Origin of the sequence: Sediminibacterium ginsengisoli, from assembly GCF_900167075.1 — a bacterium.
In the GTDB taxonomy this organism is placed as follows: domain Bacteria; phylum Bacteroidota; class Bacteroidia; order Chitinophagales; family Chitinophagaceae; genus Sediminibacterium; species Sediminibacterium ginsengisoli.
Window position 1 is genome coordinate 12,455 of the sequence record NZ_FUWH01000011.1, and the last position, 57,671, is coordinate 70,125.

A 57,671-nucleotide genomic window follows, 5' to 3' on the forward strand; every position below is an offset into this window, starting at 1 on the left:
GTGAAGTTTGAAATTTATGAACCGCTTTAGAAATAGCATCATCGTGCTGCGCTGAGTCCCCTTCGGGAGACGTCAGCGAAGACCATCCCAGCCTGCCTGCACCGAAAAATGTTAAAAATACATCCAGCCCTGTTATTTACGCCCTATTTGCAGCAACTTTATAAGCAATAAGCGGATTTATGAGATGTTTCATCGTGCTGGCCATTCTTTTCTGTACCCAAACCATCGGCGCACAGCAGCAAAAGCTGAGCGTCTACTTCCGCTTTAACAGTGCTTCGCTGGACAGTTCTGAGCGTAAAAAGATCGACAGCATCCTGTACCTGAATAAAACCGGTATGAACACCGTAGATATTTTCGGCTATTGCGATGCGATAGGCAATAATACCTACAACGATTCCCTGGCCTGGGAACGCGTAAATGCCGTACTGCAATATTTCGGCACTACTACCATTGCCAAAGGCCAGGTTGGTAAAGCAGAAGCATACGGCAAGCGAAAGCCGGCCAACAGCAACCTGACCGAAGAAGAACGCCTCCGCAACCGGCGGGTGGATATATTCATCACCAATGATCCGCAGGCATCAACTGCAACAGCACAAACGCCTGCAGTACCGCAACAACCTTCGCTGGAAAAAAGGGTAAGCGACAGTTCGCTTAAAGCAGGCGATAATCTTGTACTGAAGAACCTGAACTTTATAGGAGGCCGACATATGCTGGTACGTGAATCCATTCCTGCCGCTTATGAACTGCTGGAAGTGATGAAGAAGTTCAGTACACTGGAAATAGAAATACAGGGGCATATCTGCTGCGCATTCGGTATCAGCGACGGACTTGATATCGATACGCAAACCAATAATCTTTCCGAAAACAGGGCCCGTTCTATTTATGAGTTCCTGGTCCGGAACGGCATTGCGGCTTCCCGCCTCAGCTACCGGGGCTTCGGAAGCTCAAAACCCATGTATTACCCCGAACGCACCATTGCGCAGATGGATGCTAACCGGCGGGTAGAGATCAAGATCATCCGTAAATAAGATCATAACCCGAAACTTCGCCGCACTCCCTCTTCAAATAAAACAGGATTATATCCGAGTAGCTTACGGGCTTTATCGATCTTCAGGCCTGAACGCTTTGCGCGCTTCACCCGTTCGGGGAAGGTATCAGCGGTTACAGGGGTAATAAGCGATTCGTCCAGTTGCAGCAAACGGGCAACCGTAAGCGCCATTTCATAAGGAGAAAGGATCTCCGGCCCGGCCAGGTGAAAAGCCCCGGTTAGTTTCCGTGTGATGATCTCAATGATCCCGTTACAGATATCAGGTGCAAATGTGGGCGTGCGCCATTGATCGGTTACTACTTTAACCGGTAATTGCTGCTGAAGATGATTACGGATCCAGTGTAAGAAATCCGCACGCATACCTTCGGCTTGTTCTCCATAAATAAAAACCGGGCGAACAATAGCTGTATCCAGGCCGCTGGCATTCACCAGGTTTTCTGCCATCAGTTTGCTTTCGCCGTAAAAATTAAGTGGCTGCGGTAGGTCATCCTCGCTGTGCGGGCCGTTATCGCCAAAGATGAAATCAGTTGATATGTAGATGAAAAAACTATTGTACTGCTGTGCGGTATGCAAGAGGTAACGGGTAACTTCAACATTATGCAGCAGGCATTTTTCAGGCTGATCGAAGCATTCGTCCGGCTTACTCATGGCGGCCGCATGGATCACAAAATGTGGTTGCACCAGGGAGAAAACCGCATCAATCCGGCTAACATCTGTTAGTTCAACGGCATGATAAACGATTCCTTCACAATAAGATAACCGGCTTTCGCCCCTTGCAAGCGCATGAACCTCAAACCCTTTGATTACAAGCATTCTGCAAAGATGCTGTGCAAGAAACCCATTGGCACCGGTAACAATTATTTTCATTTTACAAGATTACTGAAAATAGAATATGCGATCATTCTTGACATTTACTTTCAATTGCGTACTTTTGAAACTTAGTGTAGCCGGTACACTATACATTTACGATTGCCATAGTATTAAACTATTTATTCGTTCAAGAATTTCTCAACGACCATGTCTGAAAAAAAAGTTAACAAGATCGGAATTCTGACTTCGGGAGGCGATGCCCCTGGCATGAATGCAGCAGTAAGGGCAGTAGTGCGCACGGGCTTATACCATGGACTGGAAATGTTTGGCATCATGCGTGGATACAGCGGGATGATAGACGATGATATTTACCAGATGGATTCCCGTTCCGTAGCCAACATCATCCAGCGCGGCGGAACCATTCTTAAAACAGCAAGAAGCAAAGAATTCATGGAGCCGGAAGGCAGGAAAAAAGCATATGATAACCTCAGGAAAAGAGGGATCGACGGACTGGTGATCATCGGTGGCGACGGCAGTTTCCGCGGAGCTCAGAAATTCAGTAATGAATTCGATATTCCCTGTATCGGTTTACCGGGCACCATCGACAAAGACATTGCAGGCAGCGACTTTACCATAGGATTTGATACCGCAGTGAATACAGCTGTGGAAGCGATTGATAAGATCAGGGACACCGCAGATGCGCACGACAGGTTGTTCATTGTGGAAGTAATGGGGCGTGACGCGGGTTATATTGCATTGCACAGCGGCATCGCCACAGGCGCAGAAAACATTCTCGTTCCGGAAACAAAAACGGATATCGATGAGCTGATCAATTCACTCACCGAAAAAGAAAAAAGAAAAAAGCTGGTAAACCTCGTGGTAGTGGCAGAGGGCGACGAGTACGGCGGAGCGAATGAACTGGCCACCATCATCAAAAAACGCCTGCCCCAGGCAGATACAAGAGTTTGTATTTTAGGACATATACAACGCGGCGGCTCTCCTACCTGTCTTGACAGGCTGATCGCCAGCCGCATGGGCTATCATGCCGTTGAATGCCTCATGAACGGCAAACATAATGTGATGGTGGGAATCGTAAACAACAAAATGCACTACACCCCGCTTGACAATGCCATCAAAGCCAAACAGACAATCATGAAAGAATGGTTAAAGATCGTGAAGATCCTGGCCAGCTAAGTAACACACCGAAACAGAATCATTTTATAACGAGCAATCAACCAAATTTTCCCCAATGTCAAAAAACATCGATAAATACCTGCACCCCAATATGGATAAACAGGCAGGTGTTGAACATGTTCACCATCGTACCAAGATCGTAGCAACCGTTGGTCCTGCCTGCGATACTTACGAAAAACTGCTGGAACTTGTAAAAGCCGGCGTAAACGTTTTCCGCCTGAATTTTTCGCACGGAAGTCATGAAGACAAAGCAAAGATCATCGAACATATCCGCAACATTAACAAGACCGAGCCTTACAATATCTCCATCCTGGCAGATCTGCAGGGGCCGAAACTGCGTGTGGGACTGATCGAGAACAATGCGCTGGAAGTAAAAGTGGGAGACATCCTTACTTTTACCAATGAAGCCTGTGTGGGAACGCTCGAGAAGATCTATGTATCTTATCCGAACCTGGCCGGCGATGTAGTGGTGGGAAATATTATCCTGATCGATGATGGCAAACTCGAAGTAAGGGTTGTAAGCGTAGAGAACAACGGCGATGTGAAAGTGGTGGTAACACTGGGCGGTATCCTTTCTTCTAAAAAAGGCATCAACCTGCCGGATACCAAGATCTCGCTTCCTGCACTGACAGAAAAGGATCTGGCCGATCTTGAGTTCATCATTGAACAGCGTTGCGACTGGGTTGCACTGAGTTTCGTACGCAGCGTGGATGACCTCGTGATCCTGCGCAGCAAACTGAAAGAAAAAGACAGTAAAACAAAGATCATAGCCAAAATTGAAAAACCGGAAGCCCTGCTCAATATCCGCGATATCATTGTGGAGAGCGATGGCATCATGGTGGCACGCGGCGACCTGGGTGTTGAGTTACCGGTTGAAAAAATCCCGCTGATCCAGAAAGAACTGATCCGTAAATGTATTCACCGCGCCAAACCGGTAATTGTAGCAACCCAGATGATGGAAAGCATGATCGACCGCGTAAAACCAAACCGCAGTGAGATCACAGACGTAGCTAATGCCGTGCTGGAAGGTGCTGATGCAGTAATGCTCAGCGGTGAAACTGCCACAGGACAGCATCCCGCACTTGTGGTGGAAACAATGCGTAAGATCATCATGGAAGTAGAGAAAAAAGAATACCGCTACAACCGTTCAGAAGATCTGAAACCCCAGCCCCACTCTCCTTCTTTCCACAGCGATGCGATCTGCTACAATGCATGTAAGATCTCCGAAGATGTAAAAGCAAATGCACTCATCGGTATGACACAAAGTGGTTATACTGCGTTTATGCTGAGCAGCTACAGACCATCGTCGCCGCTGTTCATCTTTACCAAGGAAAAAAGTCTTGTAAACCAGCTGAGCCTCAGCTGGGGTGTAAGGGCACTATATTATGCAGAAGAGGAAAGCCTCGATGATATCATCCAGGACCAGATCAATATCCTGAAAGAAAGAGGATTTCTGAATACTGATGATGTAGTAGTGAATACGGGCAGTACGCCGGTAGACAAACATCTGCCTACCAATATCATCAAACTCACAAAAGTTAATTAACCTGGTTTATTCCGGATAAAAAGATCCCTGCATACAGGGATCTTTTTTTGTTCCTGCTTAAATTGCATCAAACGATCCGCTATAATGAAACAATTGCTCAGCCTCCTTTTGTTGTTACCTGTTCTGCTCAAAGCACAGCAACCCATGCTCATCCCGCAACCCGAACAAATGGAAGTGCGGCAGGGCAGTTTCACCATTTCAAAAAACACGAAGATCATTCTGCAGGGATCGGGACTGGAAAAATCTGCACGTTTCCTCAGGGACTATCTCGAAAAAATACACGGCATCAGCCTCCAGGTAAAACAAGGTGGTAACGCAGGCAAAGGGAATATTGTGTTGAATTATGAAAAGCAGGAATACCGTTTACCGGGAGCCTACAGGCTTGATGTAAGCAATGACGCTATTTACATTGCGGGCGATAATGGCGAAGGTTGTTTTTACGGCGTGCAGACACTCATTCAATTGCTGCCATTCCGGAAAGGACCTCAGCTGGCAGTCCCGGCAGTTGCCATCACCGATAAGCCACGCTTTGCATACAGGGGTATGCATCTGGATGTAAGCCGTCATTTTTTCCCGGTCTCTTTCATCAAAAAATACATTGATTTCATTGCGATGTATAAGATGAATTCTTTCCACTGGCATCTCACAGACGACCAGGGCTGGCGCATCGAAATCAAAAAATATCCCAGACTCACACAGGTAGGCGGTTATCGTAACGGAACCATTATCGGCCGTTACCCAGGCAAAGGAAATGATGGTATCCGTTACGGTGGTTACTATACACAGGAAGAAATAAAAGAAGTGGTAAAATACGCGGCAGACCGTTATATCACAGTGCTTCCCGAAATCGAAATGCCGGGACACGCTTCTGCCGCAATAGCAGCATACCCGCAGCTCAGCTGTTTCCCGGAAGAAGCTACGCGCCATCCTTCACAGACAGCATGGAATGGCGATAGTACGGGTAAAAAAGTACAGCAGTCCTGGGGTGTATTCCCCGATGTGTTCGCTCCTACGGAATACACATTTGAATTCCTGCAGAATGTGCTGGATGAAGTGATACAGCTATTCCCCGGCAAATACATCCATATCGGAGGCGACGAATGCCCGAAAGACAACTGGAAACGTTCAGCTTTCTGCCAGCAGCTGATCAAAGAAAAGGGCCTGAAAGATGAACATGGCCTGCAGAGTTACTTTATCAGGCGCATCGAACAATACCTCAACAAAAAAGGCCGCCAGATCATTGGGTGGGACGAGATCCTCGAAGGAGGGCTGGCACCCAATGCAACCGTGATGAGCTGGCGCGGTGAAAAAGGAGGTATTGAAGCAGCCCGGCAGCAGCACCAGGTGATCATGACACCCGGCGGCTGGATGTATTTCGACCATACACAGGATAAGAACGAAGATTCCGTTACCATCGGCGGTTATACCACCATCCAGAAAGTATACAGTTACGAACCCGTTCCCAAAGAACTCAACGAGGCAGAAAGCAATTATATCCTGGGTGCCCAGGCGAACCTCTGGACCGAGTACATCAAGAATACCGCTAAAGTGGAATACATGATCTTCCCGAGAATGAGCGCACTAAGCGAAGTATTATGGAGCCGGAAGGAAAAACGCAGCTGGCCGGATTTCGAGAAAAGGCTTGGAAATGAATTCAGCAGGTACGACTGGCTGAAACGGAACTACAGCAAAGCCTTCTTTAATACTGTGAATCAATAAACCTTAGAAGACGCACGAACAGGCAAAAAATTCAGGCTTGCGTTTTTTGAAATTGCATTTGCGGTTTTCTGCGGCTTATTTTGCGTTTTTGTTTCAGTTCTTGAAAAAGGTAACGTAACTTAGCATATCCAAAATACCCTCATTTATGGTTGATTCATTTGAAAAGATTCCGGTTGTTATTCATCCCGATTCAAAGGCCGGCTCCAGGTTTGCCGCTTCGGAAATTGCTGCCCTGATCCGTCAGAAACAAGCCGCCGGAGAAAACTGTGTGCTCGGTCTTGCTACCGGTTCTACTCCCATCAGCATGTATGCGGAACTCGTACGTATGCATCGCGAAGAAGGGCTCAGCTTCCGTAATGTGATCACATTTAACCTCGACGAATATTACCCGATCGATAAGGATGCATTCCAGAGCTACTGGAGCTTTATGCACCGCCACCTGTTCAATCATGTAGACATCGACCCGGCTAACATCAATATCCCGGACAGTAACTGGAAAAAAGAAGAGATCAAAAAATACTGTGCCGAATACGATGCCAAGATCCAGGCAGTTGGCGGCATCGACCTGCAGGTGCTGGGTATAGGTAATAACGGGCACATCGGTTTCAACGAACCTGGTTCCAGCATTTTCTCTACCACAAGACTCGTAAACCTCGATAACTCTACCCGTATTGCAAACGCCTACGAGTTTCAGCATATTTCGAAGGTTCCGAGACTGGCCATCACCATGGGCATCAGCACCATCATGAAGGCAAAACGCATCCTGCTCATGGCCTGGGGCATGAAAAGCGCGATCGTGGCCAAATCAGTGGAAGGTAATATCACAGAACAGATCCCCGCAAGCATCCTGCAGCAGCATAACGATTGTACTTTCATTATCGATGAACCGGCTGCGGCAGAACTGACCCGTATAAAAACACCATGGCTCACCGGCGACTGCGTATGGACGGATAAAATGATCAAACGTGCCGTAGTGAATCTCGGACTTAAACTCAACAAAGCGATCCTGAGTCTTACAGCATACGATTATAATGAGAATGGCCTGTCTGACCTGCTGGTGGAAAAAGGAGATGCTTACGAGATCAACCTGCAGGTTTTTTATATGCTCCGCGACAGTCTTACGGGCTGGCCGGGCGGCAAACCCAATGCTGTGATCCCGGCACATCCGGAACGCAGCACACCTTATCCCAAAAAATGCCTGATCTTCTCTCCGCACCCCGACGATGATATCATCAGCATGGGCGGAACTTTTATGCGCCTGCACGACCAGGGTCATGAAGTACATGTAGCTTACCAGACCAGCGGCAATATCGCCGTTACAGACGAATTTGTAACCCGTTTCATGGATTTCACGGTTGGATTTGAGCAGATGTTCGGCATCGACAGCTCCAAGAGCAGCGATATGCTGGAAGCTGCCCGCAAATTCATTTCAGGCAAACAGAAGAACCAGTCCGACACCTCAGATATCCGTGCCATCAAAGGCCTGATCAGACGTTGTGAAGCAAAGGCAACCTGCCGCTATGTTGGTCTAACCGAAGACAGATGCCATTTCATGAACCTTCCGTTCTATGAAACCGGTACTGTGGAGAAAAAACCGATGAGCGAAGCCGATATCGAAATCACGATGGAGCTGCTGAAAAAACTCCAGCCGCACCAGATCTACTGTGCGGGTGATCTTGCAGATCCGCACGGAACACATAAAGTATGCCTCGATATCATTTTCGAGAGCATGCACAGACTTAAAGCTGCGGGCGAACCATGGATCGATCAGTGCTGGGTATGGTTATACAAGGGCGCATGGCAGGAATGGGATATTTCCGAGATCGAAATGGCGATCCCGATGAGCCCCGACCAGGTGATGAAAAAACGCTTCGGGATCTTCATTCACCAGTCGCAAAAAGATATGGTTCCGTTCCAGGGCTCAGACAGCAGGGAATTCTGGCAGCGTGCAGAAGACCGTAACGCCAATACAGCTAATCTCTATGCGCAGTTAGGCATGACCAAATATGCCGCGATAGAAGCATTTGTGAGATGGCATTACTAGATTTTTTTTTGATATTGATTATAACAAAGGCACCACATCGCTGGTGCCTTTTGCTTAAAATTAGGGTAACAATAAGTTAACACTAAAGGCCATTCTCTATATTTGCCGGATGCAGCAGAAAGTGAACTGGTACCAGGGAGTGAATGCGGAATGGCGGGCGGCCTGGGCTGACAGGTCGTTCAGGATCAAATTCATTGTTGTGATCCCCGTACTGCTGCTGATACTGATCTCCTTCCCTGCTTTTTTCGGTTATATTGAAAAAAGACCGGGTATTTTCCTGGACGATTACCTGCTGCGGCAATTACCTCCTGCAGACATGTCGCTGCCTATTTTTATTATTATCTGGGGAATGACGATACTCTGGCTGCTGCGTTGTGTGCAGCGTGCTGCATTTGCATTACTGGTTCTTCATGCATTTACCATTCTTTGTATTGTACGCACGCTGACCATTTACCTGGTTCCGCTCGACCCGCCCGCCGGACTGATCCCGCTCGCCGATCCGTTCACCAGTGTGTTTTATGGTGGTACCGATATCTTCATGACGCGCGACCTGTTCTTTTCAGGCCACACATCGATCCAGTTCCTGATCTTCCTGACCCTGGAGAAGAAAACTGACAAGATCGCTGCAGCACTGTCTACCCTTTCCATTGCAGTACTGGTACTGGTGCAGCATGTACATTACAGTATTGATGTGGTTGGTGCGTTTATTTTCACATATGCCGTTTATATAGCTGCGCGGAAAACATCAGCTTACCAGCCGGCAAAACTGGCACTGGAATCCAAAGATTTTTAAAACGCTTCTCCCAATTGGAAATAGAGACCGCTGTTATTACCCTGGCCAATACCATAATCGAGCCGCAGGTTCAGCTTTTCACTTTTGTTCAGTGCGAAACGGAGGCCGGCTCCGAATGAATATTTGAGGTCTTTCAGTGCATAGTCTTTGTAATCATGCCCAACATCTCCCGCACTGCCGAAGGCCACGGCACCAAAACGTTTGTAAACCGGGAAACGGAATTCAGCCTGCAAAACGGCGAGACTGTTATCGCGGAAGCGCCCTGCATAATAACCACGCATACTGTTTGCCCCTCCGAGACTTGCCAGGCTGCGCAGCGGAGCATCATTACCGGTATTGTTGAAGCTGTATGCCTGTAGTGCCAGTACATTATCACCCCCTACGGAAATATACCTCCGGAAATCAAGTACAATATTGGTATAGCGGTGTTCGGAACCCAGGTACGAACCGAAATGATTGAAATAGACCTGCGCAAAGCCCCCTTTATCAGGCGAGAATGCATGGTTCCTGCTGTCATAGGTAAAACTGAGGCCCAGGCCGGCAATATGGTAGCCATCCCGGCCAACCACCTGCTGCTTGTCGAACGCGCCTCCCGCAACATATTTCACCTGGTCCACCAGCTGGTATTCGAACAGGGCCCCTACAAAGATCCGCCGGCCCAGCTTGCGCATCAGGTGCAGATAAGTATAGAATTGTTTAAAGGAATAAGGCTCTTTGGCGCTGTCGGGTGTGTATTTTCCCAGTCCCCAGAACTGATCCGGGAAAGAACTGAAAGAAATCTGTTCGTTCAGGATATAGCGTTCGCCATGGGCATACTGGGCCCCGTTGAGCGCAACAACCAGTTGTTTGTTGAGGGAATAAAGCCCCAGTGCCTGCAGGTTAGACGTCCGGCTTACCGTATCCTTTCTGCTTAGCCGGAAGGTCAGCGCGCCCGCAACCCCACCCGACCAGCCGGTTTCGATAGATTTGGCAAGTACCGGAAAAATGAGCAGATTACTCTTTTTTACCGAATCATTCTGGGCTTTCACCGTACCCGGATGGATCACCAGGGACAGGAAGAAAATGGCAGAACAAGCGAAGAAAAAACACAATTTTGTCATAAAAGACGCTAAATTAACCCCTTATATATTAAGTGGCGTAATCTCAAGCATAAATTGCTTAGATTTGCTTGTTTTTTAGACAGATTAAGGTTATGATTTTGTAATAATTAATTAACATTACACTAATATACGTTAACGCAATATAGGGTACGAATGAAAAAATGGGAAAGTCATTTTCAATTAGGTGATACGCTTACACAAGAGCAGCTCGACTTCTTTGATGAACATGGCGTGATCGTGTTCAGAAATTTTCTTACAAAGGAAAAAGTTGATACTTATATCAGTGAGCTGAAACGCCTTGAAAAGCAATGGTTGGAAGAAAAGCGCGAAAAAGTAAACGGTATTCCACTCAAGTTCGGTAAAGACGAACAGGGAAACCTGACCATACAACGTCTGTGCTTCAGTTCGCTTTACAGCGATCCGCTTCACCATTTGCTGGAAGAGCCACGCCTGAAAGCGCTCACCGCTTTGTTACAGCCATACGAAGGCCGTATCGCTGAGAATGAAAAAGATGGTCTGGTTATCAATAATTACATCAATACACCGAACAGCACATTTACCCAGATGGGCTGGCATACCGACAGCCCGCGCGACCTGTTCCTGGGCCAGAAGATCATGCCGATGCTGAACGTAGGTATCCACCTCGATACCTGTCCGTTCGAGAACGGTGGTTTGCGTGTATTACCAGGTACGCACAAGCAGAATGTGCTGAAACTGTTATTCGGTAAAAAATACTTTATCGATAATAACGACGATGACCGTGAAGTAGGTTTCGACCTGTATTCAGGAGATCTGTCGGTGCATGATGGCCGCCTGTGGCACCGTGTAAAGCAATCCCCGAAATTCGGAGAAGAAAGCCGTCGCCGTGTTATGTACGTGCCGATTGTTACAGGAAAGTATATGCCTAAAAACGAGAAGAGTAAAACTCCTTTCTACCACCGTTTTACCGGCAAAGTACACCACTAAACAACCCCCAAGCCAAGATATTCCGAACGGTCAACATAGTTTTGTTGACCGTTCTACTTTAAACAAGTTCATATGTCGTACGCCCTTATTACCGGCGCCAGCAAAGGCATCGGAAAAGCCATAGCAGAAACCCTTGCTGCCCAGAAGATCAACCTGCTGCTGGTAGCGCGCAGTGAAGAATTGTTAGAGCAGCTGGCAGACAACCTCGGCCGGCAGCACCAGGTGAAAACGGCATGGCTGGCCACTGATCTTGGCGATTCCGGTGCTACATCAGCCATTATGAACTGGATCAGGGAAAATGGTTACGAAGTGAATATTCTCGTGAACAATGCCGGCTACGGGCTCAGCGGCCGTTTCGATGCATACAGCGCCGAAGCGCATGCAGAAATGATGCGGGTGAACATGACCGTTCCGGTAATGCTTTGCCGCGAAATGCTGCCCCTGCTGCAACAGCACAGCCAGGCATATATCTTAAATATTGTGAGCTCTGCGGCTTACCAGGCGGTACCCGGCTTGAGTGTGTACGCGGCATCAAAAGCGTTTATGCTTCGCTTTACGCGCGGCCTTCGTTATGAACTGCGTAAAACCAATATTTCAGTTACAGCTGTGAGCCCGGGATCTACTGATACCGGTTTTGCACACCGGGCACAGGTGGGAGAAAAAGCGCTGAAAACAGCAGAAAAAGTGAACATGACCCCCGAAGCAGTAGCGAAGCAGGCAGTTGCAGCCATGTTTGCGGGCAAAACAGAACTGATTACAGGTTTTATCAATAAAGCAGGTGCGTTTTTTGCCTGGCTCCTGCCTAAAAAACTCGTGGAAAAAGCATCCGCAGGAATTTACGATCTTGATTAATGGAAAAAGAACACGGCCTGCGGTTCAATACCAGCCTGTGTTTGATGCAGTTTAGCGGTTTCTAACTGCTTCTGTATCATTTATTAATCAGAACATCTTATCCTGATATTTTTATAAAAAAACGACTTAGGTTTTGTTATTTCTCAATTTGCTTTTATATTTGCAACCCGTTACAACGGAATGGCTGCGTAGCTCAACTGAATAGAGCATCTGACTACGGATCAGAAGGTTTCAGGTTTGAATCCTGACGCGGTCACAAAAAGCCTCACAGAAATGTGGGGTTTTTTTATTGCCGCAAATTGTTACTCCTCCCCACAACCACAGGTGTTGGGAAGAATATAATAAATCTACGAGTCTTTGCAGAAACACTTCTTTAGGTTCGGTACCCAGCGAAGCTGAGGTAATCGAAATCATGCGCAGCACATTTCGATAGAGGCCAAAGAAGCGACGGAGCGAAGGCGATACCAAGCGGCCTGAGCGACTGGAAGCAATGAATTTGAAGTGGCTGAGTTGACAAAGCGATTATATTGTGCGATTCACAAAGGATTTTGAATTATGAATATTTATTTACATATTTGATCCATCCCCAAGAATCATATTCGATTGTTAGGCAATCCTGTCTGTGGGCTTTTTGAAGTTATTGCTAACTGCATTGGGCTAATTAAGAATTGCCTGCCCCAAAACTGACTATAATTCTATGGTGTATCGTTTAACAAAAAGCAAGTTATTTATTGCAGTACTAGTAGGTGTCGGACTAATTTTCTATGCCTGTAGAAAAAATGCCGTTTCCGGATTAAGCGTTCAGGAAAATATTACTGAATTGCAAGCATGGCTTCGCTCTAACGGTCTATCTTACAAGAGTGGTGAAATAGCCATCACAAACAGTAACGGAGTAACTGCAATAAACAAATTAAACTGGGAGCTTGCCAGTGCATTCAAATCAAGGAATAATTCATATTATGAAGTACCATTCGTGGATGAAAAAGATCAGAGGAAGCATACTGGTTTTAGCATGGTCTTTCAGAAGAATGCCAATGAAATAGTTGCCAGGGTAAAGCATTCATACGATAACCCTAATTCCGGCCCAGCAGAATCCGGGTATTCCAAAGTCACAATCTTTGATAGACTTAATGGAGACAACGATGCATCCTGGGCCTGGTATAACGGTTTAAATTTCCCAACGAAAGTTTACAAGAAGAAAGTTTCGTCAACAACAGATATAAGGATCAGAACAAATTCCCAAAATGACATAAGGACTAATGTAGCGGATGATTGCAGGCCACTTCTCGTCCCTGTTTATAATTATGAATGCAGGAGCACATACGTTGACACGCCTTCTCACCTCACTTGTGGCTATTATAGGGTTGGTTATGATCTCTATACGATTTGCTTTGAGTCACCCCCAGGGTCTTCTCCTGGCGGAAGCGGAGGCTGGCCTAGTCCCGGTGGTGGCGGAGGTGGTGAAGGTGGAGCATTTAATTATGACGAATATTTAGAAGTTAACAACAGGATTATTGTTGACTCTCTTGCTGGCTATCCCTGCGCGCAGAATATATTGGCCGTCATGTTCAATATTAATGATTCAATAGCCAGTGTAATAAAAACCTTATTTGGAGACACAAACTATATAGACATACGTTTTCAAGTTGATAATAATTTGGCTGGAACATCGACAGATGCAGAAACAAGACCGGGAGGAAGTCTAAGCACTTTCAGAGCTACCGTTAAAATGAATCCGGATGTGCTGAATAATTCTACACAAGAATATATCGCAGTGACATTTATGCACGAAGCCTTACATGCTTATATTGATTATTATCTGCATCTTGTTGATAGGAAACTGGTACATCAAAGTGTTTTTTCTACCTTATTTCCTCTATTTGCAGTTTATAGGTTTGATTCATTAAATACAACTGAATTGGCACAACATAATGCAATGGCAGAGACCTACGTAGATATGATGACAAGGTTTGTAAAAAATATGAGTCCTAGGGTTCCAGACTCTGTTGCCCGGGCTTTAGCATGGGGCGGCTTATATGAAACCACGGTATGGAAATTAAAAACCGATACAAACAGCATTAAAAATATAAATTGGACTGCGAGGGATGCCTCGTTACCAGACAATAAAACATGGAAACTAAGAAAATGCCCATAAAACGTAACATTCTATTACTTGCCTTGTTCCTGATTTCCGCAACTTCTGTAGTTCATGGACAGAACAAAGAAGAAACACGTAAATATCTGCAGACGCAATTGGAACGCTTTCTCGTACGATATGATCCTTATGAAAGCATATCATATACCAAAAGCGAAATTGTAATGCTGGAGATAGATATTAAAAAAAATGGTAAAATTAACAACGTTGCAGTATCGAGTATCTATACGGATACGGCATTTCGAAAATCACTGGTACATTCCTTATTGAAATTAAAGACGGAATTCTCTTTTCCTAAAGCAAAACCAGGCATTTACCCCGTGTGGGTTACATTTTTATTGGGTGATGACGAATGTACATTCAATATCAAATCCATATCGGGGCTGATCGGCACTGTCCAATCCAAATCTAAAAGTTATGACCAGGAGCCTATGGTTATAACAATCAGAAATTATCTCCCTCAAAGAAAAAACTGAAGCAAATTTATCCATCGGTTTACAATATAAATCTGCCGGATATGATCTAATTCTATCAGAACATTTCAGCTGACAGTCGAGTTTGTAAACAAAAGAGCCTACCTGAGGAAACAAATTAATTTCCAGGAATTAAAACGGAGGTTAGGATGCTAACAACAATAAAGCAAAAAACATTTTCATTCTTTGGTCTGGCATTGATCTATACATTGATAATCGGATTATCGTCCTGGATATTCAATAATATTCAATTTCAAAGAACCAAAAGTCCTTATATCAAAACTGATCTTATAGCATTGTTGCAAGTAGCTTTTGTTATATCATTCATGTTATGCGTGATATATTATTTGTTGAAATTTATTCCGCAGGTCAGAAAGTCTCTTTTTCTTGCAGGTGTTTGTATGCTGATTTTATCTTATGTGCTCTTTACGGCGATTTCGATGGTAGGCAGTCTTGGGGTTTTTAATCCTCTGTCAGGTGAATACCTGTTAGAATTCCTTGCTCGGTTTACGCCAACCTTCTTTATGGCTTATGTGGATCGCTTTTTAAGCAACCGATTATCAATTCGGGATAGTAGTCAACTGCGGTAAAATAATTTAATGATTTTTAAACGGCTGTAGCATTAACTACAGCCGTTCTTTTTGTGAATCTGGCGCTATTGCAATTTTGCTTTCATATCAAAGATTTAATTCCGGTACAATTACCAGAACCCCATCCTATTCAACCTTTTATTTTTAATTTGCCCCCATGGAAAAAGAAACGATGTTCAGCAACAGGCTCGGTAAAGTGTACAAACATCGCAGCAAACAGGCGCGCAGAACAAACGTGTCCTGCTACCGCATTTACGACCACGACCTGCCTGAATTTCCTTTCTGTATTGAACTGTATGAAGACAAACTTTACCTCGCCGAATACCTGCGCCGGCATGGTATGACGGATGAAGAACATGATGCCTGGCTCGGTGGCTGCCTTAAAATCATCACTGAAATCACGGGCATCGCTCCCGAGAATATTTATATCAGGCAACGGAAACGTATGTCGCACCGCGGAGACGATCAGTACGAAAAAATGGATACGAAGCAGGAATTCTTTACCGTATCCGAGCAGGGCCTGAAATTCCTGGTAAACCTCACCGATTACCTGGATACCGGCCTTTTTCTCGATCACCGCATTACCCGGCAACAGGTAAGAGAAAGCAGTGAGGGTAAAAACGTGCTGAACCTGTTCTGCTATACAGGTTCCTTTTCTGTATATGCAGCGGCCGGCGGCGCCAAAACTGTTACTTCAGTGGACCTTTCAAAAACTTACCTCAACTGGGCAGAAGACAATATGGTCATCAACCTGCTGAAGGATAAAGAGAAATACCGCTTTGTACATGCTGATGTAAAACAATACCTCAAAACCCTGCAACCAGACAGTTTCGACCTGGTGATCATGGACCCGCCAACGTTCAGCAACAGCAAGCGCATGAAAGATTTTCTCGATATCCAGCGCGATCATGTGGAACTACTGAACGATGTGCTCAGCGCGGTAACTCCCGGCGGCACGGTCTACTTCAGTACTAATTTTACAAAGTTTATACTAGATGAACCTGCCATAAAAGCAACCAGCATCAAAGATATCACCCGCAACACCACTCCTTTCGATTTTGAAGGGAAACTGAAAAGATGGTGTTACAAGATCATCAAATAACATTACCGGCTGTCTGGGGGCAATGCAAAACTATCCATCAGGTAGCGGCGAGTAACGAACATTCCCCGGTGATGATAATAAACCGAGTAGCTGTTTGCAATGGAATCAGGTGTGGTATAATAAACGGTAAGCAGGTAATTCTGTTTCACCGGTCCGCTCTGCCACCGGTCATAACCCGGTATCTGCTGAGTCTGGGAAAGCGGTGCGCCGAGGTAATCCTGAACAATGGAGCGCTTCTCTCCCAGCGGGAAACTTCTCCATTTGTAAGGAACGGCCCATACGGCAGATTTCGGAACGGCATAGCGGTATACGAAAACATAAGTCAGCGCTGATACGATCAGTACCAGCATCAGGCTTCCGATAACGTATTTTTTTCGGAGGGATGTCATTTCGTTTGATTGAATTTTCGGACGATCTATTTTCCTTCTTCCTTCTCTCCTGCATTTTTCCGGAACGGCTCCAGTGATTCGAGTGTGGTAGCCAGCTGTACATATAGCATGTTCACCATTTCGGACAGCTCTTCCATTGATACGTTTTCACTCTTTTTATAATCGATCAGCGTTTTCAACAATGCCACCGGGGCCTTGATCTCGTGCGAAACAATAGAAATTATCTTATTGTTTATAGCAAGCATCTTTTTCCCGAAGGCATCTGCGTCTGAATCGGCTGTTATTTCCATTCCTGCACGCAAAACCAGTAACACTTGTTCCGACAGTACTCTGAGCATTGATTGCTGCTGTTCTGTGAGTTGTCCGGGTTTATTATTGAGCAGGCAAACCGCTCCGATCTGTTTATATACAGGATGAATCAGGGGGACGCACGCAAAAAAACGGGCCCGCGATCCATCTTTGTCCATGATCTGGCCGGGAGTGGTTTCCAGGTCTTCCAAAATCCTTACCGACTGATCAGGACCAGCCGCTGAAAGAAATGAGTAACGGTGTAACTCCGGCACCAGGCCGAAACCGGTATGTATATATTCTTTACCAGAACGTGTCAGAACAATCAGCACCACCGGTACCTGGCAGATATCCGCAATGAGCGCTGCAAGTGAGCTTAGTTGCTTGTCCTGCTCAGCCGCGGCAAGCGGGTACCTAAAGGCCTTATAAGCCTGCAAGGAATCATCCACAGGATCAATTGCAGTTTCCATAGATATTGTTTCAGGGTCACTGCAAGATAAAAAAATTACAATTGACCGTTAGTATTAATCTGCTTCAAAGCCATAATCACGTTCTACAAGGCAGATCCGCGTCTTATATGCCTGGTACCAGGTTTCACGCCCTTTCTCCTGTGCATCCAGGTGTTCCGTATGCTGTTTCCAGTTACGGATCGACTCAAGACTGTCCCAATAGGAAACAGTAACTCCTAGTCCGCTCCGTGCAAATTCATGCCCAAGATAACCCGGCTGTTCCATAGCCAGTTCTACCATTCTGTCGGCAGTGGACTCATAATTTTCTTCCGCTTCGGTACGTAAAGACGTAAAGATCACCGCGTAATAAGGCGGTTTAGGTGTATTTGCAATTTTCATCATCAGGGTTTTGGTTTACCAGAGATGCCTTGGGCACCAGTCGCCATAACTGTTCCCTATCAGAAAGCCTACCAGGATCTCATGGGTTCCTTTGCTCACGGTATTCAGGTTCGATGTCTGAAGATCGTATGAATAGCCGATATTGATATTGCGGTTGAGGTTTACGCCAGCCATCGCTGCATAACCATCTTTGTAACGATAAGAACCGCCCAGCCAGAGCAGGTCCTGGTACTGCACTTTCGCGTTGATATCGAAACCCACAGGCAAAGGGCTGATATAACGGATCAGTGCCGAAGGCAGTAAACTCACATCATCCGATACTGGAATGCGGTAACCTGCACTGAAGAAAAGGTGCGGAATCAGTTTTCCCTTTTCCACATATACCTGGTTATCTGAAAATGCGATCTGCTGCGGAACGATCTGCTGCGCTGCAATACCCAGGAAATAATCTTTTGAATAAAGCCATAATCCGGCGCTGATATCCGGCCTGATCTTATTGATCACTCCACTTCCCGCCACTGCCGGATCTACTGTAACCGAACCGAAATTCAGTTTGGAAGCATCAAGGCTCATATTGGTAATACCTACTGATACGCCCGCCGAAATACTTGTTCCCGGTGAAATACCCATATGGTATGCATAAGATCCGTAAGCTGCGAAACGGTTCAGGGGACCGGTTTTGTCATTCAATATCGTAAACCCTATTCCATGGTGCGGCTCGGCAGCTACATAATCGCGCCAGTAAGCCGGTCCGCGCGGGTTGGATCCGCTGGCATGAAAGCTGGTAGGGTTCAATCGGTCGTAATCCCCTTTTTTTAATGGGCCCTGTATCGTAAAGTAAGTAGTTACAGGTGCATCCTGTACACCGATCCATTGCATACGGTGACTGGCTTTTGCATCCCAGTAATTCTCAATACCAGCCACTGCCGGATTGAGAATATAGTTGTTCATGATATACTGTGTATAGTAAGGACGCTGCTGTGCCGTTCCCGCAACGTAGGTGGTAAGGCAACAGCTCATCCATATAAAACGCATCAGTTTCTTCATACAGTCAGTCTATTTGATAATGGTAACAGAGCCTGTCATTGCCTGCCTGCCATTTCCGGGGTTGATGATATAATAATAAGTTGCAACCGGTAAAGGATTCCCCTGGTAAGTCCCATCCCATTCTTTGCCATAACCTACAGACCGGAAAACGATCTGTCCGTAACGGTTGTATACTTCCACCACTGCGCCCGGATAGGAATCAAGATACTTAATTTTCCAGGTATCATTGATGCCATCTCCGTTGGGAGAAAAGGCATTTGGAACATCCGGTGCCTGCAATACGCTGATGCGTACATGGGCTGTAGCGGTACAGCCTCCCTGTGCTGTAACCGTAAGCTGGTATGTGATGTCATTGACTGGCGTTGCCACCGGTGTGGCAATAATATCGCTGGAAAGATAGGTAGCCGGCGTCCACTTATAAGACAGCTGGTTACCATAAATCGTTGTAGGCACAATGGTAACCCTTCCGCCCGCCAGTATAAGGAGATCATTTGGCAGGGTGAGTTTGGGATTCGGGTAAACGGTCAATGGCTGAATAAGCGTATCGCTGTTGCATCCGTTGCTGTTCAGGATGTACAGACTGATATTCATAATGCCGGAATCCGTGTATGTTTTCTGCGGATTCTGCAGTGCAGAGGAACTGTTCTTACCCAACTCCCAATGCCATGAACTGATTGTACCCGAACTGCTGCTGCTCGCATCGGTAAATGAAACCTGTTTACCCGAGCAGATGCTGGTGGCCGACATGGAAAAACCTGCTTTCGGTTGCGGGAACACCGTGATATCCTTGTACAGTACACTACTGCAACTGCTGCCTCCCGAAAATGCCACCATCCTGACGCGGTAAGAAACACCGGCTGCTGTTTGCAGGTCGGGGTATGAGTGACTGAAGATCGCATTGACCTGCGGCGATGTGATCACTTCCTTTGCAGCCGGGTTATTGATATAATCCCAATACAGTTCAATCCTGGTCACATTACCAAAGTCAACCGTAGATTTGTTTTTGATCTCTACCGCTTTGGTACCGCAATAAGGCGGGTTATTGTTGAATTCGAAATCAGCTTTCGGTGTGCTGCCATTCACCGTAAAATTCTGTGATATGCTTGCAACACAACCCGTATTTACCGCAGTCACCGTCAATGTTACTTTATAATTATCCGCTTTCTGATAGCTGACCGCAGGATTTTTCTGTGTGCTTGTAGCAGTGAGCGGGCCTGGTGTTACGGCAGGTGTTGCATCATTGAATTTCCATAGATAGCTGAACTGTGCTGCACCCGCTGCGATTTTGGAAGTATCTGTAAACGTTGCGCTGCCATCGTTCAGACAAACCTGGGGTAATATAAAACCGGGTTGCGGTAATGGGTTTACAGTTACAGCTAAAGTATAAGGATCGCTTTTACAGCCGGTGCCGGTCTCTACCTGCAACGACACATTCCTGGTACCGTAAACCGGATATGTTGCGGTTGTAGCTGTATTCGCAGTATTGGTGAAAGGTCCGTTGCCGTTATCGAGATCCCAGGTCCATTTTGTAAGTGTACCGCGGGGCGTGGCAGACGCATCTGTAAAAGTAATGATACCCTGTTCGCAGATGGATGCCGGTATGGTAAAGCGCGCCGCCGGCTTGGCGTCTATTGCAATTGTGTTCGTTACCTGGTCTGAAATACAGCCTACGTCTGAGATGGATTGCAGCTTAATTGTATAGGAACCCGCAGCGGAATAGGTCTTTGGTGCAACCGCAGCTACAGACTGGTCCGAAACCGTGCCATCGCCGAAGTCCCATTGCCACCTGTTGATATTGCCGGTACTGGCAGTACTCTGATCTGTGAACTGCACCGCATCAGAAACACAGCCTGCATGCGTATAAACAAAAGCAGCTTTTGGCTTTTCGTATACCTTAACAGGAATAGTGAATATCTGATCCGTACTTCCGCAACCATCGGGTGTTGCAGATGTGGTGTAGATCTTGATCGTATCACGCAATGAAGTGGTATTGGCTTTGGTAAACGTGTATACCTGGTTGGTGCTGTAATAATAAAGTGTCTGACCATTGACTGTTTTACTGCTGTCGGAGCCGGGAGAAGCAACCGGGCCGATGCTGGCAGCAGGACTGATATTCGGCGCTGCAGAAAAATCCCATTTGATAGATGTAGGCTGAAAACTGATCGGCACAGCAAAACGAAGCGGGGTATTAACGCAGGTCACTGCAGAATCGACCCTGTTATATGGATTCTGAAAAGCCGCAGTCTGTGAAAAATCCTGCACATTGGTTCCGGCATTGTAACCATAGCTTTCTGCATTACCAAATCCGTAAGCAATGGCATTGAAACCGATATCCGAATATAAAGTATGTGAGCCCGGAGATACCGTAAAAATGGCATACGAATAGTTATTATCCTGCGGATGCGGCTGAAAATCTGCCGTGCGCGACACACCATCTAATGTAAAGCTCGCCGCTCCGCCTTTTTTGATGACCACATTGATATAGCTCTGCAGGATCTGCTGAGCACTGGTTGAATAAAGTGTGATCTGATTGATCGTCTGCTCTACCGGGCTCAGGTAGATCATTTCCGGATCACCGCCGATCCCGTTGTTTCCCGCACCGGTTCCGGATGGATTACCTTCTGTTCCCTGCGTAGTGCAGTATTGTGCCACGATGATCGGTTTATCCGACTCGATCAGGTTAGGTACGGGTGTTGCCGCGCTGTTACTGTTCTTGAACTGGTAATAGAAATTATTGATCAGGGATGAAGCCGGGATCACAACGCCATTCAGTTTAACAACGGTTGTGGGGTCCGACACGCAGATCCGGTAAAAATTATTGGGTTGACTTCCTGTTGGAACGGTCAGGTATTTCTTACCCCATGCAACAGCGGGTAAAGCCTGAGCAAAGAGATTATCAGCACTGCCGGTTGCATTTCCCCCGATACTCATTTTACCTGCACCGGAAAAAACAGCGATCTTTTTACAGCCCCCACTCCCGTTTGCACTCACCGACCTGATCTTTGAACCCGTCAGATCTGTACCCGCACTTCCGTTGGTTGTGCCCAGCACACTATAGATCTGGCCTTTATTCAGCGATATAAGGAAAGGAGCATTGGGTGCCAGCCCGTTTTTATTAGCCGCTGAAGGAGTGATTTCTACAGTAGTATTATCCTCAGTAGCCACCACAAAAAAGAATGAATTTGAAAAAGGCGAATTGGAAGACTGAGTATAGTTGATGGAGTAATACTCTTTTCCAAGCGTAGTGGTAGGAAAAAGAAGTGAGGCGCCCGATATACTGGCGTTATAAATATGCGCATAAGCTACAACCGGTTCATCGCTCGTGATATGGATCCCGGTATTAAACAATCCCGGACCGGAAATCCGGCAATCCAGCGAAGTTGTCTTTGGCAACGGCGCACTGATGGTAACCTGGTTGGCAGTAACCGTATATTGCTGCGAATATCCTACTCCCGGCACTTCTACCGTAACTTTTGCGTTTTTATCTGATGTAAAATATAAGACCATTTCCTGGCTGCCGCCATTGGTCAGCGGATCGCCGGTTGTACTGGAAACCATGCTAACATGATAACCGTAGCCCAGCCAGAAGTCCTTCCCTTTATTGGAAAAATCCTGTGAATAAGATAATAATGCTCCGATGCTGCACAGGAGTGCAAGCAGTGATCTCAACTTCTTCATTGTTGGGTTACAGTTACAGCTACGCAAAACGGCTTACCAGGATATCAGAGCAACGTATGGTTAAAATTAAGGGGAAATGACCTCTCTTTTTGGTAAAGAGTCCTTAAAATGAAAATTTGCTGCCCTGCAGCAAACCGGAACTTGCCGGTCCTTCGCAAAATAACAGGTCCAGTATGGAGAGATTTGGCTGAAAACCGATCCGGTCGGCAAATACCTGGGTATAAAAAATATCACCTTTCCGATCGTCCTGCTGGAAATTTTTGGGCAGGAAATAGTCCCGCCGGTCAATGGCATGCGCGGCATCTTCCGGTCGTACCGTTTTAGCGGGCAGTAAAATTTTGAGTTGACGCGCCAGCCATTCCAGGATTTCCTGGTTCATGTCTGCGAGATACTCATGCTTCTTCCTGAAAAAGTCTTCCAGCCAGGGCGCATAAAATTCAAAAAAAGGGGACCGGTTATAACAGGACACAATTGTGCGCCAATGTTGCTGCTGCCAGTCCTGGCTGTAGCTGATGCGGACTTCAGCAGTAGGTATTTTTTGTGTACGTCCTTTTTCCAATGGAACGGATAAATGAATCAATCCGTTGCTTCCTGCAACCACACAACGGTTGCGAAAACTCATTTTACGGTACTCTTCGGATAATATAATTCCATTATTTGTTCCGAAAAACAAAATTTTACTATAATTAATCGTTGGAAAATATTGAATTTCAATGATTTCAATACTCATAATTAAATCATTTTATTACCATTCTATAGTTGGTAAAATTGTAGAGAAAAGAGCCGAAATTAATTCATTAATTAGATCAATTAAACATTATAATAAATTGATTTTAAGTATATTAATTGCGATTCTACTAAACTCAATTTATTAGTATCGTTATAACGTTAATTCCAATGATCATATGCGATACATTTTAGCATGACTGATCACAAAAATACATCAACCAAAAACCAAATCTACCCTATTCCTGCCAATTTGAAGAAACCGGTCATTCACCTGCTTCAATAAAAACTCGAGGCCGCTCCTGCCCTTCTCCATAGTAGCATTTATCAGCGGGGACCGGCTATCCATTATATTTATGGAAAACTGCAGGTACTCGTTTATTTTGCATCAAACATCAAAGCACCGTTGAAAAGAATTCTGCCTTTATTGCTATTCCCCCTGGTCTTTATCGCCTGTCAGAAACCGAAAGCATTCGACTACCGCGACGTCAAGAATGTAAAACTTGAAACCCTGGGATTTGATCAGACTGCCCTCACTATGGACCTTGTCTATTATAACCCGAACGGGTTTGGCGTTGACCTGCGAAAAGTGGATTGCGACATCTATATAGACAACCATTACCTCGGTAAATTCAAGCTCGATACCCTGATGCATATCCAGCGGCGGTCAGAATTTGTACTTCCGTCCAGGATCATGGTAGATATGAAGGGGGTCTATAAAAATGCTTTTACCCTGCTGTTCAGCAAAGAAGTGCTTATTAATGTAAAAGGTACCACAAGGGTTGGCAAGGCAGGGATTTTTGCCAATATACCATTCAGCTATGAGGCCCGGCATAAACTCGATCTGTTTTAGTGATCATAAGCCCGCCGGAACATTGGCAGCGTTATTCTTTGTAACTTGCAGATTCTAATCCTTAAAATTATTTCAGCATGAGCCTTGGATATTTCTCCTACCCACTGCCGGCCAATGAGCCGGTATTACAATATGCGCCGGGCAGCCCCGAAAAAGCAGCCCTTAAAAAAGCGCTTGCGGAACTGAAAAAGAAAGAGATCGATATACCTATGTATATTGGTGGCAAAGCCGTAAAGACCGGTAAAAAGGTAGCGATCCGTCCTCCGCACGAGATCAGTCATACACTCGGTTATTTTCATGCAGGCGAAGAAAAGCACGTGGTTCAGGCCATCGATGCTGCGCTGAAAGCAAAAGCCGCATGGGCGGATATGAGCTGGGAGAACCGCGCTCACATCTTCCTGAAAGCTGCCGATCTGCTGGCTACCAAGTACCGCTACCAGATGAACGGTACTACCATGCTGGGCCAAAGCAAGAATGCGTTCCAGGCAGAGATCGACAGTGCCTGTGAACTGATCGACTTCCTCCGTTTCAACGTACATTACCTCAGCGAGATCTATAAACAACAACCGGTTTCAGCCCCGGGCATGCATAACCGTATGGAATGGCGCCCGCTGGAAGGTTTTGTGCTGGCTGTAACACCGTTCAATTTTACCGCTATCGGCGGTAACCTGCCTACTTCTGCTGCCATGTGCGGCAATGTGGTGATCTGGAAACCAGCCAATACACAGATCTATTCTGCCCAGATGTTCATGCGTATTCTGAAGGAAGCAGGTCTGCCAGACGGTGTGATCAACCTGGTATATGTAGACGGACCTACTATTGGTAAAGTATGTTTTGCACACCGGGATTTTGCAGGCGTGCACTTCACAGGCTCTACAGGCGTGTTCAATCATATGTGGAAAGTGATCGGGGAAAACATTCCTAAATACAGAACTTACCCCAGGATCGTTGGAGAGACCGGTGGTAAAGATTTTGTACTCGCACATAAAAGTGCCAATCCCGATGCTGTTGTTACAGCCCTTGCCCGTGGCGCATTCGAGTTTCAGGGGCAGAAATGCTCAGCGGCTTCCCGCGCTTACCTCCCTTCCAATATTGCAGAAGAAGTAAAGACCAAACTGGTTGCCGCACTCAAAAGCATGAAAATGGGAACGGTAGAAGATTTCAGCAATTTCATCAATGCCGTGATCGATGAGAAAGCATTCAACAGCATCACACGTTATATCGATAACGCTAAAAAAGATAAAAAAGCAACGATCATTGCCGGAGGAAACTACAGCAAAAAAGAAGGCTATTTCATCGAACCAACAGTAATAGAGGCAAAAGATCCTAAGTACACCACTATGTGCGAGGAAATCTTTGGCCCCGTTCTCACGATCTATACTTATGATGCAGACAGGTTTGAAGAAGTACTCACGCTGGTAGACAATACCTCACCTTATGCGCTTACCGGTGCTATCCTGTCGCAGGACAGGGCCGCAGTAGAACTTGCGACCAATAAACTGCGTAATGCTGCAGGTAATTTCTACATCAACGACAAGCCAACCGGGGCAGTTGTAGGCCAGCAGCCATTCGGCGGCGCCAGGGCTTCAGGTACGAACGACAAGGCAGGCAGCCAGTTGAATCTCTACCGCTGGCTGAGTGCACGCACTATCAAGGAAACCTTCAACCCGCCTGTAGATTACAGGTACAGTTTCCTGAATGAAGCATAATATAAGTAAGATAACAACATGCCATAAAGTAAGAACCCCGCTTCATGATGGAGCGGGGTTCTTACTTTATAATGTGTAACTACAATTTATTTATCAGTCCAGGTCTTCTCACCTTTTTTCATTTTGTCGAGCGTTTCCTGGTAGGTTTTCTTTTCGCCATCAGGAGCCAGGTTCATCGCTTTGGTCTGCCATTCGATCGCTTCTTTCGTTTTACCGAGTTTGTGCAGGATATTGGCATAAGTATCCATGTACATATAATTATCCTTGTCTTTGAAAGAACGTTTACTCCAGTCGAGCGCTTCAGATACGCAGGTCATGTCTTTGCAGTTTTCAAAAACGGTCCATGCGTAACTGTTCAGTTCGGCAGCGTCGGCTTTCTCACCGTATTTACTCATATAGGCCACGATCTCATGCTGGAAATTATTCCAGTCCTTTTTAGACTGATAATAGATTACTTTACCTTTTGCAGTTGCTTCTTCACCATATTTAGGATAAGCAGCAACAAGAGCAGTTTTCAGTGAATCGAAGTTAGGGAGCGGGGCATTGCGTTTTAAAACAACAGGGTATACTTTTTCCTGGATCAGGATCGCCATCACGCGTTGATCAGCTTTACCCTTCCCCAGAACTGCATCTACTTTTTCAGGATGCTCCATCATCACGGCGAAACCTTTGTCTTTACTGCTGCTGGTGAATTTGCTCAGGAATTCGATATTCTCTTTGGTATAAAGGTCGGTCTGCGAAGCCAGGTAAGCATTGCTGACAGCAGTGGCATTCTTCATATCATACGCTTCCAGGGCTGCAAGGGCTACATTGCGTACAAAAGCAGGCGCTTTTTCACCGGCATTGTATTTATTGAGCAGTGTATAATATTGTTTTTCCGGATTCAGGGCATCTTTGCCTTTACGAACAAACACATCGGGTTCTGAAGAACCAACGGCACGGTGAACCAGGTTACCGTTCGGGTCAAAGAACAGGTAGGTCGGGTAAACGTTTACGTTGTATTTAGCCGCTATGTCGTGGCCGTCCTGGTACCATTTTTTGATATCTTCCGCATCGGCGGCTGTAGTATCCAGCTGCACTTTTACATTGATAAAATCAGCGTTGTAGAATTTGCCTACTTCAGGAAGCGGGAACACATTGGCCGACATTTGTTTGCAGGGGCCGCACCAGGTAGTGTAGCAGTCCATGAAAATATACTTTTTTTCAGCTTTCGCTTTAGCCTGGATATCTTTCCAGCTAAGGCCGTGTTCAAACTTCATTCCTTTATCCTGTGCAAAAGCCAGAGCGGGCAGCAACAGGAAAAGAAGTATTGCTTTTTTCATGATTTGGTTGGTTTTAGACGGTTAAACTACTGAAAATGAGCCAGAAAACGGCAGAAAATGTGATAAAAGGCCGGAGTATAAGTTTTTTAGTTCACAGTATCCAAGTTCCGGGATAACTATCTTGTTTTCCCCTATATTTGCCCCTCAAAATCCGTATAAGTGGCTACTAAATTCTCGAAAGAAACCTATCTGTACTGGTATGAGCTGATGCAGCTGATCCGCCAGTTCGAATTGAAAGCAGAAGAAATGTATAAGATGGCCGGAAAAATCCGTGGTTTTTTCCATGCCTATGTAGGCCAGGAAGCCATTGCTGCCGGTTGTATGACCGCTACGCAGCAGGACGATCCGTTCATTACAGCTTACCGCGATCATGGTCTGGCGCTGGCAAAAGGCGTATCGCCCAATGCCTGCATGGCCGAACTCTATGGTAAAGCAACGGGTTGTGCAAAAGGAAAAGGCGGCAGTATGCACTTCTTCAGCCTGGAGCACAGGTTCTTCGGTGGTCATGGTATCGTAGGAGCCCAGATCGGAACCGGGGCAGGACTGGCATTTGCGGAACAATACAAGGGAACCAAGAATGTGGTGCTTTGTTATTTCGGTGATGGTGCAGCCCGTCAGGGTATGCTTCATGAGACCTTTAACCTGGCCATGCTCTGGAAGCTGCCGGTGATCTTTATCTGTGAGAACAACAACTACGCAATGGGAACCTCGATCGAGCGTACCAGCAACGTGATCGATATTTATAAACTGGCAGATGCTTATGAAATGCCGGCTGATAAAGTAGATGCCATGATCCCTGAACTGGTACACGAAAGTGTGGCACGTGCAGTGAAAAGGGCACGCGAAGGTGATGGTCCTACCCTGCTCGAATTCAAAACCTACAGGTACAAAGGGCACTCGATTTCCGATCCGCAGAAATACCGCTCCAAAGAGGAAGTGGACGAATACAAGAACCAGGATCCTATCGTAAAAGTAAGGCAGACCATCCTGAGCAATGCTTTTGCTACGGAAGAAGAACTGCAGGCAATCGACGCACGTATCGATGCAGCTGTGGAAGAAAGCGTGAAGTTCGCTGAAGAAAGCCCATGGCCAGATGATAGCGAAGTGCTGAAAGATGTATACATTGATCAGAACTATCCATTCATTGTAGATTAAACCAACCCGGATTACCCAGTGATACGCCTGCCGTATCACCCAAAACAAATAGTATATTTTATGAGCGATAAAAAAGAGATTGTCGTTGAACAAAATGAAGCCCTGATAAAAGCGCAAAGTGTTTGGCAGCACATCCAGAAGCCACTGCTGATAGTGGTAGCCGTTGTAGTGATCGGCGGCGGCGGCTGGTATGCTTACCAGCAATATGTAGTGAAACCGAAAGAAGAAAAAGCAGCAGATGCGCTCTTCAAGGCACAGCAGTATTTCGGGATCGATTCATCTAACCTGGTTCTGAACGGCGACGGACAAAACAAAGGCGTTCTTTCTGTGATCAGCACCTACAGCGGTACCAAAGCGGCCAACCTCGCTCATTACTATGCAGGCGTAAGCTACCTGAAACTGGGTGATTACAATAATGCAGTAAAGCACCTGAAAGATTTTTCAACTGATGCAAAACAGATCCAGCTGCTGGCTTACGGTTGCCTGGGTGATGCTTATGCAGAACTGAACAAGAAAGATGAAGCCGTAGCTGCTTATAAAAAAGCGGCGGCAGCGTTTGACAAGGACGAGAACAATGCTTCCGAATATCTTTTCCGCGCAGCTCTTCTGGAAGAAACTGCGGGTAAAGTAAAAGAGGCAACAGATCTTTACAGAGAACTGAAAGAGAAATTCCCTAAAACGGACAAAGGCTACCAGGCAGATAAATACATCGCACGCCTCAGCACCGATAAAAATGACCTAAGTGTAAAGTAATGGCAACACCAGGAAATACCAACTTAAACAAAGGCATCCCCGCAATAAAGGATGCCTTTGTAGTTATCGTAAAAACAGAATGGAACGCAACAGTCATCAACAAACTGGAAGCGGGCGTTAAAAAAGTACTCAAAGCACAGGGCGCAACCTGTAAGGTATTAACCGTTCCCGGTGCGTTTGAGATTCCATTCGCCGTTAAGAACCATTATGCCTACAGTAAAGTACTGCCAGACGCCTACATCACACTTGGCGCTGTGATCAGGGGCGATACACCGCATTTCGATTATGTATGCAAAGCCGTAACCGATGGCGTACTGCAGCTGAATCTTTCTCTCGATGTACCGGTGATCTTCGGTGTTCTGACCGTGGATAACGAAGAGCAGGCACGTGAGCGCATAGGCGGCAAACATGGCCACAAGGGCGAAGAAGCGGCCGTTACGGCACTAAAAATGATCTCGCTGAACAGGAAATTAAAATAGTTACCTGCCGATGAATGTTCAATTGTTTATTCCCTGTTTTGTAGACCAGCTCTATCCCGGCGTGGCTTTTAATATGGTAAAAGTGCTGGAAAAAGCAGGCTGCACAGTCAGTTATAACACCAACCAGACCTGTTGCGGCCAGCCTGCTTTCAACGCAGGTTTTTGGGGCGAAGCAAAAGACGTCTGTGGTAAATTCATGCAGGACTTCACCGGAACCGATTATGTGGTAGCGCCGAGCGCCAGCTGTATCGGTTTTATTCGCAACTATTACAACAAACTATTCGAAAATACCGCGCAAAGTCAGCAGGCAAAAGACCTCTCCAAACGCGCATACGAATTTTCAGACTTCCTGGTAAATGTACTGGGCGTGGATAATGTAGGCGCAACATTCAATGCGAAAGTAACTTACCACGACAGCTGCGCGGCTTTGAGAGAATGCAAGATCAAAAATGAACCCCGGCAGCTGTTATCGAAAGTAGCGGGCCTGGAACTCATAGAGCTGAATGATGTGGAAACCTGCTGTGGCTTCGGGGGCACATTCGCCGTGAAGTTTGAACCGATCAGTATTGCCATGGGCGACCAGAAAGTAAACAACGCTGTAGCAACAGGTGCCGAATACCTTGTGAGCACAGACATGAGCTGCCTGATGCATATAGACGGCTGCAGCAAACATAAACAGAGCGGACTAAAAACCCTGCATCTCGCAGATGTGCTGGCAAGCGGCTGGTAAATATTATACATCATCAATCATTCCATTATAAGCAGAATAACATGAACTACTGGCTTATCAAATCCGAACCATTCAAGTATAGCTGGGAACAGTTTGAAAAAGACGGCCAGACATTCTGGGACGGAGTGCGTAACTATGCAGCCCGCAATAATCTCCGCGCAATGAAAAAAGGAGACCTGGCATTCTGGTATCACAGCAATGAAGGAATGGAGATTGTAGGCATTGCCAAAGTGGTGAAGGAAGCTTACCAGGATCCAACAACAACAGAAGAAGCCTGGGTAGCCGTAGATTTCAAACCTTATAAGAAAATCAAAAAGCCGGTAAGTCTGGCCACCATTAAAGCAGATAAACGTCTTGCGGAGATGGCACTTGTTCGCCTGGGACGATTATCCGTACAACCCGTTACACCCGGCGAATGGGATATTGTAATGGAACTTGGGGGTATGTAAACCATTACATTCAAAGACAAGTCGCAGCATTCCTGCATGCACAATTCTGCATGTGCGAGAATTTTTACTTTTTCTTTTTTTTAACAGAGCGTGCTGGTTACAAACGGACACTGTATTGTATAAAATGATGCAGGCCTGCAAATCCATTCACAAACCTTAAAAACTGTACAATGAAAAAGTATTTATCCGCCGCATGCATTGTGGCAATTGTAATGGCCGTAGTTTCCTGCAACTGGTTCCGCTCCTCCCCAAAAACACCCGCAATCACCGGCAACTGGCGCCTGGACTCTGTTTATCACGCAGGCGGCAAAAATAACGACAGTAATGCGCTCACCCCATTGTTGCTGATGGGGTTCAAGAAATCGAATGCAACGTTTTCTTTTAATGCAGACAGCACGCTCCATTATGTATCCGCAACAGATACAAGTATTTCACGTTATTATGTAAAGGATAATATCCTGCATATACTTGATGAAATACCCGAAGAGAAAAACAATTATAATATCAGGTTCACAACAGACAGCCTGGTTACTTTAACATCCAATGACAGTTTCAGCCTGGTATTGCGCAGGCTTTAATATTGAATAAGGATCAGCAAGAGCTGATCCTTATTACTTCTACCCTATTCGTATCTACTCATCAAAATACTGTTTTATGAACCGCTATCTATTCTGCATAGCAGTTCTGGCCATACTTTGCTATTCCTGCAGCAGGAAGCAAACAACGGAAAGAGAACTGCAAAACGACCAGGTAAATACACCTGCTGCAGGGAACAAACAATTATCAACAACAGATACTGCTGCGGCAAGAGAAATTATGAGGCAGGCCGATCTGGTGGCAGAGATGAAAGACTATAAATCCGGCGATCAGTTATTACGCAGACAGATAACAGCATTCAACGCTTATGTAACAGCTGAAGAACAGCACACATCTGCATTACGGCTGGAAAATAATCTCGTGATCCGGGTACCTGCAGCCAAATTTGATCAACTGTTGAGCGCCATCAGCGGCGAAGGAATTACGTTGCTACGGCGAACTATTTCTGCCGAAGATGTTACTGCGGAAGCTGCCGATACAAAAGCAAGACTAACAGCTAAAAATGCAATACGCAACCAGTATTATCAGCTGTTGAAACAGGCGAAGAGTATAAAAGATATACTGGAAATACAAAAACAGATCGATGCTTTGCAGGAAGACATTGAAGTGACCACAGCCAGATCACATTATTTATCAGACCAGGTACAATACAGCACCATCCGTCTGCAATATTTTCAGTATCTTGAAACAACAGATACTACCGATAAGATCACTTATTTTTCCAGGCTGAAAAACGCATTTATTGCCGGTGGATCATTTTTTGCCGAAGTCCTTGTTTTGTTAACCGGCGCCTGGCCGTTTTTATTATTAATGATTGTGGGAATATGGATATGGAAAAAGAAAAAAAAGCCGGTAACAACGGCAGTATAAAGAAGAAACTCGTGGTGCTTACCGGTGCCGGTATCAGTGCTGAAAGCGGCCTCAAAACCTTCCGGGACAGCAACGGGCTTTGGGAGGGCTATAATGTATATGAAGTAGCCACACCAAGAGGCTGGCAGAAAAATCCACAGCTGGTGCTTGATTTTTATAATATGCGCCGCAAAGATGTAGCAGCTGCAAATCCTAATGCTGCGCATACAGGACTTGCAGAACTTGAATCGGATTTTGATGTACAGATCATTACACAAAATATAGATGATCTGCACGAACGTGCAGGCAGCACTAATGTACTTCATCTTCATGGCGAGATCTTTAAAATGCGCGGGCAAAAAGATGAACAGCATGTCTGCGAGATAAGGGGCGATATCAGTTTAGGTCAGCTGGCGCCGGATGGAACCCAATACAGGCCACATATCGTATGGTTTGAAGAACCCGTTCCACTGATCATGGAAGCCGCAAGAATAACGGCAGCTGCTGATCTTTTTGTAGTGATCGGAACTTCACTGGTAGTATATCCCGCCGCCGGACTGATCAATGAAACAGCTGATGGTACCCCTAAATTCATTATTGACCGGCAGATTCCTGCTCTGCCGGTCATTCCCAATCTCAAGCTGATAGAAGCGCCCGCATCCCAAGGTGTAAGATTGTTAAAAAGTATGCTGGCGGCCTATCTTTAAAGTTTTAGTAACAAGCGCTGGCGTATTCTTGCGCAAATCAAGGCTGATGAGAAAAATTTTATTGTCTTCCCTGTTATTGTCCGGCTTCGCAACAAAAGCCCAGCTGAGTGAACCTTTCAAGGAATTGAAAAGTTTCTCCCTTAACCAGCATATTCCTACGGATACAACGCCATATCTGTCCTTTTATCACAAGGGGGTTATCAATTATCTCTATCCGCTTTACAAAGCGGCTGTGAGACAAGAACAACTTGTTGCTGCTACGGATAGCAGAAATTATTACGAGAGCCTGTCACAGATGGTGTCACTTACCGGTGATCATGCTACAGCGCTTACACTTCAGAAAGCGTCCTATGAAAGCATCCCCGACTCTGTTAAACAACGCATTGTTAAAGACGCACAAATTGCAAAAGATGTGCAGTATGCAGATGCAAAAGCATACCTGCTTGCAAGGGCAAAAAAAGAAAAAGTGATCATGCTCAATGAAGCGGGAAACCAGCCGCGTCACCGTGCATTTACCGCTTCACTGCTGCAGGAATTATACCAGCAGGGCTTCCGTTATCTTGCCGTGGAAACCCTGAACCCTTACAACAATGCATCCCTGGATAAAGTGAATATTCTCACCGGCAATTTCACCTGCGAACCGGTAGCTGGTGAAATGATCAGGAAAGCCCTCGAAACGGGGTTTAAATTGGTTCCTTATGAAGATACCATTGCAAGCCATACCGCAAAACAGCGTGAATATGCACAGGCAGCCAATATTTACAACATCATAAAAAAGGACAGCAACGCTAAAATACTGGTGCACGCTGGTTATGGTCATATTGAAGAAGCCGCTTTGAGCGATGATCATATTCCTATGGCAGCTTATTTCAAGATCATTTCCGGTATAGACCCGCTGACGGTTAACCAGGTATCGATGTCTGAAGGCGCTACGGATAATTACGAATTGCTTACTTATGAAAACTGGCTCCGGATCCATGCCACTACACAATCTGTTATCCCTGTACTTGCTGATACTCCGATCGATCCTTTTGAAACAAGGCTCAACGATCTTTATGTGATCCATCCGCCAACAATATATAAAAACGGGCGCCCCGGCTGGCTCGCAATGGATGGCTGGCGTAAAGAACAATCCGTTTCTCCTGCATACCAGACGCTCTTTATAGTTCAGGCATATTATATCGGCGACTATCATGAAAAGACAATCGACATGATGGTTCCCGCAGACCAGACCTACATCCTTGCTCCTGACGGACTCTATTACCTGTATCTACGCAAAGGCAAATACAAATTAGTATTCAGGGATAAGCTGTATAAAATGCTGGGATCAAAAGACCTTGAAGTAAACTAAGCTGCCTACCCAGGCCTGAGCCCTGTACGCGTTCGTTTAATGATCATTTCTTAAGGTACTGACCAAACATCAGTATTACAATAGATGCCATCAGGCCGTAGATCCAGTGAATATGGGTTTTACTTTCGGTAAGACGTGTTTCGATTTGTATGAGCTTCAGCAGTAGCTCGTTAAAACGAAGGTTCAGCTCTTTAGCAAGCAGATCTGTTTTCGCTTCGGCCTGCTCAAACTTTTGATCAATTTTACGGTTGACTTCTTCAAACTTTTGATCCATTCTCCGGTTGACTTCCTCAAAACGATGGTCCACTTCTTCAAACCCCAGATTTACTTCCTCGAAGCGGTGATTCATAAAACCGATCAATACACGCGCTTCATCACTGCCAAGCCCTTTCTTAATGGCATCACATAACTCAACATCTGTTGGCACTGGTTTCATAGCTTTTAAATTTTCAATGAAACTAACGCTTACCCAACAGATTTATTCACAGTATTTATACCTGTTTTTCATCAGGCGAAAAAGATATACGCAATACAGATCGCTGCTATCACGCCAATAATATCTGCAAATATTCCCGCCCATATCGCATAACGTACCCGCTTGATTCCTACGCTTCCGAAATAAAGAGCTATGATATAAAAAGTAGTATCTGCACTTCCCTGGAATGTAGATGCCAGCTGCCCTACAAAACTGTCCGCACCATGCGTTTTAAATACATCGAGCATCAGTCCCCTTGCCCCGCCACCACTGAATGGCCGCATGATTGCAACCGGTAGTGCCGGCACGAAATCCGCCGTCAGGCCCATGTTCACAAAACACCAGGTAATACCATTGATGATCCAGTCCAATGCCCCGCTGTCGCGGAATACCCTGATCGCAACAAGCATTCCCACCAGGTAAGGTATGATCTTGATGATCACATCCCATCCCTGCTTGGCTCCGTCGATGAATGCTTCAAACACATTCACTTTCTTCAGGAAGCCCCCTATTATAAAAGCACTGATGATCACAAAAAGTATAAAATTACCCAGCACATTACTGAATGTTTCCTTCGTGAACAAAGTTGGTTCCGGAATATTTTTCTGGGATGGCAAACCATGAATGAACCATGCAAATAAAAGGATAGTTGTAATAATTCCCCCCAGCCAGATGATCAGAACCCTGTCGAACCGCAGCCGCTGGTAAATTCCCGTGATCACGATACTGGCGATCGTTGCGATAGTAGTGGCGATCATCAAAGGCACAAATACACTGGTTGGATTGGTACTGCCGCCGCCTGCCCGGTATGCAATGATCGATAATGGTATCAGCGTAAGCCCGCTCGTATGGAGCACCAGGAACATGATCTGTGCATTACTGGCCGTATCTTTTACCGGATTCAGCGTCTGCAGGCTTTCCATCGCTTTTAAACCGAATGGCGTTGCGGCATTGTCGAGTCCAAGCATATTGGCACTGAAATTCATCACCATCTGCCCCATGGCCGGGTGCTTATCCGGCACTTCCGGAAACAGCCTTTTCATGAACGGATTCAAAAGCCTGGCCAGGAAATTGATCGCTCCCGCTTTCTCCCCTATATTCATCAGCCCCATAAAAAATACCATTACCCCGGTGAGCGGTAAGCCGATATCCATTACGGAAGACTTCGATGCGTCGAATATGCCTTCCACAAGCTTCTTGAAGATCTCGTAATCCTGGAACACGATCAGCTTCACCAGGGCAATCACAAGCCCTATCGCAAAAAAGAGGATCCATACGTAGTTTAAGGCCATAGCAGTCAATTAGTTCGTGAAAATAAGGTTATCAACGGAAAAGCAGCGAAACAATTCTATATTTGCGGCTCAAAATTTTACGGCGGACTTCCATGTCCTCTTAAATTGTATATCAATATGTCTTTACAAGCTGGAATCGTAGGGTTACCCAATGTCGGAAAATCAACTTTATTCAATGCCGTGAGCATCAACGCGAAAGCTCAGGCCAGCAATTACCGCTTCTGCACCATCGAGCCCAATGTAGGCCTGGTGGATGTACCGGATGAGCGCCTCAGCAAACTGGCTTCGCTGGTAAACCCAAACCGTACCGTTCCCACACAACTGGAGATCGTTGACATCGCCGGGCTGGTGAAGGGCGCCAGCAAAGGCGAAGGACTTGGCAACAAGTTCCTCGGCAATATCCGCGAAGTTGACGCGATCATCCACGTGATCCGCTGCTTTGAAGACGAGAACGTATTACGCGAAGAAGGCGCCATCAACCCTGTGGGCGATAAAGAGATCATCGATACCGAACTGCAGCTCAAAGACCTTGAGAGCGTTGAAAAGAAAATGCAGCGCGTGGAAAAAATGGCCCGCGTTGGTTCCGATGCCAAAGCCAAGGCAGAATACGATATCCTCACCCGCTGTAAAGAACATCTCGAAAAAGGTAAAAGCATTTTTTCCCTGGGGCTCGACAAAGAAGAAAAAAACGCAGTGGCCGACCTGTTCCTGCTTACAGATAAACCGGTATTATATGTTGCCAATGTTGACGAAGGTTCTATGCATACCGGCAACAAATATTCCGAAATGCTGAAAAACGCCGTTCAGTCCGAAGGCGCCGAAGTGATCATCATGTGCAACAATATCGAAGCACAGATCGCTGAAATGGAATCTGAAGAGGACCGCCTGATGTTCATGGAAGAATATAAAATGACTGAACCTGCCCTGAACCGCCTCATCCGTACTGCTTATGCGCTGCTGAACCTCGATACTTATTTCACGGCAGGTGTTCAGGAAGTAAGGGCCTGGACCATACATAAAGGCTGGAAAGCACCACAGGCTGCCAGCGTGATCCACACCGATTTCGAAAAGGGATTCATCAAAGCTGAGGTAATCGCTTACGAAGACTTCGTAAAATTCGGAAGCGAAGCCGCCTGCCGCGACAACGGAAAATTAAGGATAGAAGGAAAGGAATATATTGTAAAGGACGGCGACATCATGCATTTCAGGTTCAATGTATAGTAAACCTGCAGAAGCCAACGGGAAAGAGCAATGACCAACATCATTGCTCTTTTTTTTAAATACTGACCTGCACCTGCTTGATCACACCCATCACGAATATGCTCTGCACATGCCCCAGGTTCTCAGCCTGGCTGAGCTTGTTTACATGGAAATCATAATATGCATCCATATTCTCCGCCACCACTTTGAGCATAAAGTCGAATTCGCCTGAAATATTATAGCATTCGATCACTTCCGGCATATCCAGGATGCTTTTAATGAAACGTGCACCGGCATTACGGTTATGCTGTTTCAGTGAAACATAACAGATCACTGTCAATCCTTTTTTTACTCTTGCATGGTCTACCAGCGCAGCGTATTGCCTGATCACACCCGTTTCCTCCATCCGCCTGATCCGCTCATGAATAGGCGTTGTACTCAGGTGTACTTTATCGGAGATCTCCTTTACCGTAATCCGGGCATTTTGCTGCAGAAGCCGCAGGATCGAAAGGTCTTTATCATCAAGCATTACCTGCGTTCCAGCTGAATCTTCTTTTTTAACTTGTTTTGCCATACTTATCAGCAGTTTTATCCTGCAAAAATTACATTTTTTATACTTTTCTCCTAAATAAAATAAAATATAGAGTATTTTATCCTATCCAGCTACATTTGCATTTCATAAAAACAAACTTATGTCTACATTAACCAATTCCATTGATTTCAGCCTGCCGTACAAAGTGGCTGATATCAGCCTCGCAGACTGGGGTCGCAAAGAAATACGCCTTGCCGAAGCAGAAATGCCGGGCCTGATGAGCCTCCGTGCAGAATATGGTGCAACTCAGCCATTGAAAGGTGCGCGTATTGCCGGTTGTCTTCACATGACCATCCAGACCGCTGTTCTGATCGAAACGCTGGTAGCACTGGGTGCTGAAGTTAAATGGAGTTCCTGCAATATCTTCTCTACACAGGATCAGGCTGCTGCTGCTATCGCCGCTGCAGGTATTGGTGTATTTGCCTGGAAAGGCCAGACACTGGAAGAAGCCGACTGGTGTATTGAACAAACCTTATTCTTCGGAAGCGCCGAGCGTCCGCTGAACATGATCCTGGATGATGGCGGCGATCTGACCAATATCGTTCTGGACAAATACCCTGAACTGGTACAGAACATCAAAGGCCTGAGTGAAGAAACCACTACCGGTGTTCACCGTCTCTACGAAAGAATGGCTAAAGGCACCCTGCCAATTCCTGCCATCAACGTGAACGACTCAGTTACCAAATCCAAATTCGACAACAAATACGGCTGCCAGGAATCACTGGTTGATGCGATCCGTCGCGCAACTGATGTAATGATGGCGGGTAAAGTTGCTGTTGTAGGTGGTTATGGCGATGTAGGTAAAGGTTCTGCCCTTTCTTTACGTGGTGCCGGCTGCCGTGTGATCGTTACCGAGATCGATCCGATCTGTGCTTTACAGGCTGCTATGGACGGTTTTGAAGTGAAGAAAATGATCGATGCGGTGAAAGAAGCCGATATCGTTGTTACCGCTTCAGGCTGCCGCGACCTGCTTACCGAAAAGCATTTCCGCCTGATGAAAGACAAAGCGATTGTCTGCAACATCGGCCACTTCGACATCGAGATCGATATCGCATGGCTCAACAACAACTACGGTCATACAAAAGATACCATCAAACCACAGGTTGACCTCTACAATATCGAAGGTAAAGATGTGATCATCCTGGCAGAAGGACGCCTGGTAAACCTCGGCTGTGCTACGGGTCACCCTTCGTTTGTAATGAGTAACTCGTTCTCTAACCAGACACTGGCGCAGATCGAACTCTGGACCAACTTCAAAAATTACGAGAACAAGGTTTATGTACTGCCCAAACACCTCGATGAGAAAGTGGCACGTCTGCACCTTGCCAAAGTAGGCGCTGAACTGGATGAACTGACCGACGAACAGGCTTCATACCTGGGCATTCCGAAGACCGGTCCTTTCAAAGCTGACCATTACCGTTATTAATAGCTAACCGGGAATTGAATTAAGAATTAGGACCGAATAGATCCTAATTCTTAATTTCACCCCGATGTTAGAGCGCGCTACTGTTCAAAATACACGGATTTTCAAAAAATGCATAGCATTGATCCTCTGCATATGCATGTCAGGTATTTCAACAGCCCAACGCGAACGTGATACATCCCGCACTTCTACCCGCCAGGACGCCATCGCTTTTATCAGCAGGATCACCGAACTGCCGCAGAGTGCACACTGGCCCAATATAAAGCCGGCCCTCTTTCTTCAGAACCTTAAGAACAATATCGAGAACCCGCTCAGCCTGCACGAAGGAAATAATACCAATTTCTGTGCATACGCGGCCATGTCCTACATTCCCCTTCAGTTCGATCCGCTTGGTTTTGCCAAAGACCTGCTGCAGTTGTACAGGGAAGGTAAAGTGAAGATGGGCCGGGTAAATATTACACCTTCCAGTGAAGTAAAACTCGCCGCAGGCAGGCTGGCATTCAAAGGCGAGCTCGACATCAGGCCCGCAGACCAGATGTGGTTCCTGGCGCTTGCCGATCATTTCAAATGCTACCTCAACATCTTCGACAAGCATTTCGATATGGGTGATGAGAACAGCTTCTGGGCGGCTACCAGTTTCGGCAAATTCAATCATATGATCCGTTCACTTTTCAGGTACAGGGTGGAAGCCAAAGGCTCAGACCTGATCAGACCTACCATCGATCATCTTTACGGCTACCTGAAAGAACGCGTAAGTAAGGGAACAGTTGCGCTTTTCGTGAATAACATGTCGCTCTACCAGAAAGATCACCGCCAGGTGAAACCCGGTGTGGGCACACATTTCATCATCCTGAAAGACATTGAAGAAGCGCCGGACGGAAGGATCAACATTACTTACTGGGATTATGGCGGACTCACGCTCCAGCAGGTAACGCCCTCGTTCCTTTACAGGCTCATCTTCGGTATCACTTTCTGCACAAAACGAACAGCCAATGCGCCGCAATAGACCTGTTTACATATTATGCCTTGTGGTGCCCGCGTTCCTGCTGTTCGCATGCCGTTCCAGCAGGAAACTGACAGCAGATTACTACTATGAGAATGAAGCTGCACTCACGAGTATTGAAAAAGCTTATGCATCCTTATACAAACAACGCCCTTTTTCCGTTGAGTTCATCGATAAAGGATTCAATTATGTATCGCTGATGCTGCAGTCGAACAGGATCAAATACATTTACGAGTTTGAACTGAATGAACCACGCCTGCAGGATACGCTTGCCCGTTACCAGATGGACAGTGCGGCTATTATGAAAATGATCCGCCAGATGAAGGATATCCAGTGTGTATGGATCAACAACCTGGACTATTATGTGGATGAACAGAAAAGAAGCATGATCTTCATGTCGCTCCGTACCGTACCACCGAGGATACCATTTGCGGAGAAGAAATACTATATCCTCACCTTCTTCAACCAGCCGCAGTTCTTCGATAACCAGGGCCGCCTGCTCGCGAACAGGAGGCAAAGAAGATTGCGCAAGATCGATGATAACTTTTTTCAAAGGATCAACGACCGTGTCTGTTATACCATTTCGGAGCGCTTCCGTTAATTAGTTTTACCCGCCTCAGGAAGATATAAACAACTCTCCTAAGTCAACGTTAAAAACAACTGAATGGCTTCATTTTCCAATATCTTTGTTATGAACCTATTCAGTAACATATGAGAAATCTAAAACCCATCTTCCATGCGGGGGTATGCATTGCATTACTCGCAGCATGTAACAGCAAACCGAGTAACGACAAAACAGCGGCAGATACAACAAAAACAGTTGCCGCAGCACCGGCCGGCCCCGGCAGCCCGATCAAATACGACAGTTCCAAACGTTACATCTTCCTTACCTGGGATGATTCTCCGCAACCGCCAGGCACCGTTGTATCCAAGAGGATCTTTAAGGAGCAGGGTGTAAAAGCAACATTCTTTGCAGTAGGCATGCACTACGATATCGACCCCGTACGCAAGCGTATCCTCGACAGTATCCGTAACGAATATCCCCAGTTCCTGCTGGCCAACCACAGCTATTCGCATGGTTTCAGGGATAACTACAATAAATTCTATACGATGGTAGACAGTGCAGCCAGCGACTTTGCACATGCACAGCAGCAAATGAATATCCCGCTGAAGATCGTTCGTATGCCGGGCAGGAATAACTGGGCAGGCAAAGGCGAGTTCCGCGGCCCGAAAAGCAGTGAGAAAGTAGCCCGCAGGCTGGATTCGCTCGGTTACCAGGTAATCGGCTGGGATCTTGAATGGCAGTTTGTGAAAGGCAGCGCTCCCAAACAGGGTGCAGCAGAAATGGTACGCATGATCAACGACAAGTTTGAAAGCGGTTACACCAACCAGCCCAATACCGTAGTGATCCTTGCGCACGACCGTATGTTCGGCAAAGCACCCTATACCGATTCACTTGCCAGGTTCATTACCCTGCTGAAACAGGACCCGCGTAATGTATTCGAAACCATAGATCATTACCCATCTGTAATGAATAAATAGTTTCAACCTATTGTTCTGAAAAGCCGGCCACAGTGCCGGCTTTTCCATTATAACCCGTTATTGTGCATTGGGCATTCCTCCTTATCTTCCGCATCCCAAATAAAACCAATGAAAAAACTTTGTCTCCCCCTTTTTTTGTTATGGCTCACTGCAGGCCTTCAGGCCCAGAACATGCTGCCTGTAGTACCGGCGCCATCGTCTGCAGTTGTACAGAATGGAAAATTTGTGTTGAAGAATAATACCCCGGTGGTTGTAAAAGGTGACCAGGCAGCCGTGAAAGTTGCAGAAATGCTCGCGGCAAAACTGGCCGTACCTACCGGTGGCTCCTATCCTGTTAAAAAAACTGCAGTAACCGGCAACAGTATACAGCTGCAGCTTCTGACCAATGCAGATACAGCACTGGGAAGCGAAGGTTACAAGCTTGTTGTAACGCCGGCACAGATTACCATCACTGCCAACCAGCCTGCAGGACTTTTCTACGGTACCCAGACCTTACTGCAACTCTTACCGGCAGCTATTGAAAGCAAAAAAGAAGTAAAAAATATCAGCTGGACCATCCCCTGCGCCACTATTACCGATAAACCACGTTTCGGCTGGCGCGGATTGATGTTTGATGTAACGCGCCATTTCTTTACCAAGCAGGAAGTGAAACAGTTCATCGATGATATGGTGAAATATAAATTCAATATGCTGCACCTGCATTTAACCGACGACCAGGGCTGGCGCATTGAGATCAAATCATTACCCGAGCTTACCAAAGTAGGTGCATGGAGGCAGGACAGGAAAGGCAAATGGGGCAACACACCGGCCCCGGATTCTACCGAGCCGAAAACTTACGGCGGATTTTATACGCATGATGATATCCGCGAGCTGGTGCAGTATGCGGCAGACCGCTTCGTAGCCATCATGCCCGAGATCGATGTTCCGGGGCATAGTATGGCGGCGATTGCCACTTATCCGGAACTGGCAACCGTACCAGGCACATATCATGTTAATATCAGCGATAAATTCCTCGTATGGGGCAGCGGTGGCTCCTTCTATGCAATAAGCGACAATACACTCAATCCGGCCAACGAAAAAGTATACAGCTTCCTCGATAAAGTGTTTACTGAAGTGGCTCAGCTCTTCCCCTTTCCTTACATACATATGGGCGGCGACGAAACCGCAAAGAACCTCTGGGAAAAAAGTGATGACATCAAAGGCCTGATGCAGCGTGAGAAGCTGAAAGACGTGCACGAAGTACAAAGCTATTTTGTAAAGCGTGTGGAAAAGATCATCGAATCGAAAGGAAAGAAAATGATGGGCTGGGATGAGATCCTGGAAGGCGGACTGGCCCCTAATGCAGCAGTAATGAGCTGGCGCAGCATGAAAGGCGGAGCAGAAGCTGCTGCACAGAAACATCCTGTGGTGATGAGTCCTGCCCAGTTTGCGTACCTCGATTATTACCAGGGCGAAAGCACGGTAGAGCCACCCGTTTACGCAGCACTGCGTTTGAACAAAACCTACCAGTTCGATCCGCTGCCGGCAGGTGTTGACCCTAAATACATACTGGGAGGCCAGGGCAACCTCTGGACCGAACAGCTCAATAATTTCCGCAGCGTACAATACATGCTGTGGCCGCGGGCAATGGCGATCGCGGAATCAACCTGGTCTCCCAAGGAGAAAAAGAACTGGGATAATTTCGTAGGTCGTGTTGAACAGCAATTCGTACGGCTGGATTCATCCCGCACCCGTTACGCCCGCAGCATCTATGATCCGATCATCCGCACAAAAACGGATGGCAAGGATAACCTGACGCTCATTCTTGAAAAAGAAGTAGCGGATATGGATATCCATTATTCCCTGAATGAGAGCGTACCGGATAATTATTACCCGGTTTATACCAAACCATTTGTGCTGGACAAAGACGTAATGACCGTGCGTATCGTTACTTACCGGAACGGAGTACAGGTAGGTAAACAGATCATTATGCCGCTGGCTGAATTAAAGAAAAGGGCTGAAAAATAAGGCAGCGCAGATCAATTTAAAATAAGCTCCGCTTAAACAGGCGGGGCTTATTTTTTGAAATCCGCTTAAAGTGAACATATTCCGTACAATTACCTGTTTCATCAATCCTTTACCACCCTTATCTTCGCCCAATATTCCCGTTCAATATGAAAGTAGGTATTCTCGGAGGCGGCCAGCTCGGTCGCATGTTATTGCAGGCAGCAGCCAATTATACGGTTGAAACTTTTGTGCTGGAGAATGATCCCGGCTGTCCCGCTGCGCATCTCTGCCATCATTTTGTGAAGGGAAATATCAATGATTTTGATACGGTATACCAGTTCGGTAAAGACCTTGATGCCATCACTATAGAGATCGAATCTGTAAATGTGGATGCGTTGGAAAAACTGGAATCGGAAGGTGTGAAGGTTTATCCGAGTCCTGCCGCGATCCGGATCATTAAAGACAAAGTGATACAAAAGGCATTTTACCGCGATCATGATATACCAAGCTCTCCGTTCGTGATCACACAGAACCTGGCAGAACTGGCAACGCAGGCAGATTTCCTGCCGGCTGTGCACAAGATCGGACAGGGAGGTTATGACGGAAAAGGTGTGCAGGTGATCCGGGAAGTAAAAGACATGGACAAAGGTTTTGACGCACCCGCAGTTCTGGAGAAAATGGTGGATATCAAAAAAGAGATTGCCATGATCGTGGCAATGAACGATAAAGGGGAAACAGCCCTGTTCCCGCCTGCGGAAATGATCGCCGACCCGGTACTGAACCTGCTCGATTACCAGCTCAGTCCTGCCCTGCTTCCTGAAAAAGTATTATGGAAAGCCGAAGCGATCGCTTTAAGGGTTGTGAAAGGGTTACAAAGTCCGGGCCTTTTTGCTGTTGAGCTTTTTGTAGACAAGAACGACGATGTACTCGTGAACGAAACGGCCCCGCGCGTTCATAACAGCGGGCACCATACCATTGAAGCCAATTATTCCAGCCAGTACGATATGCTCTGGAGGATCATATCAGGATACCCGCTTGGCAATACGGACCCTATCCTTCCTTCCGCCATCGTGAACCTGCTCGGTGCCGAAGGCTATGAAGGTGAGGCCGTTTACGACAAACTGGATGAAGTATTGTCAATGGACAATGTATTTGTACACCTCTACGGTAAGAAGCAGACAAAGCCCGGCCGTAAAATGGGGCATGTAACCATTATCAGCAAAGATTACCAGGACCTGACCTATAAAGCCAATAAGATAAAGCACACATTAAAAGTGATCAGTAAAGCATAGAACACTTTACAGCACATTGATACCACTGATACTGCCGGTGGTTCTTTTGCGCACATTCAGTGGTTTCAGGAAGCCGATTCCGATCAGGCTTTTAACCTGGAGCGCAGGTGAAGTTTTGTTTTCACCGAATAACCTTACATCATCATCATAGATCATATCCAGGCTGTAAGTGGCGGAGAAGAACTTGTTGATCTTGAAGGAAAACAGGTTGGTCATGAAAAGATCCACATTCTGCGGATGATCGCCATAATTGGAGAAGAGATCAAGCCTGCCCTTATAGGTGATGTTCTTTGCAATTGCATTAAAATAGTTGACCGTAGCAAACATACCGATCTGGTTAACAGAACGTTTACCTGCAGGTATACCATAACCACCCTTCCTCACCAGTGAATCATTCAGTACAAAAGTAAAACGGGAGGTCAGCGGCGATATAAAGACAGAGAATTTATCGCTCTGCTTATAATCAAGACCCAGGGAAAAGATCATATATGCCGGCGAAAAGAAAGACGATGACAGCACACCCGTTGTTCCCGAATAAGTAAGGCCATTAAAAAACTGGGAACGCAGGTTGAACAGTCCGGATAAATACAGTTTACCGATACTGTCTGTCTTGTAACCGTATTTGCTCAGGTAATCAAAGCGATCATCGTTCTTGCGGCTGCCCAGGCTCGTGGTTTGTACATAACCCAGGTTAACATCCACGTTATTATCCCAGCTATGCCGTCCTTTCTTGTAAAAAAAGAAATAATTGAAGTAAGCGCTTGCAGCAAGCGAAAAATTATCACCTCCGGCAGACCAGTTGCTCAGGGAGCCCTGGGAAATGTTCAGGCTCAGTAAGCCGCCACTTTTCCAGTTCCATTTGCTGGTATCTGCTTCTTTTTTAATGGTTCTGGCAGTCTCACTTTTAATTTTATTCAATATTTCCTGTGCCCGCCCCTGCTGAAAACATAGAATAACCGCAAACAAAGCCATGCTTTTTTTCATCCGCCTGCTGTTTTTTGCGCAAAAATAATTTTCCAGATTGTAATTCAGCTTAAATGATGCTGACAAACTGACACTTTCCACATGTTTTTGCATAACTTTGTGTCTTAACATTTATTCTACAGCGATGGAAATGTTGGCAATAGCGGAAAAGGAACATGATGAAAGCCGGCAGGGAGAAGCGTTCAGCCCGTTCACAAACGATCCGAACCAGTACCAGCGGAAGTTTTATATAGAGAGTTATGGCTGCGCCATGAATTTTGCCGACAGTGAAGTAGTGGCTTCCATACTGAACAGTGAGGGATTCGGCGCTACCCGCAACGTGGAAGAAGCCGACCTGGTTTTGCTGAATACCTGCTCCATACGTGAAAAAGCGGAGCAGACGGTACGGAAGCGCCTTACAGAATTCAAAACGCTGAAAAGGAGTCGCCCGGGTATGCTGATCGGTATGCTGGGCTGTATGGCCGAAAGGCTGAAATCCAAATTGCTGGAAGAAGAAAAGCTGGTAGATATGGTGGTTGGGCCCGACGCTTACAGGAGCCTTCCTTCCCTGATCAGCCAGGCAGATACAGGCCAGAAAGCAGTGAACGTTTTACTGAGCCGCGAGGAAACCTATGCCGATATTTCTCCGGTGCGCATGGATGACAACGGTGTATGTGCCTTCGTTTCCATTATGCGTGGCTGTAACAATATGTGCAGTTTTTGCGTGGTACCATTTACCCGCGGCCGCGAACGGAGTCGAGACGCATATTCCGTGGTGGCCGAAGCTGAAGCTCTTTTTGCACAGGGCTACCGTGAAGTGACGCTGCTTGGTCAGAACGTAGACAGTTATTATTGGGTGGATGAAAAGCAGGATACCATCGTCACATTTGCGAACCTGCTGGAAAAAGTAGCGCAGATCTCTCCCCTGCTGCGTGTCCGTTTCAGCACATCTCATCCCAAAGACATTACAGATGAAGTCTTACATACCATCGCACGATATGAAAATATCTGCAACTATATTCACCTGCCGGTACAAAGCGGCAGCACAAGGATCCTCCAGCTGATGAACAGGACCTATACCCGTGAATGGTATATTGCCAAAGTGAACAGGATCCGCGAAATACTGCCGGACTGCAGTATCAGTACCGATATCATAGCAGGTTTCTGTACTGAAACGGAAGAGGATCACCAGGATACTTATACCCTGATGGAATATTGCAAATATGACCTTGCATATATGTATTTCTACAGCGAGCGCCCCGGAACGCTGGCAGAACGCAGGTATACAGATGACGTACCTGAAGAAGTAAAGAAAAGGCGGCTCCAGGAGATCATCGCACTGCACCGGATCCATTCACTGGAAAGCATGCAGCGCGATGTGAACAAAACTTTCAAAGTGCTGATCGAAGGAAATTCGAAGAAAAGCGACCAGCACTGGTACGGAAGGACAGATCATAACAAAGTGGTCATTTTCCCGAAAGAACAATATAAAGTTGGTAAAGGCGGTTATGTAACAGTATATATTGACAGTTGCACAGCAGGGACCCTTTTCGGAACTGTTCAGTCGGTACTCTGATCAAGACAGGCATTGCGTTATCGTTAAACATTAAAGAACACGGATGGATCTTCAAAACATCAAAAACCGTTTCGGCATCATCGGCAATTCGCCGGCGCTGAATCATGCGCTGAATACAGCCGTGCAGGTTGCAGCAACAGACCTTACCGTACTGATCGTGGGTGAAAGTGGTGTGGGTAAGGAAGTCTTTTCGCAGATCATACATGCGCTTTCCGCGCGCAAACATAATCCTTTCATTGCCGTAAACTGCGGTGCTATACCGGAAGGCACGATCGATTCAGAGCTGTTCGGGCATGAGAAAGGTGCGTTCACCGGGGCAGTCGACAGCCGTAAAGGTTATTTCGAGACCGTGAACGGCGGAACTATTTTCCTGGACGAAATTGGTGAAATGCCGCTCGGTACACAGGCTCGTTTGTTAAGGGTACTGGAAACGGGCGAATTTATCCGTGTAGGTTCGTCCAAAGTGCAGAAAACGGATGTTCGTGTGATCGCCGCTACCAACCGTGAGCTGCTCGAGTTTACACAGAAAGGCCGCTTCCGCGAAGATCTCTATTACCGCCTGAGTACCGTACCGATCCGCGTGCCTTCCCTGCGCGACCGTAAGGAAGACATACCGCTCCTGTTCAGGAAGTTCGTGGTGGATTTTGCCGAACGTTACAAAACCACACCGGTACAGCTCGATGATGATGCGAAAAACCTGTTAATTAACCATTCCTGGAAAGGTAATGTGCGGGAATTGAAGAATATTGCCGAGCAGATCTCTGTGCTCAGTCCGAATGTGCAGGTCTCCGGTGCAGAACTTTCCAGGTTCCTGCCCGACCATACAACTGCCAGCAGGATGCCTGTACTGGCCGGTGCACCGCAAAGCGGCGAGTTTGCAAATGAGCGGGAAATCCTTTACAAACTGTTCTTCGATATGAAGAAAGATGTAACGGAACTCAAGAAGATGTTCCTTGAAATATTACAGAACCCTTCCCTGGCCGGCTCTGCTGCCAATTATACCCGTGATTCCCTGATGCAGGATTTCGGCGGTAATGCGAACGACGCACCTACATTCCTGCCACAGCAGAACACAGCTCCGGCACATGCCACTTACCTGCCCTCCGGCAACAGCTCATCGCAGGCAGTGATAATTCACGACGATGATATCCATCATCATGAAGAAGTGGAAGAGTCGCTGAATATTGTTGATAAGGAAAAAGAACTGATCATCAAAGCACTCAAAAAACACAAAGGAAAAAGAAGAGATGCTTCGCTCGACCTCGGTATCAGTGAAAGAACCCTGTACCGGAAACTGAAAGAATACGATATCGAAGAATGACCGCTATGAAAACGATACGAACCCCGCGCTTCCTGCAGGCCATCTGCCTCTTCTTTTTTGTGGCAGCCCTGTCGGGATGCAGTATATATAAATTCAATGACGCCAGCATTCCTCCGGATGTGAAGACCATTAAAGTCGGCTTTATCGAAAACCGGGCACGTTATGTAAACCCGCAGGTGAGTCCGCAGCTGACCACCAAACTCACGCAGATCATTACAAGCCGGACCAAACTCTCGCTCACCAACAACGATGACGCGCACTATGTGATCAGCGGGCAGATCACCAATTATGATGGTACGCAGACCGTAGGTGTAAGCGGCCAGCAGTCTACCACCAACCGTTTAACCGTTACCGTACATATCGTATTACGCAAGACCCTGAAGAACATTACCGATGAGTTCGATGTAACAAGGAACTTCGATTACGACGGAAGACTGCAGTTCCAGGATGCGGAAGCAAAGCTGCTGGACGAGATCATCCGGAACGTATCTGACGAAATCTTCAACCATATATTCTCCAACTGGTAAGCAAACCTTATTTTAGCCGAATGAATGTAATGGAGGAAACAGGATTGCAGGCACTTGCCGGTAATGAGAAAGAGCTCAGGAACATCGTGCGCGAGTACCCGTATTTCGCACCGGCGCGGTTCCTGCTGGCAGCTGTTCTGCAGGCAAGGCAGCGCCCGGAAGCACCTGTAGCCGTATCCCAGGCATCCCTGTACTTCAATAACCCGCTCTGGTTATCCTATAAACTCAATAAAGCTGTTGCAGAAACGGCAACGGAAGAACCGGAACAGGAAATTACCCCGGCTTCATTTGACACTCCGGTGGATACCGGCGAAAGCGATTATGATTTTGAAGCGGGAGATGATACCGATGCCCCCGAAAATGCCGACACCAGCATTCCGGCAGACAGTAAACTCTCCAGCCTCCTGTCTGACCAGCTGGCCGATTTCAAAAAACCGGTAACGGAAGATGCAGCACTGGAAATAGATGCCGATAAAAAGAAGCTCCATACGATCGATTATTTCGCTTCGCTGGGCATCAAACTGGACCTGAATGCCATTCCGCAGGACAGGCTCACCACCCAGCTGCGTAAGTTCACGGACTGGCTGAAAGACATGAAGCATCCGGATGCCGTAGCGGCGGCCCAGGCCAGCAGTGCAGGCATTGAAAATGAGCGTGCAGCGGCCCAGATAGCCGAAAATTCTAACGAATCCCGTGAGGTAGTGACCGAATCCATGGCCGAAGTACTCGAGAAACAGGGGCAAACTGAAAAAGCGATCCAGCTCTATATTAAATTAAGTTTCTTAAATCCTGAAAAATCCGCTTATTTTGCGGCAAAGATTCAACATTTAAAAGGTATATAAAATGATCATTCTGTTTCTGATTCTGATTGTGATAGCATCTGTAGGGCTCGGCTTTGTGGTACTGGTTCAAAATCCAAAAGGTGGCGGCCTCTCCGGCAATGTAGGCGGTTTAAGCAACCAGCTGATGGGCGTTAAACAAACAACCGACGTTCTGGAAAAAGGCACCTGGCTTTTCGCAGGCATCATCGCCCTGCTGGCCCTGTTCTCTACCCTGTTCCTGAAAAGCGGTAGTACTGCAGTAGACAATTCAAGGATCCAGCAGATCCCCACAGCTGTAAGCACTCCTGCTGCACCGGCTGCCACTCCGGCACCTGCCACTACAGCAAATGCTGCCGATACTGTTAAAAAATAATACAGACAACATATTTTTATAAGCCCTGCCTGTTATCCAGACGGGGCTTTTTAGTTAATTTAACAGCACGGGGCATACTTTTTGACCACTGGTATGCTGCCGTCTTAAACAGCCGGTAACAGGCGTACCATGAAAAGAATCTTTACATTAATCCTTTTACTGATCGTACTCGCAGGCGGCATTGTTGCCTGGCAGGTATTGGTATCAGGTACAGGTTTCAGCGAAAAAAGCAGGTTTTTCGTGATCAGCGAGGGACAAACAGATAAAGCCAGCGTGCTAGCTACTCTGAAAGAAGAAAAGATCATCAATAACACCACTGTATTTTCCCTGATCTCAGGTCCGCTGGGTGTATGGGACAGGATCAGGCCCGGTAAATACGAAGTAAAAAAAGGCGATAACCTGCTCACCATCGGCCGTATACTCAAGAACAATCGCCAGGCCCAGTTAAAACTCGTGATCAACAAGATCAGGCGAAAGGAAGACCTGGCCAGGCTGATCTCGCATAACCTGGGTACCGATTCTGCTTCTGTGATGCAGTTCATGCAGTCCAACGACTCGCTCTCGCAATATGGCGTGGACACGTCTACGGTTTTCACCGCCATCATACAAAACACTTATAACTTCTTCTGGAAAAGCAGCCCGCGCAAGATCTTCAATCGCCTTTATGAAGCACAACAGTACTTCTGGGAAAATAATAACCGACTGGAGAAAGCCAAAGCCAGGGGGCTCGATCCGAAACAGGTATATATCCTGGCTTCCATAGTAGATGAAGAAACCAATTATGAGAGCGATAAATACAAGATCGCGAGCGTGTATATGAACAGGCTGAAAAAGTCGATGCCGCTGCAGGCTTGTCCTACGATCAAATTTGCCATGAATGACTTCACTATTACGCGTATTTATGAGAAATACCTGGTGAATCCTTCTCCTTACAATACGTACCGTGTAAAAGGCTTGCCGCCCGGCCCCATCTGCACGCCGTTACCTAAAACGATCGATATCATACTGGATGCGCCGGAAACGGATTACCTGTTCTTTGTGGCAAAAAGCGATTTCAGCGGCTACCATCATTTCAGCAGCAGCTACGGTGAGCACGACCGCTTTGCAAAAGAGTACCAGAAAGCCCTCGACGCATATATGGCCCGCAAACAACAACAAAACGCAAAGTAGCTTTGACCAAACTGGAACGCATCATCATTACCAGCCCGCCTGCTGCTTTCCTGATCCGGAAAAGCAAAAAATGGACATTCCCGGGATCTGCCTCTATTCCATTGTATGATGTGTTCATTTTTTTCCAGCAACAGGTGAAAAAGGTTGGTCTTAACGAGCGTGCCGCGGCCATCTCATTTAACCTGATCATGGCGCTGCCGGCTGCGTTACTGTTCCTGTTTTCAATTGTACCTTATATGCCGGCATCGGAAAGATTCCAGCGGCAGCTGCTGCGTTTGTTCAACGACATCTCTCCTACTTCAGAAACCTCTTTATTCATCCTTTCTATGGTGGATGCGCTTTTCGAAAAGCACGTGGGCGTATTCTCATTAGGTTTTGTATTGCTGGTATTTTATGCATCCAATGCTATGATGGGTGTGATCCGGACGTTTGATAAATCGATCAAAGACAATAAAGGTTATTTTTTTCACCGCCGCCTCCGGGCCATCAGGCTCACGTTCATATTACTGATCGTGGTAATTGCTTCAATCGTGCTGTTGTTAGGCCAGCAGCAGTTGCGCGGCCTTTTCAATATTCCGCGCCGAACGTATGTTCCGTGGTGGAATGGTGTACGCTGGAGTATCATCGTATGCCTCGTATTTTTCAGCATTTCCTTTATTTACAAATATGCGCCTTCTATTAAAAAACGCTGGTCGCTGGTATCGCCGGGCTCACTACTCGCCACGGTACTCATGCTGGTAACAGCCATACTATTCTCATATTGGGTGAACAACTTTGCAGCTTATAATAAGGTCTACGGTTCTATCGGAACAGTACTTATCATCATGCTGCTGATCTATATTAATTCGTTAATCCTCCTCATCGGGTTTGAATTAAATGTGAGTATTACGTATCTTACCCGTCAGGCTGAGGCCAAAAAACTGACCGAAATAACTGATCCCGGGTAAAAGGAATAATTTTTGCTGAAAATATATTGCCCAACCTAAAAAATTACATTATGAAAAAGATGTATGCTTTACTCACGGCGGCAGTTCTTTTCTTTGCCGCTACATCCCAGGCACAGATTGCATCGCTGGCACTTGGTTCTAATCTTCCGCTGGCAGATCTGCGTATGAAAGATATTTCCGGCCGTGAAGTTTCCGTAAAGGAAGCTGGTAAAAAAAATGGGGTCTTGGTCATGTTCTCCTGCAATACCTGTCCTTACGTGATCAAAAACCAGCAAAGAACAAAGGAAGTCGCTGATTTTGCAAAACAGAACGACATCGGCGTTATCCTCGTTAATTCCAATGAAGGCTCACGTGCCGACCAGGATTCTTATGCAGCCATGCAGGCTTATGCCAAAGAGCAGGGCTATGATTTTTATTATGCAGTAGATGAGGGTTCCAGACTGGCTAATGCATACGGGGCCACAAGAACGCCGGAACTGTTCATTTTTGATGCCAATGGCGTGCTACAATACAAAGGAGCTATCGACGATAATCCGTCTGAAGCCAGCAATGTAAAAAGAACGCATGCCAAAGAAGCGATCCGCGAAATGACCGAAGGAAAAAGTGTTTCCATCAGGGAAAGCAGGTCTGTAGGTTGTACCATTAAGCGGGTCCGCTAAACAAATAACATCCATTTATAAAAAAAGCACTAATTTTTAGTGCTTTTTTTATGGAAACTGATCCTGTTTGCGTCTTTTTTAAAGAACCAAAACGAACCATATGAAAATCTTACCTGTAGTTAAAGCAATAGCCATTGTTCTTGTGCTGTTTTTCATTACCAGGGAAATCGCTTCCGGGTTGAAATATGGCAGTGTTACCGGTGTGATCATGGCGCTCGGCAGCATGGCTGCATTTGCCTATGTCCTTTACCTTCTGCAAAAACTTCGCAGGGTGAACAATATGGAAGAAACTGCGGAAGAACAATAATCTTATTTTACTCCACCAGCTTTTTAAGTTCCAGCAGCAGCCTTTGCTCCGGCAATTGCTGACCAAAGAACTGACGGTATCTTTTCCCGTTATTCACCATCAGCGTAACGGGAATGGCGCCGTCCCATGATTTGTCTATCTGCGGACAAAACAGGTCTGCATTGGTTTCATCCAGCCAGACAATATCTGATTTATACCCATTCTTTTTTGCGAATGCGGCTATGCCTTTCGGGTAATCATCTGCAAAATCGAGACTTACCAATACCAGGCGTACTTTCTGGTCTTTGAATTCAGCAACCGTTTTTTCGAACCAGGGTATTTCACGCACGCAGGGGCCGCACCAGGTAGCCCAGAAATTGATCACCAGCGGCACGCTGCTTGTATCGGCCATCTTCACCACATCGGCAATCTTCATTTTCCGGATCTCCTGCGCCTGCAGCGTGATGCTGAACAATAACGCCAATACTAGTATTCCTGCGATCTTTTTCATCATATTGTTTTTTTCTGGCTCCACTCTTCCATCAGTGCGCTCATACGTTCTGCGGGTAATGCAGGCTGATCATAATGTCCTGCCGCTCTCTTCTGCCGCATGGCTTCATAAATACTTACGGCACACGCTACAGAAATATTAAGGCTCTGGATAATACCCATTTGAGGGATGATAAAATTACCATCGGCCATGGAACGGATCTCTTCACTTACGCCTGTGTGTTCATTGCCGAAAACCAGCGCTACTTTCTGTGTGAAATCGATGCTGTACAGATCAACTGCGTCGCCCGACAAATGCGTAGTAAGGATCCGGTTGTACTGACTGCGTAATGCTGCAATACATTCCGCAGTATCTGTAAACTGGTGAACAGTGAGCCATTTCATGGCACTGCTGCTGCTTTTGAAACCGAACTTGGCATGCCGCGGGATCTGGGTGTTGAGAATATAAATATCCTGGATACCCACAGCATCACAGGTACGCATTACCGCTGAGATATTGTGCGGATCCTGTACATTTTCCATTACCACGCCTATACCCGGCTGGCGCAGATGGAGCACCTGCTGCAGTTTGGCTTTTCTTTCTTCTGTCATCTACGCAAAAATAAAAGAAAAAAGACGTTCCCTTACGGGAAACGTCTTGTATCTGCACCGGGTTTGTCTTTATCCTGTTAGTGTCCTCTGCCCGGACCACGACCGTTACCGTTATTCCTGTGATCGTTTCTTCCGCGGTCGTTATCGCGGCGATCATCCCTGTCCCAGCGGTCATGGCGATCATCACGTCTGTTATCATGGAACCTGCGGTCGTCAAAACGATTATCGTAACGGTTCCTGTTGTCTATCACAACCGGGCGTCTGTAGGCTACATAATATTTGTTGTAACGTTCACGGTAAATATTACCGCGGAGATAAGGCCTTGGTTCATTGACCACTACTTTATAGCCCCTGTACAGGTCGTAGTTCCTGTAGGCAACGGGTAATGAAGAAGCGAAGATCCAGCGGCCGCCGTCGAGATAGATAAACTGGCGTTCGGGAATATAATAGTAAGTATCGATCTCAGGCATGTAATAGTAATCGCCCACATAATCTCCGGGCACTCCCCACGCAGGCCTTCCGATATTCACGTTCACATTCAATCGCACCTGGGCTTTACTGTCGTTGTAAGAAAGAAGAACAGATGCGAGCAATACTACGGGTAGAATTAACTTTTTCATGGTTCAATGTTTTATACCCTCCATAAGCCAAACACAATGCCATAAATGCCGGCAACTGTTATAAAAACGTGAATGTGCATTTTATTTCACCGATTCTCAGACGCAGAACAGGGACTGGTTGCCCAGTCCCTGCTAATTATGTATATCTGAAATATTATTGTTTTACCGGCAAAATGCCCAGTCCCGGGCGACCAGAAACAGCAACTTTACCAAAATCGAATGAGAGGCCTGTTGCGGTATCCTGCGATAGCAGTAATGGTCCGTCGAGATCCGCATGGTCCAGTTGCGGCAGCAAATGTGCTATTGCAGCCGAGCCTATCGTACATTCATTCATGCTGCCCACCATTACCTGCATACCCAGTTGTTTTGCTTCTTTTATCATACGCAGCGCCGGTGTAATGCCGCTGCATTTGGTGAGTTTGATATTGATACCGTGAAAGTATCCCTGGCATTTTACAACATCCTTTTCAAACACACAGCTTTCGTCTGCGAACAAAGGCAAGGGTGATTTTTCGTAAAGCTGCTTCATGCCTTCCCAATTGTCTTTGGCAAGCGGCTGTTCAACAAACTCTACGCCCAGCTCTGCAAGCTGTGGTATTTTTTCGAGTGCTTCTTCGGTTGTCCAGCCGGCATTGGCATCCACGCGGAACAGGGCATCCGTATTTTCACGCAATGCTTTCATGATGGCGATGTCTTCATCGGTTCCGAGTTTGATCTTGTATACCGGCCATGGTTTCGCTTTCATTTTCGCCACCATTTTTTCTATGGAATCGATACCGATCGTATAATCGGTGATGGCAGTATTTTCCCAGCGGGTGCCCCATAATTCAAAAAGCGGCTGGCCCTTCATCTGTCCGAAAAGATCCCAGCATGCGATATCGAGTGCGCATACCAGGAAAGGGTTATCCGGGAAAAGATGATGCAGGTAATGCCAGTATCGTTCCGGTTCCGTGAGTGCGAATTTTTCCACCATGGCTTTTTTACTCTCCAGGTCGGCCATCATGCTTTCAACGGTTACGTTATAATAAGCGATCGCCGGCGCTTCGCCGATACCGGTGAAATTGCCCAGGCTGAGAGTAACTACAAGAGAAGGCTGGTGTGTTTTTGTTCTTCCGTTGGAAATGGTGAACGGGTATTCGAAAGGTAATTGCTGTTGCCAGTAACTCAGTTTCATAGCTCGTTGAATTGCGCCAAAGGTAAGGCAAACTCCATATGAAAATTAATGCTTAATGCAAACGTCCGCCGGCTTCTATACATTGCCGCAGTTCCTTGCAGAACAGATCGGAACGGAGTAATGTTTCCAGTGTGAGATGCATGCGGTAACGCCAGTAATGCTGCGGATCTGCAGGAATATTGATCCTTTCTGCAGCCACATCAGGATTACGGAGTTCTTCATTCATACCCATCAGATCCTGTAACTGGAATATACTCCACATGGCAGGCGAATACAAATGCTGCAGGATGATCGCTTTGCTGATGGCTGTATTACACGTAGCCGGCGCATCACCCCACTGCCCCAGCTCCAGCTCATAGAACAGCTGCCGTTCGCGGCCCAGTTCTTCTTCCCACCAGCCACGGATCGTACTCATATCGTGAGTGGAAGGTGTTACCACGCTGAGATAAGGTGCATCATCGGGATGAAAGAACCTTCTGCCCGGATCTTTGGGCATACGCTGGATCTCGAGGCTCAGCAGGCCCGTCTCCCGCATTACATCCGGCACACATGCAGGAACAAGGCCGAGATCTTCGCCGCAGACCAGCATCCGGGTTCCGCGTTTGAGTTCGGGCAGCTTTTGCAGTGCTTCTCTTCGCCAGCTATCTTCCTGGCGGCGGAAAAAATAATCGATATACAATTCGCGGAGGAAAAGCTGGGTGCGCATTTCGAGATGACTGAAAGAACTGGTGGCTTCCATGGCAAAACGGAAATGCAGGCTGCCATCGCCGGCATCCAGGAAGATCACATTACTGATCAGGTTATATAACCCGTTCCTGATCTCTGTATTCAGTGCCTGGTTTTCCTTTTTGGCAAACCATTCTTCTACCTGACGTTGCGTAGCGAATGCAGGTTTCAGCTGCCAGGTTCCGTCTTCATCCCGGTGCAGGAAAGTTTCTTTCACAAAAGCTTCGTCAGCCTTGAAAATAGCTGTGATAATATCGTCAGTAATAAACGGCCGGGTATA

Annotated in this window: 56 protein-coding genes and 1 tRNA gene (1 of these 57 cut by a window edge); 39 read left to right on the forward strand and 18 right to left on the reverse strand. The window is 46.5% G+C overall.

What is annotated here, in order from left to right; all coding sequences use genetic code 11:
* Positions 1–179: 179 nt before the first annotated feature.
* Positions 180–1,028 carry an OmpA family protein gene (locus B5D42_RS15300; protein ID WP_078832406.1) on the forward strand — a complete coding sequence of 283 codons (849 nt, stop codon included), beginning with the start codon at positions 180–182 and terminating at the stop codon, positions 1,026–1,028.
* Positions 1,029–1,030: 2 nt separating this feature from the next.
* On the opposite strand, the gene B5D42_RS15305 is transcribed toward B5D42_RS15300, so the two are convergent.
* Positions 1,031–1,915: an SDR family oxidoreductase gene (locus B5D42_RS15305; RefSeq protein WP_078832407.1), complete on the reverse strand. Its 885-nt coding sequence runs from the start codon at positions 1,913–1,915 to the stop codon at positions 1,031–1,033.
* 150 nt (positions 1,916–2,065) lie between these two features.
* Here B5D42_RS15305 and pfkA point away from each other — a divergent pair, with 150 nt between their 5' ends.
* The 5 genes from pfkA (at position 2,066) to B5D42_RS15330 (ending at position 9,154) form a co-directional block, all read left to right on the forward strand.
* Complete coding sequence (gene pfkA / locus B5D42_RS15310; RefSeq protein WP_078832408.1) at positions 2,066–3,052, forward strand: 6-phosphofructokinase; 987 nt, start codon at positions 2,066–2,068, stop codon at positions 3,050–3,052.
* 55 nt (positions 3,053–3,107) lie between these two features.
* Entirely contained in the window at positions 3,108–4,598 is a 1,491-nt protein-coding gene (pyk, locus tag B5D42_RS15315) for a pyruvate kinase (protein ID WP_078832409.1), read from the forward strand.
* Positions 4,599–4,682: 84 nt separating this feature from the next.
* Positions 4,683–6,317 (forward strand): beta-N-acetylhexosaminidase, encoded by a 1,635-nt coding sequence (locus B5D42_RS15320; protein WP_078832410.1) that lies wholly within the window; start codon positions 4,683–4,685, stop codon positions 6,315–6,317.
* A 145-nt stretch (positions 6,318–6,462) separates the two neighbouring features.
* Positions 6,463–8,361, forward strand: a complete 1,899-nt coding sequence (gene nagB / locus B5D42_RS15325; protein WP_078832411.1) for a glucosamine-6-phosphate deaminase — start codon at positions 6,463–6,465, stop codon at positions 8,359–8,361.
* A 109-nt stretch (positions 8,362–8,470) separates the two neighbouring features.
* Positions 8,471–9,154, forward strand: coding sequence for a phosphatase PAP2-related protein (locus B5D42_RS15330; RefSeq protein WP_078832412.1), 684 nt, complete (start codon positions 8,471–8,473; stop codon positions 9,152–9,154).
* On the opposite strand, the gene B5D42_RS15335 is transcribed toward B5D42_RS15330, so the two are convergent.
* Positions 9,151–10,254: a BamA/TamA family outer membrane protein gene (locus B5D42_RS15335; protein WP_078832413.1), complete on the reverse strand. Its 1,104-nt coding sequence runs from the start codon at positions 10,252–10,254 to the stop codon at positions 9,151–9,153. The genes B5D42_RS15330 and B5D42_RS15335 overlap by 4 nt on opposite strands.
* Positions 10,255–10,407: 153 nt before the next feature.
* On the opposite strand from B5D42_RS15335, the gene B5D42_RS15340 reads away from it, so the two are divergent.
* The 6 genes from B5D42_RS15340 (at position 10,408) to B5D42_RS15365 (ending at position 16,392) form a co-directional block, all read left to right on the forward strand.
* Positions 10,408–11,220 (forward strand): phytanoyl-CoA dioxygenase family protein, encoded by an 813-nt coding sequence (locus tag B5D42_RS15340; RefSeq protein WP_078832414.1) that lies wholly within the window; start codon positions 10,408–10,410, stop codon positions 11,218–11,220.
* A gap of 72 nt (positions 11,221–11,292) precedes the next feature.
* A complete protein-coding gene (locus B5D42_RS15345) occupies positions 11,293–12,072 on the forward strand; it encodes an SDR family NAD(P)-dependent oxidoreductase (RefSeq protein WP_078832415.1) in 780 nt (259 codons plus the stop codon).
* A 182-nt stretch (positions 12,073–12,254) separates the two neighbouring features.
* Positions 12,255–12,328, forward strand: a tRNA-Arg gene (locus B5D42_RS15350).
* A 441-nt stretch (positions 12,329–12,769) separates the two neighbouring features.
* On the forward strand, positions 12,770–14,227 hold the full coding sequence (locus tag B5D42_RS15355) for a hypothetical protein (RefSeq protein ID WP_078832416.1): 1,458 nt from the start codon (positions 12,770–12,772) through the stop codon (positions 14,225–14,227).
* The gene (locus B5D42_RS15360) at positions 14,203–14,703 is read left to right on the forward strand and encodes a hypothetical protein (RefSeq protein ID WP_139367194.1); all 501 of its coding nucleotides are present in this window, start codon (positions 14,203–14,205) and stop codon (positions 14,701–14,703) included. Before B5D42_RS15355 ends, B5D42_RS15360 begins: the two co-directional genes overlap by 25 nt.
* Positions 14,704–15,447: 744 nt before the next feature.
* Complete coding sequence (locus B5D42_RS15365; protein ID WP_245825727.1) at positions 15,448–16,392, forward strand: class I SAM-dependent methyltransferase; 945 nt, start codon at positions 15,448–15,450, stop codon at positions 16,390–16,392.
* Between the two features lie 2 nt (positions 16,393–16,394).
* Here the strand turns inward: B5D42_RS15365 and B5D42_RS15370 are convergent, their stop codons facing one another.
* The 6 genes from B5D42_RS15370 to B5D42_RS15395 all read right to left on the reverse strand — a co-directional run bounded on the left by B5D42_RS15370 (position 16,395) and on the right by B5D42_RS15395 (position 23,372).
* A complete protein-coding gene (locus B5D42_RS15370) occupies positions 16,395–16,781 on the reverse strand; it encodes a hypothetical protein (protein ID WP_078832419.1) in 387 nt (128 codons plus the stop codon).
* A 26-nt stretch (positions 16,782–16,807) separates the two neighbouring features.
* A complete protein-coding gene (locus B5D42_RS15375) occupies positions 16,808–17,539 on the reverse strand; it encodes a GAF domain-containing protein (protein WP_078832420.1) in 732 nt (243 codons plus the stop codon).
* Positions 17,540–17,593: 54 nt separating this feature from the next.
* The gene (locus tag B5D42_RS15380) at positions 17,594–17,920 is read right to left on the reverse strand and encodes an antibiotic biosynthesis monooxygenase family protein (protein WP_078832421.1); all 327 of its coding nucleotides are present in this window, start codon (positions 17,918–17,920) and stop codon (positions 17,594–17,596) included.
* Between the two features lie 12 nt (positions 17,921–17,932).
* Complete coding sequence (locus B5D42_RS15385) at positions 17,933–18,964, reverse strand: PorP/SprF family type IX secretion system membrane protein (RefSeq protein WP_078832422.1); 1,032 nt, start codon at positions 18,962–18,964, stop codon at positions 17,933–17,935.
* A gap of 9 nt (positions 18,965–18,973) precedes the next feature.
* Positions 18,974–22,642, reverse strand: a complete 3,669-nt coding sequence (locus B5D42_RS15390) for a PKD domain-containing protein (protein WP_078832423.1) — start codon at positions 22,640–22,642, stop codon at positions 18,974–18,976.
* 103 nt (positions 22,643–22,745) lie between these two features.
* Entirely contained in the window at positions 22,746–23,372 is a 627-nt protein-coding gene (locus B5D42_RS15395; protein WP_078832424.1) for a WbqC family protein, read from the reverse strand.
* Between the two features lie 402 nt (positions 23,373–23,774).
* Between B5D42_RS15395 and B5D42_RS15400 the strand changes: the two genes are divergently transcribed.
* Both B5D42_RS15400 and pruA read left to right on the forward strand, forming a co-directional pair.
* Positions 23,775–24,221 carry an LEA/WHy family protein gene (locus tag B5D42_RS15400; protein ID WP_078832425.1) on the forward strand — a complete coding sequence of 149 codons (447 nt, stop codon included), beginning with the start codon at positions 23,775–23,777 and terminating at the stop codon, positions 24,219–24,221.
* A 77-nt stretch (positions 24,222–24,298) separates the two neighbouring features.
* The gene (gene pruA / locus B5D42_RS15405) at positions 24,299–25,930 is read left to right on the forward strand and encodes an L-glutamate gamma-semialdehyde dehydrogenase (protein WP_078832426.1); all 1,632 of its coding nucleotides are present in this window, start codon (positions 24,299–24,301) and stop codon (positions 25,928–25,930) included.
* Between the two features lie 86 nt (positions 25,931–26,016).
* Here the strand turns inward: pruA and B5D42_RS15410 are convergent, their stop codons facing one another.
* Positions 26,017–27,252 carry a thioredoxin family protein gene (locus B5D42_RS15410; protein WP_078832427.1) on the reverse strand — a complete coding sequence of 412 codons (1,236 nt, stop codon included), beginning with the start codon at positions 27,250–27,252 and terminating at the stop codon, positions 26,017–26,019.
* Between the two features lie 159 nt (positions 27,253–27,411).
* On the opposite strand from B5D42_RS15410, the gene pdhA reads away from it, so the two are divergent.
* From pdhA to B5D42_RS15455, 9 genes are all read left to right on the forward strand, one after another.
* Positions 27,412–28,407 (forward strand): pyruvate dehydrogenase (acetyl-transferring) E1 component subunit alpha, encoded by a 996-nt coding sequence (gene pdhA, locus B5D42_RS15415; RefSeq protein WP_078832428.1) that lies wholly within the window; start codon positions 27,412–27,414, stop codon positions 28,405–28,407.
* A 60-nt stretch (positions 28,408–28,467) separates the two neighbouring features.
* Positions 28,468–29,160 carry a tetratricopeptide repeat protein gene (locus B5D42_RS15420; protein WP_078832429.1) on the forward strand — a complete coding sequence of 231 codons (693 nt, stop codon included), beginning with the start codon at positions 28,468–28,470 and terminating at the stop codon, positions 29,158–29,160.
* On the forward strand, positions 29,160–29,639 hold the full coding sequence (gene ribH, locus B5D42_RS15425; RefSeq protein WP_078832430.1) for a 6,7-dimethyl-8-ribityllumazine synthase: 480 nt from the start codon (positions 29,160–29,162) through the stop codon (positions 29,637–29,639). The genes B5D42_RS15420 and ribH overlap by 1 nt, the downstream gene beginning before the upstream one ends.
* Before the next feature lie 10 nt (positions 29,640–29,649).
* Entirely contained in the window at positions 29,650–30,369 is a 720-nt protein-coding gene (locus B5D42_RS15430; protein ID WP_078832431.1) for a (Fe-S)-binding protein, read from the forward strand.
* A 41-nt stretch (positions 30,370–30,410) separates the two neighbouring features.
* Entirely contained in the window at positions 30,411–30,818 is a 408-nt protein-coding gene (locus B5D42_RS15435) for an EVE domain-containing protein (protein WP_078832432.1), read from the forward strand.
* A gap of 170 nt (positions 30,819–30,988) precedes the next feature.
* Positions 30,989–31,396, forward strand: a complete 408-nt coding sequence (locus tag B5D42_RS15440) for a hypothetical protein (protein WP_139367195.1) — start codon at positions 30,989–30,991, stop codon at positions 31,394–31,396.
* 76 nt (positions 31,397–31,472) lie between these two features.
* Positions 31,473–32,285: a DUF4349 domain-containing protein gene (locus B5D42_RS15445; RefSeq protein WP_078832434.1), complete on the forward strand. Its 813-nt coding sequence runs from the start codon at positions 31,473–31,475 to the stop codon at positions 32,283–32,285.
* Positions 32,246–32,971, forward strand: coding sequence for an SIR2 family NAD-dependent protein deacylase (locus tag B5D42_RS15450; protein WP_078832509.1), 726 nt, complete (start codon positions 32,246–32,248; stop codon positions 32,969–32,971). Before B5D42_RS15445 ends, B5D42_RS15450 begins: the two co-directional genes overlap by 40 nt.
* 46 nt (positions 32,972–33,017) lie before the next feature.
* Positions 33,018–34,322, forward strand: coding sequence for a hypothetical protein (locus B5D42_RS15455; RefSeq protein WP_139367196.1), 1,305 nt, complete (start codon positions 33,018–33,020; stop codon positions 34,320–34,322).
* Between the two features lie 43 nt (positions 34,323–34,365).
* On the opposite strand, the gene B5D42_RS15460 is transcribed toward B5D42_RS15455, so the two are convergent.
* The gene (locus B5D42_RS15460) at positions 34,366–34,758 is read right to left on the reverse strand and encodes a hypothetical protein (RefSeq protein WP_078832436.1); all 393 of its coding nucleotides are present in this window, start codon (positions 34,756–34,758) and stop codon (positions 34,366–34,368) included.
* Positions 34,759–34,829: 71 nt separating this feature from the next.
* Positions 34,830–36,089 carry a spore maturation protein gene (locus tag B5D42_RS15465; RefSeq protein ID WP_078832437.1) on the reverse strand — a complete coding sequence of 420 codons (1,260 nt, stop codon included), beginning with the start codon at positions 36,087–36,089 and terminating at the stop codon, positions 34,830–34,832.
* 117 nt (positions 36,090–36,206) lie between these two features.
* On the opposite strand from B5D42_RS15465, the gene ychF reads away from it, so the two are divergent.
* Positions 36,207–37,310, forward strand: coding sequence for a redox-regulated ATPase YchF (gene ychF, locus B5D42_RS15470; protein WP_078832438.1), 1,104 nt, complete (start codon positions 36,207–36,209; stop codon positions 37,308–37,310).
* Positions 37,311–37,365: 55 nt separating this feature from the next.
* Here the strand turns inward: ychF and B5D42_RS15475 are convergent, their stop codons facing one another.
* On the reverse strand, positions 37,366–37,863 hold the full coding sequence (locus B5D42_RS15475) for an Lrp/AsnC family transcriptional regulator (protein WP_078832439.1): 498 nt from the start codon (positions 37,861–37,863) through the stop codon (positions 37,366–37,368).
* Between the two features lie 118 nt (positions 37,864–37,981).
* Here B5D42_RS15475 and ahcY point away from each other — a divergent pair, with 118 nt between their 5' ends.
* The 6 genes from ahcY to B5D42_RS15505 all read left to right on the forward strand — a co-directional run bounded on the left by ahcY (position 37,982) and on the right by B5D42_RS15505 (position 45,127).
* On the forward strand, positions 37,982–39,307 hold the full coding sequence (gene ahcY / locus B5D42_RS15480; RefSeq protein WP_078832440.1) for an adenosylhomocysteinase: 1,326 nt from the start codon (positions 37,982–37,984) through the stop codon (positions 39,305–39,307).
* Positions 39,308–39,443: 136 nt separating this feature from the next.
* A complete protein-coding gene (locus B5D42_RS15485; protein ID WP_078832441.1) occupies positions 39,444–40,310 on the forward strand; it encodes a hypothetical protein in 867 nt (288 codons plus the stop codon).
* Positions 40,297–40,908: a hypothetical protein gene (locus tag B5D42_RS15490; protein ID WP_078832442.1), complete on the forward strand. Its 612-nt coding sequence runs from the start codon at positions 40,297–40,299 to the stop codon at positions 40,906–40,908. Before B5D42_RS15485 ends, B5D42_RS15490 begins: the two co-directional genes overlap by 14 nt.
* 110 nt (positions 40,909–41,018) lie before the next feature.
* Positions 41,019–41,849 (forward strand): polysaccharide deacetylase family protein, encoded by an 831-nt coding sequence (locus B5D42_RS15495; protein ID WP_078832443.1) that lies wholly within the window; start codon positions 41,019–41,021, stop codon positions 41,847–41,849.
* Positions 41,850–41,957: 108 nt separating this feature from the next.
* Positions 41,958–43,856 carry a beta-N-acetylhexosaminidase gene (locus tag B5D42_RS15500; RefSeq protein ID WP_078832444.1) on the forward strand — a complete coding sequence of 633 codons (1,899 nt, stop codon included), beginning with the start codon at positions 41,958–41,960 and terminating at the stop codon, positions 43,854–43,856.
* Positions 43,857–44,002: 146 nt separating this feature from the next.
* Positions 44,003–45,127: a 5-(carboxyamino)imidazole ribonucleotide synthase gene (locus B5D42_RS15505; protein ID WP_078832445.1), complete on the forward strand. Its 1,125-nt coding sequence runs from the start codon at positions 44,003–44,005 to the stop codon at positions 45,125–45,127.
* A gap of 6 nt (positions 45,128–45,133) precedes the next feature.
* Here the strand turns inward: B5D42_RS15505 and B5D42_RS15510 are convergent, their stop codons facing one another.
* Positions 45,134–46,111: a DUF3078 domain-containing protein gene (locus B5D42_RS15510; RefSeq protein WP_078832510.1), complete on the reverse strand. Its 978-nt coding sequence runs from the start codon at positions 46,109–46,111 to the stop codon at positions 45,134–45,136.
* A 124-nt stretch (positions 46,112–46,235) separates the two neighbouring features.
* Here B5D42_RS15510 and miaB point away from each other — a divergent pair, with 124 nt between their 5' ends.
* The 9 genes from miaB (at position 46,236) to B5D42_RS15555 (ending at position 53,791) form a co-directional block, all read left to right on the forward strand.
* Complete coding sequence (gene miaB / locus B5D42_RS15515) at positions 46,236–47,666, forward strand: tRNA (N6-isopentenyl adenosine(37)-C2)-methylthiotransferase MiaB (protein WP_078832446.1); 1,431 nt, start codon at positions 46,236–46,238, stop codon at positions 47,664–47,666.
* 43 nt (positions 47,667–47,709) lie between these two features.
* Positions 47,710–48,987: a sigma-54 interaction domain-containing protein gene (locus B5D42_RS15520; protein WP_078832447.1), complete on the forward strand. Its 1,278-nt coding sequence runs from the start codon at positions 47,710–47,712 to the stop codon at positions 48,985–48,987.
* 5 nt (positions 48,988–48,992) lie between these two features.
* Positions 48,993–49,514, forward strand: coding sequence for an LptE family protein (locus tag B5D42_RS15525; RefSeq protein WP_078832511.1), 522 nt, complete (start codon positions 48,993–48,995; stop codon positions 49,512–49,514).
* A 20-nt stretch (positions 49,515–49,534) separates the two neighbouring features.
* The gene (locus tag B5D42_RS15530; RefSeq protein WP_078832448.1) at positions 49,535–50,356 is read left to right on the forward strand and encodes a DUF8458 domain-containing protein; all 822 of its coding nucleotides are present in this window, start codon (positions 49,535–49,537) and stop codon (positions 50,354–50,356) included.
* 1 nt (position 50,357) lies between these two features.
* Positions 50,358–50,708, forward strand: coding sequence for a preprotein translocase subunit SecG (secG, locus tag B5D42_RS15535; RefSeq protein WP_078832449.1), 351 nt, complete (start codon positions 50,358–50,360; stop codon positions 50,706–50,708).
* A gap of 129 nt (positions 50,709–50,837) precedes the next feature.
* A complete protein-coding gene (gene mltG / locus B5D42_RS15540; RefSeq protein WP_078832450.1) occupies positions 50,838–51,878 on the forward strand; it encodes an endolytic transglycosylase MltG in 1,041 nt (346 codons plus the stop codon).
* 2 nt (positions 51,879–51,880) lie between these two features.
* The gene (locus B5D42_RS15545) at positions 51,881–52,825 is read left to right on the forward strand and encodes a YihY/virulence factor BrkB family protein (protein WP_176113037.1); all 945 of its coding nucleotides are present in this window, start codon (positions 51,881–51,883) and stop codon (positions 52,823–52,825) included.
* Positions 52,826–52,875: 50 nt separating this feature from the next.
* Positions 52,876–53,484, forward strand: a complete 609-nt coding sequence (locus B5D42_RS15550) for a thioredoxin family protein (RefSeq protein ID WP_078832452.1) — start codon at positions 52,876–52,878, stop codon at positions 53,482–53,484.
* A gap of 100 nt (positions 53,485–53,584) precedes the next feature.
* Positions 53,585–53,791 carry a hypothetical protein gene (locus tag B5D42_RS15555; RefSeq protein WP_078832453.1) on the forward strand — a complete coding sequence of 69 codons (207 nt, stop codon included), beginning with the start codon at positions 53,585–53,587 and terminating at the stop codon, positions 53,789–53,791.
* 7 nt (positions 53,792–53,798) lie between these two features.
* Here the strand turns inward: B5D42_RS15555 and B5D42_RS15560 are convergent, their stop codons facing one another.
* The 5 genes from B5D42_RS15560 to B5D42_RS15580 all read right to left on the reverse strand — a co-directional run.
* The gene (locus B5D42_RS15560) at positions 53,799–54,281 is read right to left on the reverse strand and encodes a TlpA disulfide reductase family protein (RefSeq protein ID WP_176113038.1); all 483 of its coding nucleotides are present in this window, start codon (positions 54,279–54,281) and stop codon (positions 53,799–53,801) included.
* Positions 54,281–54,871, reverse strand: coding sequence for a TrmH family RNA methyltransferase (locus tag B5D42_RS15565; RefSeq protein ID WP_078832455.1), 591 nt, complete (start codon positions 54,869–54,871; stop codon positions 54,281–54,283). The genes B5D42_RS15560 and B5D42_RS15565 overlap by 1 nt, the downstream gene beginning before the upstream one ends.
* A gap of 77 nt (positions 54,872–54,948) precedes the next feature.
* Entirely contained in the window at positions 54,949–55,491 is a 543-nt protein-coding gene (locus B5D42_RS15570; protein ID WP_078832456.1) for a hypothetical protein, read from the reverse strand.
* A gap of 154 nt (positions 55,492–55,645) precedes the next feature.
* Positions 55,646–56,665 (reverse strand): dipeptide epimerase, encoded by a 1,020-nt coding sequence (locus tag B5D42_RS15575; protein WP_078832457.1) that lies wholly within the window; start codon positions 56,663–56,665, stop codon positions 55,646–55,648.
* A 52-nt stretch (positions 56,666–56,717) separates the two neighbouring features.
* On the reverse strand, positions 56,718–57,671 hold the final stretch of the coding sequence (locus tag B5D42_RS15580) for a 4-alpha-glucanotransferase (protein WP_245825730.1). Its footprint extends 1,797 nt past the window's final position; 954 of the gene's 2,751 nt are visible here — the last part of the coding sequence; the start codon falls outside the window, past its right edge; it ends in the stop codon at positions 56,718–56,720.

Excerpts from the sequence above, each read along its gene's own strand:
- secG (WP_078832449.1), top strand. The coding sequence starts at position 50,358 with ATGATCATTCTGTTTCTGATTCTGATTGTGATAGCATCTGTAGGGCTC.
- B5D42_RS15385 (WP_078832422.1), bottom strand. The coding sequence starts at position 18,964 with ATGAAGAAACTGATGCGTTTTATATGGATGAGCTGTTGCCTTACCACC.
- B5D42_RS15560 (WP_176113038.1), bottom strand. The coding sequence starts at position 54,281 with ATGAAAAAGATCGCAGGAATACTAGTATTGGCGTTATTGTTCAGCATC.
- B5D42_RS15330 (WP_078832412.1), top strand. The coding sequence starts at position 8,471 with ATGCAGCAGAAAGTGAACTGGTACCAGGGAGTGAATGCGGAATGGCGG.
- ychF (WP_078832438.1), top strand. The coding sequence starts at position 36,207 with ATGTCTTTACAAGCTGGAATCGTAGGGTTACCCAATGTCGGAAAATCA.
- pruA (WP_078832426.1), top strand. The coding sequence starts at position 24,299 with ATGAGCCTTGGATATTTCTCCTACCCACTGCCGGCCAATGAGCCGGTA.
- B5D42_RS15465 (WP_078832437.1), bottom strand. The coding sequence starts at position 36,089 with ATGGCCTTAAACTACGTATGGATCCTCTTTTTTGCGATAGGGCTTGTG.
- ahcY (WP_078832440.1), top strand. The coding sequence starts at position 37,982 with ATGTCTACATTAACCAATTCCATTGATTTCAGCCTGCCGTACAAAGTG.
- B5D42_RS15380 (WP_078832421.1), bottom strand. The coding sequence starts at position 17,920 with ATGATGAAAATTGCAAATACACCTAAACCGCCTTATTACGCGGTGATC.
- B5D42_RS15550 (WP_078832452.1), top strand. The coding sequence starts at position 52,876 with ATGAAAAAGATGTATGCTTTACTCACGGCGGCAGTTCTTTTCTTTGCC.
- B5D42_RS15575 (WP_078832457.1), bottom strand. The coding sequence starts at position 56,665 with ATGAAACTGAGTTACTGGCAACAGCAATTACCTTTCGAATACCCGTTC.
- B5D42_RS15510 (WP_078832510.1), bottom strand. The coding sequence starts at position 46,111 with ATGAAAAAAAGCATGGCTTTGTTTGCGGTTATTCTATGTTTTCAGCAG.
- B5D42_RS15420 (WP_078832429.1), top strand. The coding sequence starts at position 28,468 with ATGAGCGATAAAAAAGAGATTGTCGTTGAACAAAATGAAGCCCTGATA.
- B5D42_RS15340 (WP_078832414.1), top strand. The coding sequence starts at position 10,408 with ATGAAAAAATGGGAAAGTCATTTTCAATTAGGTGATACGCTTACACAA.
- B5D42_RS15320 (WP_078832410.1), top strand. The coding sequence starts at position 4,683 with ATGAAACAATTGCTCAGCCTCCTTTTGTTGTTACCTGTTCTGCTCAAA.
- B5D42_RS15570 (WP_078832456.1), bottom strand. The coding sequence starts at position 55,491 with ATGAAAAAGTTAATTCTACCCGTAGTATTGCTCGCATCTGTTCTTCTT.
- B5D42_RS15505 (WP_078832445.1), top strand. The coding sequence starts at position 44,003 with ATGAAAGTAGGTATTCTCGGAGGCGGCCAGCTCGGTCGCATGTTATTG.
- B5D42_RS15300 (WP_078832406.1), top strand. The coding sequence starts at position 180 with ATGAGATGTTTCATCGTGCTGGCCATTCTTTTCTGTACCCAAACCATC.
- B5D42_RS15485 (WP_078832441.1), top strand. The coding sequence starts at position 39,444 with ATGTCAGGTATTTCAACAGCCCAACGCGAACGTGATACATCCCGCACT.
- B5D42_RS15410 (WP_078832427.1), bottom strand. The coding sequence starts at position 27,252 with ATGAAAAAAGCAATACTTCTTTTCCTGTTGCTGCCCGCTCTGGCTTTT.
- B5D42_RS15355 (WP_078832416.1), top strand. The coding sequence starts at position 12,770 with ATGGTGTATCGTTTAACAAAAAGCAAGTTATTTATTGCAGTACTAGTA.
- B5D42_RS15395 (WP_078832424.1), bottom strand. The coding sequence starts at position 23,372 with ATGAGTATTGAAATCATTGAAATTCAATATTTTCCAACGATTAATTAT.
- mltG (WP_078832450.1), top strand. The coding sequence starts at position 50,838 with ATGAAAAGAATCTTTACATTAATCCTTTTACTGATCGTACTCGCAGGC.
- B5D42_RS15370 (WP_078832419.1), bottom strand. The coding sequence starts at position 16,781 with ATGACATCCCTCCGAAAAAAATACGTTATCGGAAGCCTGATGCTGGTA.
- B5D42_RS15525 (WP_078832511.1), top strand. The coding sequence starts at position 48,993 with ATGAAAACGATACGAACCCCGCGCTTCCTGCAGGCCATCTGCCTCTTC.
- B5D42_RS15455 (WP_139367196.1), top strand. The coding sequence starts at position 33,018 with ATGAGAAAAATTTTATTGTCTTCCCTGTTATTGTCCGGCTTCGCAACA.
- B5D42_RS15435 (WP_078832432.1), top strand. The coding sequence starts at position 30,411 with ATGAACTACTGGCTTATCAAATCCGAACCATTCAAGTATAGCTGGGAA.
- B5D42_RS15460 (WP_078832436.1), bottom strand. The coding sequence starts at position 34,758 with ATGAAACCAGTGCCAACAGATGTTGAGTTATGTGATGCCATTAAGAAA.
- B5D42_RS15520 (WP_078832447.1), top strand. The coding sequence starts at position 47,710 with ATGGATCTTCAAAACATCAAAAACCGTTTCGGCATCATCGGCAATTCG.
- B5D42_RS15500 (WP_078832444.1), top strand. The coding sequence starts at position 41,958 with ATGAAAAAACTTTGTCTCCCCCTTTTTTTGTTATGGCTCACTGCAGGC.
- B5D42_RS15365 (WP_245825727.1), top strand. The coding sequence starts at position 15,448 with ATGGAAAAAGAAACGATGTTCAGCAACAGGCTCGGTAAAGTGTACAAA.
- B5D42_RS15475 (WP_078832439.1), bottom strand. The coding sequence starts at position 37,863 with ATGGCAAAACAAGTTAAAAAAGAAGATTCAGCTGGAACGCAGGTAATG.
- ribH (WP_078832430.1), top strand. The coding sequence starts at position 29,160 with ATGGCAACACCAGGAAATACCAACTTAAACAAAGGCATCCCCGCAATA.
- B5D42_RS15360 (WP_139367194.1), top strand. The coding sequence starts at position 14,203 with ATGGAAACTAAGAAAATGCCCATAAAACGTAACATTCTATTACTTGCC.
- nagB (WP_078832411.1), top strand. The coding sequence starts at position 6,463 with ATGGTTGATTCATTTGAAAAGATTCCGGTTGTTATTCATCCCGATTCA.
- B5D42_RS15440 (WP_139367195.1), top strand. The coding sequence starts at position 30,989 with ATGAAAAAGTATTTATCCGCCGCATGCATTGTGGCAATTGTAATGGCC.
- B5D42_RS15375 (WP_078832420.1), bottom strand. The coding sequence starts at position 17,539 with ATGGAAACTGCAATTGATCCTGTGGATGATTCCTTGCAGGCTTATAAG.
- B5D42_RS15430 (WP_078832431.1), top strand. The coding sequence starts at position 29,650 with ATGAATGTTCAATTGTTTATTCCCTGTTTTGTAGACCAGCTCTATCCC.
- B5D42_RS15390 (WP_078832423.1), bottom strand. The coding sequence starts at position 22,642 with ATGAAGAAGTTGAGATCACTGCTTGCACTCCTGTGCAGCATCGGAGCA.
- B5D42_RS15530 (WP_078832448.1), top strand. The coding sequence starts at position 49,535 with ATGAATGTAATGGAGGAAACAGGATTGCAGGCACTTGCCGGTAATGAG.
- B5D42_RS15495 (WP_078832443.1), top strand. The coding sequence starts at position 41,019 with ATGAGAAATCTAAAACCCATCTTCCATGCGGGGGTATGCATTGCATTA.
- B5D42_RS15335 (WP_078832413.1), bottom strand. The coding sequence starts at position 10,254 with ATGACAAAATTGTGTTTTTTCTTCGCTTGTTCTGCCATTTTCTTCCTG.
- B5D42_RS15565 (WP_078832455.1), bottom strand. The coding sequence starts at position 54,871 with ATGACAGAAGAAAGAAAAGCCAAACTGCAGCAGGTGCTCCATCTGCGC.
- B5D42_RS15490 (WP_078832442.1), top strand. The coding sequence starts at position 40,297 with ATGCGCCGCAATAGACCTGTTTACATATTATGCCTTGTGGTGCCCGCG.
- pyk (WP_078832409.1), top strand. The coding sequence starts at position 3,108 with ATGTCAAAAAACATCGATAAATACCTGCACCCCAATATGGATAAACAG.
- B5D42_RS15555 (WP_078832453.1), top strand. The coding sequence starts at position 53,585 with ATGAAAATCTTACCTGTAGTTAAAGCAATAGCCATTGTTCTTGTGCTG.
- B5D42_RS15305 (WP_078832407.1), bottom strand. The coding sequence starts at position 1,915 with ATGAAAATAATTGTTACCGGTGCCAATGGGTTTCTTGCACAGCATCTT.
- B5D42_RS15345 (WP_078832415.1), top strand. The coding sequence starts at position 11,293 with ATGTCGTACGCCCTTATTACCGGCGCCAGCAAAGGCATCGGAAAAGCC.
- pfkA (WP_078832408.1), top strand. The coding sequence starts at position 2,066 with ATGTCTGAAAAAAAAGTTAACAAGATCGGAATTCTGACTTCGGGAGGC.
- B5D42_RS15445 (WP_078832434.1), top strand. The coding sequence starts at position 31,473 with ATGAACCGCTATCTATTCTGCATAGCAGTTCTGGCCATACTTTGCTAT.
- miaB (WP_078832446.1), top strand. The coding sequence starts at position 46,236 with ATGGAAATGTTGGCAATAGCGGAAAAGGAACATGATGAAAGCCGGCAG.
- B5D42_RS15450 (WP_078832509.1), top strand. The coding sequence starts at position 32,246 with ATGGAAAAAGAAAAAAAAGCCGGTAACAACGGCAGTATAAAGAAGAAA.